Origin of the sequence: Streptomyces lateritius (assembly GCF_014649715.1) — a bacterium.
Lineage (GTDB): Bacteria > Actinomycetota > Actinomycetes > Streptomycetales > Streptomycetaceae > Streptomyces > Streptomyces lateritius.
This window is the reverse complement of record NZ_BMTO01000010.1, coordinates 177,421-235,091: the sequence shown is the minus strand read 5'-3', so window position 1 is coordinate 235,091 and position 57,671 is coordinate 177,421. Positions and strand designations below refer to the sequence as shown.

Below are 57,671 nucleotides of genomic sequence, written 5' to 3'. Positions count from 1 at the left end.
CGCGGCGGCGCACCCGCCGCGTACGACATCCGGCTCACCGTCGGCGACCGCGCCGCGCTGCGCTGGCTGCCGGAACAGCTCGTCTCGGCCCGCGGCTCCGACCTGCGGATGCGTACGACCGTCGAACTCGCCGCCACCGCGCGGCTCGTGCTCCGCGAGGAACAGATCCTCGGCCGGCACGGCGAGGAGACCGGCACGCTCATCACCCGCCTCACCGTCCGCCGCGCCGGACGGCCCCTGCTCGACCAGGAACTGGCGTACGGCCCGGGCGCACCCGGCGGCTGGGACGGCGGCGCGGTTCTCTCCGGCCATCGCGCCGTCGGTCAACTCCTCGTCGTGGACCCGGAGTTCGAGGCCAAGCCGGTGGCGTCCCGGCCGCTCGCGGAGAACGCCGTCCTCACCCCGCTATCCGGCCCCGCCGGTCTGGTCACGGCGGTCGCCGCCGACGCCCTCCAGCTGCGGCGCGTCCTGGACGAGGCGCTCGGAGTCCTCGCCCCGGCCTGAGTTCACCGTTTCTCACCCGGTGCACCGCTCAGCGGTACACCCTCTCCGGTTATGGGTTCGGCAAAGAAACACCAGTACGGCCTTTCGCCGCGCGCCCCACTGACGAAAGGATCCCCCGGACAGACCGACACACCCATAGGGGGAGGAACCACGTGGGACGCACCGCGGTGCTCGGCTCGGCCGGCACTCTCATTGCGGGCACGCTCATGGCCGGCGCGCTGGCGGCTCCGGTCGCCACCGCCGACAGCCGCCATCGACCGGACGCGGAGGCGCGCGGCACCGCCGTCGCCGCCGAGCGGGCGGCGAAGCAGGGCATCGACTGGCGGGACTGCCCTGCGGACTGGGGCCTGGAGAAGCCCATCCAGTGCGGCTGGGTCACCGTCCCGGTCGACTACAGCAAGCCGAACGGCAAGCAGATCAAGATCGCCGTCGACCGCATCGGCGCCACCGGCACCCCCGCCGAGCGCCAGGGCGCGCTCCTCTACAACCCCGGCGGTCCCGGCGGCTCCGGCCTGCGCTTCCCCCGCCGTGTCACCACCAAGAACGCCATCTGGGCGAACACCGCCAAGGCGTACGACTTCGTGGGCTTCGACCCCCGCGGCGTCGGCCGCTCGGCCCCCATCTCCTGCGTCGACCCGGCCGAGTTCGTCAAGGGCCCCAAGCTCGACCCGGTGCCCGACAGCGAGGCCGACAAGCTCGCGCAGCGCAAGCTCGCCGCCGAGTACGCCGAGGGCTGCGCGGAGAAGAGCGGCGACATCCTGCCGTACATCAACACGCTCAACACCGCCCGCGACCTCGACGTCGTCCGGGCCGCGCTCGGCGAGAAGAAGCTCAATTTCGTCGGCGTCTCCTACGGCACCTACCTCGGCGCCGTCTACGGCACCCTCTTCCCCACCCACGTGCGCCGCATGGTGCTCGACAGCGTCGTCAACCCCTCGACGAGGAAGATCTGGTACGAGGTCAACCTCGACCAGGACATCGCCTTCGAGGGCCGGCTCAAGGACTGGATGACCTGGGTCGCCCAGCACGACGCCACCTTCCACCTCGGCGACACCTACGAGGAGGTCCGGCAGCAGTGGGAGACGCTGCGCGCCGCGGCCAAGAAGACCCCGCTGGGAGGGAAGGTCGGACCGGCCGAGCTCGTGGGCTTCTTCCAGAACGCGCCCTACTACGACTCCATGTGGGTCCCGGTCGCCAAGGCCTGGAGCGCCTACGCCGCAGGTGACCCGCAGCCGCTGATCGACTCGGCCGCCGCCGACCCCGCCGACACGGCCGGCAACATCGCCTCGGAGAACGGCAACGCGGTCTACACGGCGGTCGAGTGCGCCGACGCCCCTTGGCCCACCAGCTGGAGGAAGTGGGACCGGGACAACAGCCGGCTCCACGCGAAGTACCCCTTCATGACCTGGTCCAACGCCTGGATGAACCTGCCCTGCGCCACCTGGTCCACCCCGCGCCAGCGGCCGACCGAGGTCCGGACCGGCAAGGGCCTGCCGCCCGTTCTCATCACCCAGGCCGAGCGCGACGCGGCCACGCCGTACGCCGGGGCCGTCGAGCTGCACAAGCGGTTCAAGGGCTCGCGCCTGATCACCGAGAGGGACGCCGGCTCGCACGGCATCACCAACCTCGCCAACCCGTGCCTGAACACGCGGGTGGAGGCCTACCTGCTCTCCGGCGAGCTGGACGCCCAGGACGTGACCTGCGCCCCGCACGCCACGCCGAAGCCGTAGTCACCGGCTGACAGGGGAGGGGCGGCCGTCCAACGACGGCCGCCCCTCCCCTCTCAGGTACGGGTGGCGAGCCAGGCGTCCTCCGCCGCGTAGTCGAAGAAGTCCACCTGGTACTTCGCCAGACCCGGGAATGCCTCCCGCCACTCCCGTCCCGTCGACCGCTCCGCCAGCCACTCGACCGTCGCCGGCAGGGACTCCTCGTACGACACCACCGGCCGGTACCCCAGCTCCTTCTCCGCCGCCGACATGTCGTAGACGATCGGGTGGCCCCCCGTCCAGGGCGTGAGCCCCACCGTCTCCCTCGGGGGCGGCCCGTCGATCAGGAACGTCTCGCTCCGCGCTCCCATCACGGCGTCGATCGCGCGGCCGATCTCCGCCACCGTCGGCGCCTGCGGGTCGGCGCCGTTGAGTACCCGGGTCCCCGGGTTCGCCGCCGCCAGACGGATCAGCTCGGCCAGATTGTCGACATGGACGGGGTGGAACCGCGAGCCGCCGCCGTACGAGAGGACGCGCACCGGCCGCCCGTCGAGCACCCGCTTGACGAACCACAGCTCGCGCGGACCCGCGCAGTACGGCCCGTGGATCGCGCCCGCCCGCAGCACCGTCGTCGGCAGCTCCTCACCCGCCGCGAGCACCTCCCGCTCCAGCGCCACCTTCCGTGTCCCGTAGGTCACCTCGCCCGGCGACACCGTCCGCCAGGTCTCAGGGATCGGCAGCGGGTAGGCGGGGAAGCCGTCCGGCTGGTCCTGGGTGTCGAAGCTGCGGCCCCGGTCGTCCTCGTAGACGGCGCCGCTGGAGATCACCACCGCCGAGCCGATCCGGTCGGCGAGTGCGGCCAACTGCCTTCCGTGGCCGCCGTGGTAGGCGACGATGTCCACCAGCACGTCGCAGCCGTCACCGAGCCCCGTTGCGAGCGCGCCCTCCTCGTTCCGGTCCAGCCGCACGGACCGGACCTCCGCCGGCCAGCTCTCGTCGCGGCCGCCGCCGCGCGAGGCCGCCGTCACCTCCCAGCCGTCCGCGACGAGCCTCCGCACGGCCGCCCGTCCCACCTGCCCTGTCGCTCCGAGTACGAATGCGCTTCCCTGAGTCATGGGCGCGACGCTACGGCGGCCGTGATCGCCACCCCAGGGGCTTTCGCCGTGCGCGGATCCGCTCTCAGCGTCCGCGGCGCGGGAACCTTCGAGGCGCCGCGGCCTTCTCGGCCTCCGCCGCCTTCACGTCGGCCGCGTACGCGTCCACGTACTCCTGCCCCGACAGTGCCAGGATCTCGTACATGATCTCGTCCGTCACCGCGCGGATCGCCGCCTTCTCGTCCTCCAGGCCCGCAAAGCGCGAGAAGTCCAGCGGTGCCCCGAACCGGACGGTGACCCGCCGGACCCTCGGCACGACCTTCCCGGGCGGCTGGATCTCGAAGGTCCCCACCATCGCGCACGGGATCACCGGCACCCCGGCCTTGATCGCCATGACCGCCACCCCGACCTTGCCCTTGTAGAGCCGCCCGTCGTGCGAGCGCGTGCCCTCCGGGTAGATCCCGAGCAGCTCGCCCCTGGACAGGACACCCAGCCCTTCACGGATCGCCGCCTTGCCCGCCGCCTTGCCGGAGCGGTCGACCGGGATCTGCCCGGCGCTGCGGAAGAACGCGGCAGTCAGCCGGCCCTTGATCCCCGGCCCCGTGAAGTACTCCTGCTTGGCGAGGAAGGTGATCCTCCGCCTGAGGACGGCCGGCATCAGGAAGTGGTCGGAGAAGGACAGATGGTTCCCGGCGACGATCGCCGGGCCCTCCTCCGGGATGTGCTCAAGGCCCTCGGTCCGGGGGCGGAAGAGCAGCCTCAGAAGCGGCCCGAGCAGGACGTACTTCAGCAGGTGGTAGAACACCGGCGACCCCCGTTCGTTCGAGTGTGCTTCTGCCCCGCGTTGTACTTTCTCACCCTGCGCGCGACTTTGGTCCACACTGGAGACGGAGAGTGTGACCGATGGCCGCAGCACGCCGACCGACGCGGCCCGGCGCAGCCGTCACCGCGGCGCTGTGCGCGGTGATGACCGCCGGGCTCTACGGATGCTCCGCCTCGGGCGCCCCCAAACCGGCCCCGACGCCCACACCGTCCACTTCCGACCCCGGCCAGGAGCAGCGGTCGCCCTTCACCGGTCTGCCGGCCAGGCCCGCCCCCGTGCTCGCCGTGAAGATCGACAACGTGCCCCCGGCGCGCCCTCACACCGGCCTGAACGCGGCCGACCTCGTGTACGTCGAGCAGGTGGAGGGCGGTCAGACCCGCCTGCTCGCCGTCTACTCCTCCGATCCGCCCGATCGGATCGGACCCGTGCGCAGCGCCCGGGAGTCCGACATCGAGCTGCTCCGCCAGTTCGGCCGGCCGGCACTCGCCTATTCGGGCTCGCACTCCGGCCTGAAACCGCTGCTCGGTCAGGCCCCCCTGTACGCGCTGCCCCCGGAGGACGCCCCACGCGCCTACGTACGCGACCGTGGCCGGTCCGCGCCGCACAACCTGTACGTGCTGCCCGACCGCGCGCTCGCCGCCGCGCCGAAGGCCACCGACGCCAAGGACATCGGCTTCCGCTTCGGCCCGGCCCCGGCGGGCGGCGAGCCGGTCAACGAGCGCACGGTCCGTTTCCCCGCCTCCCGCTACACGTTCACCTGGAACGCCGCCGAGAAGGGCTGGCGGGTGGCGATGGACGGCCGGGCGGCCGTCACCGACGGCGGTCCGGTGAAGGCGACGACCGTGGTCGTGCAGTACGTGGACATCCGCCCCTCCAAGTTCAGCGACTTCCTCGGGAGCGTCTCCCCGTACACCGAGACCGTCGGCAAGGGCACCGCCCTCGTCCTGCGCGACGGCCGGGCCCACGACGCACGCTGGAGCCGGCCCGCGGCCGACCAGGGCACCTCCTTCACGACCCCGTCCGGCGCGCCCCTGAACTTCGCGCCCGGCCGGACCTGGGTCGTCCTCGCGCCGCGCGGATAGCGGCGGGCTCCCGGGGTACGCGCAGGGCACGACCAGGGAGGAGATCCGCCATGGGCGCCGACATCTGGGGCTACCGCGAGAGCGCGGGCCATGTGCCCGGGACCCGTCTCATCGGCTATCGGGTCGAGGCCACCGACGGGCACATCGGGAAGGTCGACCAGCACACCGAGGAGGTCGGCAGGTCCTACCTCGTCGTCGCCACCGGACCGTGGGTCCTTGGCCGGCACGTGCTGCTGCCGGCGGGAGTGATCGCCCGGGTCGACACCGGGACCGAGACCGTCCACCTCGCCTGCACCAAGGACGACGTCAAGGATTCCCCCGACTTCGAGAGCGGGCAGCACGAAGAGGACGGCAACGTCATCAAGCTGACCGGGCAGTACTACGCCAACCGCCACATGTAGGGCCGAGGGGCCTGACCGCTGCGGCTCAGGGGCCGGTCGGCCGCCCGCGCCGGCGCGCCCCCGTGGAACCGGAGCTGTCCGCCGCCGCCATCCCGATCGTGACCATGCCGAGCACCACCCAGCCGAACCAGAGCCAGCCGCTGCTGCCGAGTGCCACGGTGTACGCCGTCGTCAGCACCAGGGCCGCGACGGTGATCACGCTCATCGCCTTCGTGGGACCGGACATCTGTCCGCCCTCCTCATGACGGGGCCGTCAGTTCATCGTGACCCCTGTGACGCCCGGAGCGCTACTCCCCTGCGCGACCCGGTCGCGCCGGCTTCGCGCCCCTACCGCCCGCGGGCCTGGAGGGAGGCGAGGTAGGCGTTGTACTCCTCCAGCTCCTTGTCCCCGTCGCGGTCGGCGGCCCGGTCCTTGCGGACGGCCTGCCGCTGCTCGGAGTGGTACCACTGGTACACGAGCGCGATCAGCACCAGCACCGACGGGATCTCGCTGAAAGCCCAGGCGATGCCGCCCGCGGCGTTCTGGTCGGCGAGCGCGTCGATGCCGAGCGAGGCCGGGGGATTCTCGTACGCCTTGATCATCGGTTCGGTCGCCATCATCAGCGCGATGCCGAAGAACGCGTGGAACGGCATGCCCGCGAAGAGCTCCAGCATCCGCATCACATAGCCGGGGCGGTGCGGCCCCGGGTCGACGCCCATGATCGGCCAGAAGAAGACCAGACCGACCGCGAGGAAGTGCACCATCATCGCGATGTGCCCGATCTTCGACCCCATCAGGGTGTCGAAGAGCGGGGTGAAGTAGAAGCCGTACAGGCTCGCGATGAAGAGCGGGATCGTGAACGCCGGGTGCGTGATGATCCGCATGTACCGGCTGTGCAGCAGCATCAGCAGCCACTCGCGCGGGCCCTTGCTGCCCCGGGCCGCCACCGGCAGCGCCCGCAGCGCCAGCGTGACGGGCGCGCCGAGCAGCAGCAGGATGGGCGAGAGCATCGAGACGACCATGTGCTGCACCATGTGCACGCTGAACATGACCATGCCGTAGTCGTTGAGCTTGGTGCACATCACCAGGGCCACCGACAGCACGCCGAGGGTGAAGAAGACCGTCCGGCTGACCGGCCAGCCGTCCCCCCGCGCGCGAAGGCGCGACACGCCCCAGCCGTACAGCGCGAGCCCCACGAGGCAGCCGACGAGGAAGAACGGGTCCGCCGAGAACTCCAGCCCCCGCCCCAGCGTGAACGGCGGCAGATCCATGGTCATGCCGTGCCCGCTGTGATCCATCTGTGTACTCCTGGAGCCCGTTTCGCGCTTGTTGTCCGCACCAGACTAGAACCGCCCCCGTTCGCGGATGCGACCGGGGGCGGTTCGTGAGGTGGTGCACGCGTTGCGGAAGCGGCCTCAGAGCACGCACTCGGCCTCTGCGTACCGCTCGGCCGGGACGGTCTTGAGGGTCTCCACGGCCTGGGCCAGCGGCACCATCTCGATCTCCGTGCCGCGCAGCGCGGTCAGCATGCCGAACTCGCCGCGGTGCGCCGCCTCCACCGCGTGCCAGCCGAAGCGGGTGGCCAGGACCCGGTCGTACGCCGTCGGTGTGCCGCCCCGCTGGACGTGGCCGAGGATCACCGGGCGGGCCTCCTTGCCGAGCCGGCGCTCCAGCTCGACCGAGAGCTGGTTGGCGATTCCGGTGAAGCGCTCGTGGCCGTACTGGTCCTTGGCGCCGACCTCGAAGCTCATCGAGCCCTCGCGCGGCTTGGCGCCCTCGGCGACCACCACGATCGCGAATCGCTTGCCGGCCTCGAAGCGCTCACCGACCCGGGCGGTCAGCTCGTCGATGTCGAAGGGACGCTCCGGCACGACGATGGCGTGCGCGCCGGCCGCCATACCGGAGTGCAGGGCGATCCAGCCGGTGTGCCGGCCCATGACCTCGACGATCAGGACCCGCTGGTGGGACTCGGCGGTGGTCTTCAGTCGGTCGAGGGCCTCGGTGGCCACGCCGACGGCGGTGTCGAAGCCGAAGGTGACGTCGGTCGAGGCGATGTCGTTGTCGATGGTCTTCGGCACGCCCACGATCGGCAGCCCGGCCTCGGAGAGGAGGTTGGCCGCCTTCAGCGTGCCCTCGCCGCCGATCGGGATGATCGCGTCGAGACCCAGATCGGCGACGTGGCCCCGGGCGCGCTCGACGCCGTCGACCAGGTGCGCGGGCTGGACCCGGGAGGAGCCGAGGATGGTGCCGCCCCGGGCCAGGATGCCGCCCACCGCGTCGAGGTCGAGCTTGCGGTAGTCGGCCTCCAGGAGGCCCTTCCAGCCGTCGTGGAAGCCGATGACCTCGTCACCGTGGTCGACGACGGCGCGGTGCACGACGGAACGGATGACGGCGTTCAGACCGGGGCAGTCGCCGCCGGAGGTGAGCACACCAATGCGCATAGCCCGAATACCTTTGCAACGTGGGCCGACACCCGGACCACGTCGTCCGGTTGGATCCCCGCCACCCTATCGGTGCCGGGTGGCGGGGCCGAACCGGATGTCCGCAGATTGGACACCGTATTGACTTACGAATCCAATGCGCGCATGCCTGCTCAGACGTGCACTCCGCCGGGCGGGCCGAGCCGTGGTCAGGCGGGCTGCGTCGCGGCGGCGATGCGCTCGGCGCGCAGCGCCTCGTACCACCGGTCGTCGGTCGGCGGCAGCGCGTTCACGTCGAGGGCCAGCTTCAGGAGCAGGTCCGCGATCTGCGGGTTGCGGGCCATGACCGGGCCGTGCATGTACGTACCGAAGACGGTGTCGTTGTACGCGCCCTCGGTGCCGTCGCCCGTGCCGTTGCCCTTGCCCAGGATGGTCCTGGCGAAGGGGCGGGCGGTCGGACCGAGGTGGGTGATGCCCTGGTGGTTCTCGAACCCCGTGAGCTGGGGGAGGCCGAGCCGGGGGTCGATGTCCGCGAGGACGTCGCCGACGCACCGCTCGCCCTCGCCGCGGGTGGAGATCACGTCGATCAGTCCGAGGCCGGGCTCGCGCTCGCCGAGGTCGTTGATGAACTCGTGGCCCAGGATCTGGTAGCCGGCGCAGACCGAGAAGATGATCGCGCCGTTGGACGCGGCACGCTCCAGGCCGCCGTCGCGGCGCAGCCGCTCGGCCGCGAGGCGCTGCGGCCGGTCCTCGCCGCCGCCGATCAGATAGATGTCGCCGGAGGTCGGCACCGGCTGGTCGCTGCGGACGTCGACGCGCTGGACGTCCAGACCGCGCTGGCGGGCGCGGCGCTCGACGACGAGGGCGTTGCCCTGGTCGCCGTACGTGCTGAGCAGGTCCGGGTAGACCCAGACCAGGCGCAGGCTGCTGTCACTCATGCTGCATGTCCTCTACGGGTCAGTTGCCGACGCGGCGGCGGACGTCCTGGAAGGCGGTGTAGTTGGCGATCAGCTCGATCTGTCCGGGCGGGGCCAGCTGGACCGCCTCGTCGATCGTCTCGCACACGCGGAAGTCCACGCCCGCGACCTCCAGGCGGACCGCCAGGTCCAGCTTCCGGTCGCCGATCACCATGATCGGGTGGCCGGCGAGCCGCCCGTAGTCCACGTCCCACAGCCAGGAGGTGTCCGTGCCGTCGGCGCCGCGCGCGTTGACGGAGAGGATCACCGGGGCCGGCGGCTGATCGATGAGGGAAAACGTTTCGAGCCAGCCCGCCGGGTTCTTCGCGAGCAGCAGTCGCAGCTCACGGCCCTGGAAGGTGACCACGTCGTAGCGGCCGGCCACGGCCTGCACCTGGTACATGCGCTCCAGGGCGACCTGCGGCGGCACACCGAAGACGGCGGCGACGGCGGCGGAGGTGGCGGCGTTGGCCTTGTTGGCGCGGCCGGGCAGCTGCAGGTGGATCGGCCAGGCCGAACCGTGCGGGTCCAGGACGTGGTCGCCGTTGAGCGCCCAACTCGGCGCGGGGCGGCGGAAACCGCACTCGCCGCAGAACCAGTCGTCGCCCGGACGCTGCATCACACCGCCGCAGGAGGGGCACGACCAGGCGTCGTCCTTCCACTCCTGGCCGGCGGCGACCCACACCACGTTGGGGGAGGAGGAGGCGGCCCACACGATCAGCGGGTCGTCGGCGTTGGCGATGACCACGGCCTTCGTGCCGCTCAGACCCTCGCGCCACTTCTCGGCGAGCATCCGGGTCTCGGCGGCGCGGTCGAGCTGGTCGCGGGAGAGGTTGAGCAGCGCGATCGCCTTGGGCGTGGTGTCCCGGGCGACGCCGGCGAGGTACTTCTCGTCGACCTCGATGACGCCGTACTTGGCGTCGGAGCCGCCGGCCAGCGCGGACGTGATGCCCGCGGGCATGTTGGCGCCCAGCGCGTTGGAGACGACCGGGCCGCTGGCCCGCAGCGCCTCGGCGATCAGCCGGGTGGTGGTGGTCTTGCCGTTGGTCGCCGACACCAGGACGACGTCCAGATGCTGCGCGAGCCGACCCAGCAGATCGGGGTCGAGCTTGAGCGCCACCCGGCCGCCGATCACCGATCCGCTGCCACGTCCCGCTGCGCGCGACACCGCGGCGGCGGCCTTGCCCGCCGTCACGGCCAGCTTGGCACGCGGCGACAGCGGCTCTGGATTACCGGGGTGTCCTGACATCGTTCTTGTTCCTCCTTGCGTCGGTCCGGGCTCAGCCTATCGAGATCCGGCCAGCGACCCGAACCGCGGCACCACCGGGACTCCTGCCGAAAGAGCGAGGTCACAGCGGACCGTACCCTTACGCCCATGCGAAACCGGCCGATCCCCGGCAGTTCCGGCCACGTCCGAGCCATGACCCTGCTCGGCGACCCGGTGCTGCACGCCCCCTGCGAACCCGTCACCGACTTCGGCCCCGAGCTGGTCCGGCTGGTCGAGGACATGTTCGCCACGATGTACGCGGCGAACGGCGTCGGCCTCGCGGCGAACCAGGTGGGTGTGGGGCTGCGGGTCTTCGTGTACGACTGCCCCGACGACGAGGACGTCCGTCACCTCGGACACCTGGTCAATCCCCGTCTGGTGGAGGCGGACGGGGATGTCGTCCGCGGCCCCGAGGGCTGCCTCTCGCTGCCGGGCCTGGAGGCGTCGACCCCTCGTTTCGACCGTGCGGTGGTCGAGGGCGTCCGCCTGGACGGCACCCCGGTCCGCGTCGAGGGCACGGGCTTCTTCGCCCGCTGCCTCCAGCACGAGTGCGACCACCTGGAGGGCGTCGTCTACGCGGACCGCGTGACGGGGTGGCGCAAGTCACGTCTCCTGCGTGCGATCAGGAAGGAGCCCTGGGGGAGCTGAGCTCCCTCAGAACCCCGGCGCGCCCGCGCGGTCGCCCGCCTCCGCCAGGCGGCCCCACAGGAGGTCCGCCAGGCTCTTGACCAACTCCGCCCGTGAGCACGGCCGTTCGCCGAGCCACCAGTCGCCCGCCGCGTGCATCATGCCGACGATGCCGTGGCCCCAGATCCGGGCCTGCGCGTCGCCCGCCGGGCCGAGGTCGATGCGTTCGGCGATGACCTGGCCCAGCTCCTCGCCCATCCGCCGCAGCAGGGGCGCCGAGTGGCGGCCCACGTCGAAACCGGCCTCCGCCTGCTGCGTCTCCTCCGCCGGGTGCATCAGGAAGCGGTAGACCTGCGGCATCGCCTCGATCGAGGCGAGGTAGGTGTCGAGCGTCGCCTCGACCCGCTCGCGCCGGTCGGCCGGGGCGTCCAGCGCCGCCCGGAGCGCGGCGAGCAGTGCGTCGGTGTGGCGGGTCGCGAGGGCCCGGTAGAGCCCGCCCTTGTCGCCGAAGTGCCGGTACAGGATCGGCTTGGTGATCCCGGCCTCGGCCGCGATCGCGTTCATCGAGGCCTTGGGGCCGTCCCGGAGCACCACCCGGTCCGCCGCCTCCAGCAGTTCACGGCGCCGCTGATCGGCCGGCTTCTGCTGGTCGGTGGTCCGGTGTGTGGTCTCCATAGCGTGTCTCCCCGCCCGTGCGAATTCCGTGAGGCTGTCGCAACGTAACACCCGACGCGCGCCTCACGCCGGTCGGGTGCGGACCGCTTCGCCGCAGGTTGACAGCGCCTACTTGCGAGTAACACACTGCTGTTACCGCAAGTAACGCAGTGCTGGGAGGGAACATGGCCGAGTTCACGCTCGAACTCAACGACGACCAGAAGCAGGTCCGTGACTGGCTGCACGGATTCGCCGAGGACGTGATGCGCCCCGCCGCCGCCGAGTGGGACGAGCGTGAGGAGACTCCCTGGCCGATCATCCAGGAAGCCGCCAAGATCGGCATCTACTCGCTCGATTTCTATGCCCAGCAGTTCTTCGACCCGACCGGCCTCGGCATCCCGATGGCGATGGAGGAGCTGTTCTGGGGCGACGCGGGCATCGCCCTCTCCATCGTCGGCACCGGACTCGCCGCCGTCGGCGTCCTCGCCAACGGCACCGAGGAGCAGATCGGCACCTGGATCCCGCAGATGTACGGTGACGTCGACGACGTCAAGGTCGCCGCCTTCTGCTCCTCCGAGCCCGACGCCGGCTCCGACGTCGCCTCCATGCGCACCCGCGCCGTCTACGACGAGGCCAAGGACGAGTGGGTGCTCAACGGCACCAAGACCTGGGCGACCAACGGCGGCATCGCCAACGTCCACGTCGTGGTCGCCGTCGTCGACACCGAACTCGGCTCCAAGGGCCACGCCTCCTTCATCGTGCCGCCGAACACCCCCGGACTCTCCCAGGGGCAGAAGTTCCAGAAGCACGGCATCCGCGCCTCGCACACCGCCGAGGTCGTCCTGGAGAACGTACGCGTCCCCGGCCACTGCCTGCTCGGCGGCAAGGAGAAGCTGGACGAGCGCCTCGCCCGGGCCCGCGAGAAGGCGAAGGCCAGCGGGGGCGAGCGAGTCAAGAACGCGGCCATGGCCACCTTCGAGGCATCCCGGCCCGCCGTCGGCGCCATGGCCGTCGGCACCGCCCGCGCGGCCTACGACTATGCCCTCGAATACGCCAAGACCCGCGAGCAGTTCGGCCGCCCGATCATCGACAACCAGGGCATCGCCTTCCAGCTCGCCGACATGCGCACCCAGATCGACGCGGCCCGCCTCCTGGTCTGGCGCGCCTCCTGGATGGCCACCGCAGGCAAACCGTTCACCTCGGCCGAGGGCTCGATGTCCAAGCTGTTCGCCAGCGAGACGGCCAAGAAGGTCACCGCCCAGGCCATCCAGATCCTCGGCGGCAACGGCTACACCCGCGAGTACCCCGTGGAGCGCATGCACCGCGACGCCGCGATCTACACCATCTTCGAGGGCACCAGCGAGATCCAGCGCCTCGTGATCGCCCGCACCCTCTCCGGGATGCCGATCCGCTGACACCCCCCACACACACGCACCGTCGCTCCAGGACCCGACCCCCGACCCGGGCCTCACACCACGCAGAACTCGTTGCCCTCCGGGTCCTGGAGCACCACCGCGTAGTAGTCCATCCCGTCCGGCTCGTCCCTCACGTACAGGACCGACGCCCCGAGCGCGGTCAGCCGCGCCACCTCGCCCTCCACCCGCTCGCGCCGCACCGCCAGCGGTACGTCGCTCCCGCCCCCGACCTTCAGGTCGAGATGGACCCGGTTCTTGACGGTCTTCGGCTCCGGGACCCGCTGGAACCAGACGCGCGGCCCGATCCCCTTCGGGTCCACGATCGACTCGGGCAGCTCCCCGACGCCTTCGCCGAGCTCCTCCTCGGGCACGCCGATCGACGCCCAGTACGCCCGCCAGCTGGTGTGAGCCCCGGGCGGCGGCTGCGGCACATAGCGCAGAGCCTCCGCCCAGAACCTCACCATCCTCTCCGGCACGGCGCAGTCGATGGTCAGTTGCAGCGTCATCTCGATCGGTTCCATGGCGCGAGCTTCCCAGGCCCCACTGACAGTCGAGCCGACGGCGGGAAAGCGGACGCGCGTTCCTCCCCACCTACCGGCGAGTCACGTCGTGCGGCAGAATCGCCCGGGCCGGTGACGATCGAGGGGGCAACGCACACATGGCAACCACCACCACCGAAGTACCGGGCCCCGCCGGCCTTCCCCTGCTGGGCTCGATGTTCGATCTGAAGAACGACTCGCTCGGGACCTTCCTGCGCTCCCAGCGCGAGCACGGCGACGTCATCCGCATCACGGCCGGACCGCCCGGCATGCGGGGCGTCGTCTACGGGGTCTTCTCCGCCGAGGGTGCTCAGCAGGTCCTGGCCACGGAGTCCGCCAACTTCCGCAAGGACAACCACTTCTACCAAGAGGTCCGCGAATCCTTCGGCAACGGTCTGCTGACCAGCCAGGACGAGGACTATCTGCGCCAGCGCCGGCTCGTCCAGCCGCTCTTCACCCGTCGCCGTGTCGACAGCTACGCCGAGGCGATCGCCGCCGAGGTCGCCACGGTCCTCGGGCCGTGGCGGACGGCGGAGGACTCCACCGTCGACGTGCTCGACGAGATGACCACACTCGCCCTGCGCGCCGTCGCGCGCATCCTCTTCGGCACGGACGTCGAAGCGGCCGTCGAGATCGTCGAGCGCGCCTTCCCCGTCATGGGGGACTACGTCCTGCGTCGCGGCTACTCGCCCCGCAACCTCCCCCGCCACTGGCCCACCCCCGGCAACCGCCGAGCGGCCGCCGCCCACGAGGAGCTGTACGCCGTCTGCGACCGGATCATCGCAGAGCGGCGCGCGGCCGGCGGCGACGCCGGCGGCCAGGACCTGCTGACCCTCCTCGCCGAGGCCGAGAGCACCGAGGACGGCAGCTTCGACGCCTCCGAACTCCGCGAGCAGGTCCTCGTGTTCCTGCTCGCCGGACACGAGACGACGGCCACCTCCCTCGGCTTCGCCCTCCACCTCCTCGCCCTTCACCCCGAGCAGCAGAAGCGGGCCCACGAGGAGGTCGACCGCGTCCTGGCCGGCCGTACTCCCGGGGCCGCCGACCTCGAAGCGCTGCCCTACCTCACCCAGGTGCTGAAGGAGGCCATGCGGCTCTTCCCGGCCGCCCCCGTCGTCGGCCGCCGGGCCGTCGCCGCCACCGAGATCGGCGGCCACACCATCCCGGCGGGCGCCGACGTCATCGTCGCCCCCTGGGTCACGCACCGGCACCCCGCCTACTGGGAGGAGCCGGACCGCTTCGACCCCGAGCGTTTCACACCGGAGGCCGAGGCCGGCCGGCCGCGTTACGCCTGGTTCCCCTTCGGCGGCGGACCGCGCGCCTGCATCGGCCAGCACTTCTCGATGCTGGAGTCGGTCATCGCGCTCGCGATGATCCTCCAGGCCCACGAGCTGGCGGCGATCGACACCGAGGTACCGGTCAGCGCCGCGATCACCCTCCAGGCCGCCGGCCGGGCCCGCGTCCGCCTGCGTCCCCATACGGCCTGAGTCGGGTCCGCGGAGGGCTGTCCGGTCCTTCGGGCGGGACAGCCCCGGACGCGTCAGGGCCGCGTCGAGACGACGACCGTCGCGTACAGCTCCCGCGACGTGACGACCCGGGGTGTCAGTCCGCAGCCCGTGATCGCCTCGACCGCGTCCGCGGCCTGGCGCTCGCTCGTCTCGACCAGGAGACGCCCGCCGGGTGCCAGCCAGTCGGCGGCCTCCGCCGCCACGCGGCGCAGCACGTCGAGACCGTCCGCGCCGCCGTCGAGCGCGACCAGCGGCTCGTGGTCGCGGGCCTCGGGGGGCAGCAGTCCGACCTCGCGCGTCGGGACGTACGGCACGTTGGCGACGAGCACGTCGACGCGCCCCCGCAGCGAGCGGGGCAGGGGTGCGAAGAGGTCACCCTCGTAGACCCGCCCGCCGCGTGGCTCGACGTTGCGCCGCGCGCAGCGCACGGCGGCCGGCTCGATGTCGGAGGCGTACACCTCGAGCCCCTCCACGGCCGAGAGGAGCACCGCCCCGGCCGCTCCGGAGCCGCAGCAGAGATCGACGCAGACGGCCCCCGGCCGGGCCAGGCGCACGGCCTGCCCGACGAGGAACTCGGTACGCCGCCGGGGCACGAACACCCCTGGATCGACGGCTATCCGCAGACCGGAGAACGCCGCCCACCCCACGACATGCTCGATGGGGAGGCCGGCGGCGCGCCGATCCACCATCGAGTCGAGTTCGTCGGTGGTGTGCGCCGCGGAGAAGAGAAGTTCCGCCTCGTCCTCGGCGAACACGCAGCCGGCGGCGCGCAGTCGGGCGACGGTGGTGGAACGAAGAGAGCAGGACAGGTTGAGCGACATGAAACCTTCCGGGAAGCCGAGGGGCGCTCCCGTGGTCATCCGAGTCGGCCGGACCACACGGTCGTCGAGGGGAAGCACCCGTTGCGTACTGCGTGGATGGGTCCCACCTCCTCGGTCGTGCCTGCTGGAGCCGCTCACATTACATGATCGACACCGTGGGGTCCGGCCGGCCGGCCGCGCAGGTCAGGCGGACAGATGCGCCTCGATCGCCTTGAGCACCTCGGGGGCGTCCGGCTCGGTGCGCGGACGGAAGCGGGTGACCGACCCGTCCTTGCCGATCAGGAACTTCTCGAAGTTCCACTGGATGTCTCCGGCCTCACCGTCGGCATCCGCGACCTTGGTGAGCTCGTTGTAGAGCGGGTGGCGGCCGGCGCCGTTCACGTCCGTCTTCTCGAGCAGCGGGAACGTCACGCCGTACGTCGCCGAGCAGAAGGTGTGGATCTCGTCCGGGCTGCCCGGCTCCTGGCCCGCGAACTGGTTGCAGGGCACCCCGAGCACGGTGAAGCCGCGCTCGCCGTACTCCTTCTGCAGCTTCTCGAGCCCCGCGTACTGGGGGGTCAGGCCGCACTTGGACGCCACGTTGACCACCAGGACCGCGTGGTCGCGGTAGTCGGCCAGCGAGATCGGCTCGCCGGTCAGGGTGCGCAGCGGAATGTCGTACAGGCTCATGAAGACGTTCTCCTCGTCATGGTCCGTCAAGGTTCGGCATGGTTCGTCGATCGGTCGGTCGGTCGGTCGGTCGGTCGGTCGGTCGGACGGTCGGTCGGCGTCGGCCCGTACCTCAGGACAGCTTCCGGAACAGGCCCTCCTGCACCACCGACACCAGCAGCCGCCCGTCGCGGTCGTAGATCCTGCCCCGCGCCAGGCCGCGCCCACCGGTCGCGATGGGGGACTCCTGGTCGTAGAGGAACCACTCGTCCGCCCGGAACGGCCGGTGGAACCACATCGCGTGGTCCAGCGACGCCATGTCGAAGCCGCGTGGACCCCACAGCGGCTCCACCGGGATCCGGACCGCGTCCAGGAGCGTCATGTCCGAGGCGTAGGTCAGCGCGCAGGTGTGCACCAGCGGGTCGTCGCCGAGCGGGCCGACCGCCCGCATCCACACCGCGCTGCGCGGGTCGGCGTCCTTGACCTCCTCCTGCGTCCACCGCAGCCTGTCCACGTAGCGGATGTCGAACGGCTGGCGCCGCGCCATCCGCTCCAGCGCCTCCGGCAGCGTGCCGAGGTGGTCGCGGATCTCGTCCGCGAGCTTCGGCAGGGTCTCCGGGTCCGTCATGTGCCGCGGCGGAAGCTGGTGCTCGAACCCCGCCTCCTCCGGCAGATGGAAGGAGGCCGTCAGGTTGAAGATCGTCCGGCCCTGCTGGATCGCGGTGACCCGGCGGGTGGTGAACGAGCGCCCGTCCCGCACCCGCTCCACCTGGTAGACGATCGGGACGCCGGGACGCCCCGGCCGCAGGAAGTAGGCGTGCAACGAGTGCACCGGGCGGTCGCCGTCGGTCGTGCGACCGGCGGCGACCAGGGCCTGGCCCGCGACCTGGCCGCCGAAGACCCGTTGCAGCGACTCCTGCGGGCTGCGACCGCGGAAGATGTCGACCTCGATCTGCTCCAGATCGAGGAGGTCGACGAGGCTCTCGGCGGGGTTGGTCACGACTGCGCTCCTTCTACAGCTGTCCGACGGACGTCACGCGGACGATCGCCCGGCCCTCCTCGTCGGAGGCCGCGAGATCCACCTCCGCGCTGATGCCCCAGTCATGGTCGCCGTTCGGGTCGGCGAACGTCTGCCGGACGCGCCACAGACCGTGGGCCGCGTCCTCCTCGATCGCGAGCAGCTTCGGACCGCGCGCGTCCGGACCCGTACCGAGGTCGTCGTACTCGTCCCAGTACGCGTCCATCGCCTCACCCCACGCGTCCGCGTCCCAGCCCGCGTCCGCGTCCAGCTCGCCCAGCGCGTCGACGTTGTCCAGGGCCGCCAGCTCCACGCGGCGGAACATCGCGTTGCGGACCAGGACCCGGAAGGCCCGGGTGTTCGCCGTGACCGGCTTGACCTGGTCGGCCTTCTCCTGGGCCTCCTCGGCCGTCTCCACCTCGGGGTTCGCCAGCTGCTCCCACTCGTCGAGCAGCGAGGAGTCCACCTGGCGCACCATCTCGCCCAGCCACTCGATCAGGTCGGTCAGGTCCTCGGTCTTCAGATCGTCCGGGATCGTGTGGTCCAGCGCCTTGTACGCGCTCGCGAGATAGCGCAGCACGATGCCCTCGGTCCGCGCCAGCTCGTACCAGGACGTGAACTCCGTGAAGGACAGCGCCCGTTCGTACATGTCACGGATGACGGACTTCGGCGAGACCGGGTGGTCGCCGACCCACGGGTGCGACTTCCGGTAGACGTCGTACGCGTGCCAGAGCAGCTCCTCCAGCGGCTTCGGGTACGAGATGTCCTGGAGCCGCTCCATGCGCTCCTCGTACTCGACGCCGTCGGCCTTCATCTGCCCGACCGCCTCGCCGCGCGCCTTGTTCTGCATGGCGGCGAGGATCTGGCGCGGGTCGTCGAGGGTCGACTCGACGACCGAGACCATGTCCAGGGCGTAGGACGGCGACTCCGGGTCGAGCAGGTCGAACGCGGCGAGCGCGAACGTCGACAGCGGCTGGTTGAGCGCGAAGTCCTGCTGGAGGTCGACGGTGAGCCGGATCGTGCGGCCCTCCGCGTCCGGCTTGTCGAGCTGCTCCACGACACCGCCGTCCAGCAGTGAACGGTAGATCGCGATGGCCCGGCGGATGTGCCGCAGCTGCGCCTTGCGCGGCTCGTGGTTGTCCTCCAGGAGCTTGCGCATCGCCTCGAACGCGTTGCCCGGCCGGGCGATTACCGAGAGCAGCATGATGTTGGTGACCTTGAAGCGGGAGGTCAGCGGCTCCGGCTCGGCGCCGATCAGCTTCTCGAAGGTGGTGTCGCTCCAGGCGACGAAGCCCTCCGGGGCCTTCTTGCGCACCACCTTGCGGCGCTTCTTCGGGTCGTCGCCGGCCTTCGCGAGCGCCTTCTCGTTCTCGATGACGTGCTCGGGCGCCTGCGCGACCACGAGCCCCGCCGTGTCGAAGCCCGCGCGGCCGGCCCGCCCCGCGATCTGGTGGAACTCCCGCGCGCGCAGCGTGCGCACCCGAGTGCCGTCGTACTTCGTCAGCGCCGTGAAGAGCACCGTACGGATCGGCACGTTGACGCCGACGCCGAGCGTGTCCGTACCGCAGATCACCTTCAGCAAACCCGCCTGGGCCAGCTTCTCGACGAGACGGCGGTATTTGGGGAGCATGCCCGCGTGGTGGACACCGATGCCGTGGCGCACGTACCGCGAGAGGTTCTGGCCGAACTTGGTGGTGAAGCGGAAGTTGCCGATCAGCTCGGCGATCTTGTCCTTCTCCTCGCGCGAGCACATGTTGATGCTCATCAGCGACTGCGCCCGCTCGACGGCCTGCGCCTGCGTGAAGTGGACGATGTAGACCGGCGCCTGCTTGGTCTCCAGGAGCTCGGTCAGGGTGTCCGTGATGGGCGTCAGGCGGTACTCGTACGAGAGCGGCACCGGCCGGCTCGCCGAGCGGACCACCGAGGTCGGCCGGCCCGTGCGCCGGGTCAGGTCCTTCTCGAACATCGACACGTCGCCGAGCGTCGCCGACATGAGGACGAACTGCGCCTGGGGCAGTTCCAGGAGCGGGATCTGCCATGCCCAGCCGCGGTCCGGCTCGGCGTAGAAGTGGAACTCGTCCATCACGACCTGGCCGATGTCGGCGTACTTCCCGTCCCGCAGCGCGATGGACGCCAGCACCTCGGCCGTGCAGCAGATGACGGGCGCGTCGGCGTTCACGGACGCGTCGCCGGTCAGCATGCCGACGTTCTCGGTGCCGAAGAGCTTGCACAGGTCGAAGAACTTCTCCGACACCAGCGCCTTGATCGGCGCCGTGTAGAAGGTCACCTGGTCGTTCGCCAGCGCGGTGAAGTGCGCCGCCGCCGCGACCAGTGACTTTCCGGAGCCGGTGGGGGTGGACAAGATCACGTTGGCGCCGGAGACCACCTCGATCAGCGCCTCTTCCTGGGCCGGGTAGAGCGTGATGCCCCGGCCCTCCGCCCATGAGGAGAAAGCCTCGAAGAGGGCGTCGGGGTCGGCGTTCGGCGGGAGCTGATCGATAAGGGTCACGCCCCCATCTTGCCTGGCTTCCGCTCGGATGAGGGAACCGGCCGCCGGGCGCAAGATCACGGACGATACGCTGCCTCGTCGACCGGTCGTCAAGTGAGCGCCGGCGCCGGAGGAACGGGGCGGGAACGAGCATGATGGGACCGGCGCACTCGCTGTCCGGAGCGGCCGCCTGGCTGGGCGTCGGGGCGGCGACGGCCGCCGCGGGCCACCCGATGCCCTGGCCGGTCGTCGTCGTCGGAGCGCTCATCTGCGCGGGCGCGGCCCTCGCCCCGGACCTCGACCACAAGTCCGCGACCATCTCGCGCGCCTTCGGACCGGTCTCCAAGGGATTGTGCGAGATCGTCGACAAGCTCTCGTACGCGGTCTACAAGGCGACCCGCTCTCCCGCCGACCCCCGCCGCTCGGGCGGGCACCGCACGCTCACCCACACCTGGCTGTGGGCGGTCCTCACCGGCGCCGGAGCCTCGGTCGCCGCCGTCACCGGCGGCCGCTGGGCCGTCCTCGCGATCCTCTTCGTCCACCTGGTCCTGGCCGTCGAGGGCCTGCTGTGGCGGGCCGCGCGGATGTCCAGCGACGTCCTGGTCTGGCTGCTCGGCGCCACCAGCGCCTGGATCCTCGCGGGCGTGCTGGACAAGCCCGGCAACGGCGCGGACTGGCTCTTCACCGGTCCCGGCCAGGAGTACCTCTGGCTCGGCCTGCCGATCGTCCTGGGCGCTCTCGTCCACGACATCGGCGACGCGCTGACCGTCTCCGGCTGCCCGATCCTGTGGCCGATCCCGGTCGGCCGCAAGCGCTGGTACCCGGTCGGCCCGCCGAAGGGCATGCGCTTCCGCGCGGGGAGCTGGGTCGAGCTGAAGGTCCTGATGCCCGCCTTCATGCTGCTGGGCGGCGTCGGCGGGGCGTCGGCTCTGGGCTTCCTGTAGAGCCCCCCCGCAGGCCGTGGCCGGAAGACGCGCGCGCCGTCTGGCGCCCCGGCCCGCGGGCCGTCCATGATGTGGTGCTCCCGACGGGCCGTCAGGTGTCCGTCGGATCCGACTGCCGGCCTGGGGGGTCCGCATGGAGGAACAGCACATACGCATGGCGCGCCGAGCGAGACGGGGGGCGGCGGCGGTGACGGCACTGGCCGCCCTCGCTCTCGCCCTCGCCGTACCGGCGCAGTCACCGGCACAGGCGGCCGGGCCCCGTCCCTGCCCACCGTCGATCACGGTGCTCGGCACGCTGTCCGCGACGGGCGGGGGAGTGGTCACCGACCTCGGCCGGGGCGGGACGGCGGTCGGCGGCTCCGGCGGGAAGCCGGTGTACTGGCGCGGGACACGGCTCCGCGCCGTTCCGCTGCCGGCAGGACATACCGGGGGAACCGTGGAGGCGGTCAACCGGCACGGCCTCATGGTCGGCACCCTGTCCGGCCCGGGACGGGGCCCCACCCCCTTCAGCTACCGGGCCGGAGCGCGTGCGGTCACCCTGCTTCAGGGCGGCGGATACGCCAAGGACGTCGACGACCGCGGCAGGATCGTGGGCTACCGCCACGGCGCCGACGGGTGGGCCACGGGCGTCGAGTGGTCCGGCCGGACGATCCGCCGTGAGCTCGCGGTTCCCGCGCACGTCCGGGTCGAGGAGGTCACCGGGATCAACAACCGGGGCCAGATCGTCGGGCACGGCTACGGCGAGGGCGAGGAATACGCCGGCTACCACGTCGCCCTGCTCTGGTCCGCGGACCGGTCGGCGCCGGCGCGCGAGCTGCCGCCCGTGAACCCGGGGGACACCTACTCCTCCTACGCACCCCGCGACATCGACGACCGGGGCCGCATGGCCGGCACCTTCAGCTACAGCAGGGCCATGGAATCGGCCGGTCTGCACTGGGCGCCTCCCTACACCGAAGCGCCGCTGTGGATCGCGCCTCCCGGTGGCCGGACCTCCGCCACCCTGGAGGACATCAGCCCGAGCGGCGGCGTCGCCGTCGGCACCGTGGCCGACTCGCCGATCACCGGCCCGTGGCCGCCGGACACCGCCCCGCCCGAGCAGGCCCAGTACTGGCCGGGCGCGGGCCCCGCGCTCGTCCTGCCCCGTCTTGCCCCGGAGGGTGCCTCCGCCGCGTACGCGGTCGCGGACGACGACCGGGTCGGCGGCCGGGCGGTGGATGCCGCCGGCCGCCTCCGCCCGGTGATCTGGACATGCGCCTCGCGGCAGGCGTACCACCCGTAGGAAACGGCGTACCGCCCGAGGAGCACCGGCATCCGTCCGGAATGAGGCAGGGCCCGCCGGCCCCTGATGGAGTGGCGGGCCCTGCTCCGGGCCGTCAGCCGTGCCAGGACCGCCACAGGGCCGCGTACGCCCCGTCCGCCGCCACCAGCTCGTCATGGCTGCCCAGCTCGCTGATCCGGCCCTCCTCGACCACCGCGATCACATCGGCGTCGTGTGCCGTGTGCAGCCGGTGTGCGATCGCCACGACCGTGCGGCCGTCCAGGACCCGGGCCAGCGAGCGCTCCAGATGGCGGGCCGCCCGCGGGTCCAGGAGCGAGGTCGCCTCGTCCAGGACCAGCGTGTGCGGGTCCGCGAGGACCAGCCGCGCGAGGGCGATCTGCTGGGCCTGGGCCGGGGTGAGCGCGAGCCCGCCCGAGCCGACCTCCGTGTCCAGGCCCTCCGCAAGGGCGCGGGCCCAGCCCTCCGCGTCCACCGCGCTCAGCGCCGCCCACAGCTCGCCGTCCGCGGCGCCCGACCGCGCGAGCAGCAGGTTGTCCCGCAGCGAGCCGACGAAGACGTGGTGCTCCTGGTTGACCAGCGCCACATGCTCGCGGACCCGCTCGGCCGGCATCTTCGCCAGCTCCGCGTCGCCGAGCGTGACCGATCCCAGTCGCGGTGCGTAGATGCCCGCGAGGAGCCGGCCGAGCGTCGACTTGCCCGCGCCCGACGGACCGACGAGAGCAAGCCGCGTCCCCGGGGCCACGTCCATGGACACCCGGTGCAGGACGTCGACGCCTTCGCGGTACCCGAAGCGCACCTCGTCCGCCCGGACGGCCCGCCCCTCGGGCCGTACCTCGCCGTCCCCCGCGTCCGGCTCGATGTCCCGGACGCCGACGAGCCGGGCCAGCGACACCTGGGCCACCTGCAGTTCGTCGTACCAGCGCAGGACGATGCCGATCGGATCCACCAGCATCTGCGCCAGCAGCGCGCCCGTGGTCAGCTGTCCCACGGTGATCCAGCCCCGCAGGACGAAGACCCCGCCGAGCATCAGCACGCCCGCCAGGACCAGGGTGTGCGTGAGGTTGACGACCGGGAAGAGGACCGAGCGCAGGAAGAGGGTGTACCGCTCCCACGCCGTCCACTCGCTGATCCGCCGGTCCGAGAGGGCGATCCGGCGGGCACCGAGGCGGTGCGCCTCGACCGTGCGGCCGGCGTCGACCGTCTCGGCGAGGACGGCGGCGACCGCCGCGTACCCCGCGGCCTCCGAGCGGTACGCGGACGGCGCCCGCTTGAAGTACCAGCGGCAGCCCACGAGCAGCAGCAGCGCGGCCGGCACCAGCGCGAGCGCGAGCGGCGGCGCGGTCGCGGCGAGGCCGCCGATCAGCAGCCCGGCCCAGACCACACCGATGGCGAGCTGCGGCACGGCCTCACGCATCGCGTTGGCCAGCCGGTCGATGTCGGTGGTGATCCGGGACAGCAGGTCGCCGGTCCCGGCCCGCTCCAGGACACCCGGCGGCAGGCCGACCGACCGGACGAGGAAGTCCTCGCGCAGATCGGCCAGCATCTCCTCGCCGAGCGTCGCGCCGCGCAGACGCACCAGACGGACGAAGTACGTCTGGACGGCGAGCGCGACCGCGAAGAGGGCGACGGTCCGGCCCAGTCGCAGCTCACGCTCGCCGGTGGCGAGCCGCTCCACGAGCGAGCCGAGGAGGTAGGGACCGGCCATCGAGGCGATCACGGCGATCGCGTTGACGAGGACGAGCAGCACGAACGCCCTGCGGTGGCGGCGCAGCAGCTCCCGGACGTAGGCGCGTACGGTCGCGGGCGTGCCGACGGGGAGGGTGGTCGCCGTCCGCGGGGCCGCCGGGTCGTACGCCGGTGGCGCCAGGCCGATCATGCCGACTCTCCTTCCAGCTCTTCGATTTCCTCGATCTTCTCGAGTGCTTCGACTTCTTCGCGTTCTTGACGCTCCGGGCGTTCTTCGCGTGGTCCCGGCGCGCCGGAGGAGGCGCCGCCTGCGAGTTCCTCGTCCGTCTCGCGGGTGACGACGGCGCGGTAGCGCGGCTCGTCGCGCAGCAGGTCGCGGTGCGTCCCCACGGCCACCACCTCGTCGTCGTGGATCAGCACGACCCGGTCCGCGACGTCGAGCAGCAGCGGCGACGAGGCCAGGACCACCGTCGTGCCGCCCGCGCGAAGCCGTTTGACGCCGGCCGCGACCCGGGCCTCGGTGTGCGAGTCGACGGCCGAGGTCGGTTCGTCGAGGACGAGCACCTCCGGATCGGTGACCAGGGAGCGGGCCAGGGCCAGGCGCTGGCGCTGACCGCCGGAGAGCGACCGGCCGCGTTCGGTGATCGGGGTCTCCATCGGGTCGCCGTCGCTGTTGACGGAGGCCTGGGCGAGCGCGTCCAGGACGTCCCCGCACTGGGCGGCGGCCAGGGCGTGCTCGGCGGGCACCGCACCGGAGGACGGGACGCCGAGGAGTTCGCGGAGCGTGCCGGAGAGCAGGACCGGCTCCTTGTCCTGCACCAGGACGGCCGTACGGGCGGTGGCCAGCTCCATCTCGTCGAGCGGCACGCCGTCGAGCAGCACCGAGGTGTGGTCCTCGCCCGGTTCGGTGGGGTGGCCGCCGAGCCGGTCCGCGAGCCGTCCGGCCGCGTCCGGGTCACCGCAGACGACCGCGGTGAGGAGACCGGCGGGGGCGAGCAGTCCGGTGGCCGGGTCGTACAGGTCGCCGCCGGAGGGCCGGGACCGCTCGCTCGTCGCGGTGGTCTCGGCGGTGGTCTTCACCGTCGTCGTGGTGCGGTCGAGCGCGAGGACGCCGGCGGCGCGCTTGGCGGACGGCCGGGAGAAGGAGAAGGCCATCGCGATCTCCTCGAAGTTCCGCAAGGGATGGTGGGTGAGGGCCACCGCTCCGTAGACGGTGACCAGTTCACCGACCGTGATACGTCCGTCCAGGGCGAGCCGCGCTCCGTACGCCACGACGGCGATGAGCAGGATGCCCGGCAGGAAGACCTGGATCGCCGCGATCAGCGCCCACATGCGGGCGCTGCGAACGGCGGCCCTGCGTACCTCCTGGGAGGCGGTGCGGTAGCGGCCGAGGAACAGCTCCTCGCCGCCGATGCCGCGGAGCACCCGCAGGCCCGCCACGGTGTCCGAGGCCAGCTCCGTGGCCTTGCCCGCCTTCTCGCGCTGGACGTCCGCCCGGCGCGTGGCGCGGGGCAGCAGCGGCAGAACCGCGAGGGCGAGCACCGGGATGCCGACCGCGACCACGGCGCCGAGCGCGGGCTGGTAGACGACCAGGCCGACGCAGACGAGGACCAGGGTCACGGCCGCGGCGGTGAACCGGGAGAGCGCCTCCACGAACCAGCCGATCTTCTCGACGTCACCGGTGGAGACGGCCACGACCTCGCCGGCGGCGACCCGCCGGGTCAGGACGGAGCCCAGTTCGGCGGTCTTGCGGGAGAGCAGCTGCTGGACCCGCGCGGCGGCCGTGATCCAGTTGGTGACGGCGGTGCGGTGGACCATCACGTCGCCGACCGCGATGCCCGCGCCGAGCAGCGCGAGCAGACCGCCCGCGAGCGCGAGCCGCCCGTCGTCGCGGTCCACGACCGCCTGCACGGCGAGTCCGACGGCGAGGGGGAGTCCGGCGATGGCGAGTTGCAGCAGCAGTCCCCAGAGCAGGGTCCTGACCTGTCCGCCGAGTTGGCAGCGGCCGAGCCAGAGGAGGAACCGGGTGCCCGAGCGGACGTCGGGGACCCCTGGATCGGCGTACGGTAGATCGCGAATCTGCATGTCGTCCCAGGGTCTTCCGGTGGTTCGTCGGCTGATGGCCGGTCGGTTCGAGCCGTGCAAGGTTCGCGCTCGGGGACGGTGAACGGCAATTGATTTATTCGCAATCGGGCACAGAACGCGCCAAGATCGAACAACGCCCTCTGGACGCCCCGCGCCCCCCGCGCTTCACTCGCGACCCATGAGACATCAGAAGATCATGAGCATGATCGGCGGCCTCGCGCTGGTCGCCGGCGCACTGCTCGGCGCGGGGCAGCCGGCGGCTGCCGCCGACGCTCCGGCCGATCCGCCCCCGGCCGAGTTCACCAGCGACTGGCACGACCCGGTGACGGCGGCGCCGCCCGTCTCGCGGCCGGTCACCCCCTCCTGCGAGGTCACCCTCGCCGCCGCCCAGTTCCGCGACTTCACGCCGTACAAGGGGAGTTACGCGCCGCCCGAGAAGTGCGGCACCCGCTGGAGCAAGGTCGTGCTCCGTCTCGACGGCGCGGTGAAGGGCCGGCAGTACGACCGGCTCGGCTACGTCACGGTCGGCGGTGTCGAGATTTTCCGCACCTCGACACCGCAGCCCTCGCCCGACGGCATCACCTGGTTGGTGGAGAAGGACGTCACCCGTTACCGCGACACCCTGAGCCGCCCTCAGCCCGTCGAGATGCTCATCGGCAATGTCGTGAACGAGACGTACACCGGTGTCCTCGACGTCCGCGTCACGCTCACCTTCTACACGGCACAGGGGCGGGTGAAGCCCGCGGCGGACACGCCCGACCGGGTGATGCCGCTGGGCTCCGCGAGCCTGACGACACCGCGCAACACCGAACGGATCCTCGCCGAGGTGTACGCCACCGGTTCCGGCGGCGGCTGCGAGGAGTACTGGTACCTGACCGTCCCCGACGCGGCTCCTTACTCCTGCAAGGCGACCGACGGCCCCTACCGCGAGGTGCGGATCTCCGTGGACGGACGGCTCGCCGGCATCGCCGCTCCGTTCCCCACGGTCTGGACGGGCGGCTGGTCCAACCCCTTCCTCTGGTACGTCACCCCCGGCCCGCGCGCCTTCGACATCCAGCCGATCGTCTACGACCTCACCCCCTTCGCCGCCCTCCTCAACGACGGACGCGCCCACCGGATCGAGGTGTCGGTGCTCGGTGTCCCGGCCGGGCAGACCGGCTGGAGCACCCCGACCAACGTGCTGATCTGGCAGGACGAGCGGAGCGCGGTCGTCACCGGCGCCCTCGACCGTCACGAGGCGGGCGCGCCGCGCAACACCTCGGTGTACACGGCGGGCACGGCCGGTTCGGAGCACCGCCTGGACACCGAGGCCGGCCACCGGCTCAGCGTCACCGGACACCTGAACACCTCGCACGGCCGGGTCGACACCACCGTCACCCGGACGCTCGCCCACACCTCCGTGCACCGCTGGGGTGAGGGCGAGAACCCCGACGCGCTCACCGCGCGCTGGAGGGACGACGAGACCGTGACGGCCGGCCGCACCACCACCCGTACCCACCGCACGTACACCATGGACGGCGAGACCACGGTCGGCGCCGGCGACCGGCTGCGGACCGTGCTCGCGCTCGGCGACCACGCCGACACCGTCGTCGTCCGTGGCGGCGAGCGGGTGTCCTTCTCGCGCCTCGACGACCGCTACGACGGAGACGCCACCTACACCACCGGAGTGCCCCGCGACCAGCGCCACGCGGTCGGGACGACGACCGAGCGCTACCGCCTCCACGGCTCCGGCGGCTGCTACGACCGGACCCTGCGAACGGCCCAGGGCGCGCTCACCGAGGACCGTCTCCGCTGCTGACGGCAGGCGGGTGCCGGCGGCAGGCGGGGCCCGGCAGTCGAGAGCCGGGCCCCGCGGGGTCAGGCCTGGACGGGCCTGGCCGAGTCCACGCCGGAGCGGGCCCTGCGCCATTCGCCGCGCGTGAAGTCCGGGATCTGCTGCGGTGCGCCCTTCGCCTTGATCGAGGCGTGGCTGAGCGGTACCGGGGCCGTCCAGGTCGCCGCGTCGTACACGTCGAAGTCGGGGACGAGCCCCAGCCGCATGCACTGCATCAGCCGGAAGATCATGATGTAGTCCATCCCGCCGTGCCCGCCGGGCGGGTTCGCGTGCTCCTTCCACAGCCAGTGGTCGAACTCCGCCGCATACGCCGTGAAGTCGCCCCACTGGTGGCCCTTGTGGTCCGGCTCCACATAGATGCGGGCCGGGTAGTCCTCGAACACACCCCGCGTACCGCCGAGGCTGTTGATCCGGCTGTAGGGGTGGGGGGTGGAGACATCGTGTTCGAGCCGGATCACGCGGCCCTTCGCCGTCTGGACCAGACTGATCGTCCGATCGCTCCCGATGTACGTCTCCTTCCAGCTCGGGTCGCCCGGCGGCACCTTCTCATCCCGGTACTGGGCGAGCCCGAGCGCCGGCGTACCGAAGCTGCTGATGCTCACCACCCGGTCGCCGCGGTTGACGTCCATGTAGTTGGCCACCGGGCCGAAGCCGTGGTTCGGGTAGAGGTCGCCCCGGAGCCGGGTGTGCCAGAGCCGGCGCCACGGGCCCTCGTAGTACGTGGGCGAGAACATCAGCTCCCGCAGGTCGTGGTTGTACGCCCCCGCGCCGTGCAGCAGCTCACCGAACTTGCCCGCGTGCGCCATCCGCAGGACCCGCATCTCGTTGCGGCCGTAACAGCAGTTCTCCAGCTGCATGCAGTGGCGCCGGGTCTGCTCGGAGAGGTCGACGAGCTGCCACAGCTCGTCCAGCCGCATCGCTATGGGGCATTCGACGCCGACGTGCTTGCCGTTCAGCATCGCCGCGCGCGCCATCTCGAAGTGGAGCTCCCAGGGGGTCGCCACATACACGAAGTCGAGGTCGGTGCGGGCGCAGAGGTTCTCGTAGTCGTCCTCGCCGTGGGTGTACACGGCGGGGGAGGGCTGCCCGGCGGCGACGACCTTGGCGGCGGCCCGCTCCGCCTTCGCCTTCACCGGGTCGCAGACCGCGACCACCCGCACGCCGGGAAGGGCGAGGAAGAGGTCGATCATGCTGCCGCCACGGTTGCCGAGGCCGATGATCCCCACCCGGACGGTGGAGCGGCCCTCGAAGGGGACGCCGGCCATCGTCGCCCCTCTGCGCGGCGGTGTCCCCCTGGTCTCGGCGGCCTCGACGGTCTGCTCCGGCGCGGCCGCCCCGGCGGACCCCGTGCCCAGGGCACCGAGCCCGATGCCCGCTCCCGCGACTCCGGCCGTGGTCCGCAGCACGGAGCGGCGGCTCGGGGTCTGCGGTGCGTTGTCGTCCATGGAACCTCCGGTAACGGTGTGCATGGCTGGTTCATGAATCCCGCACAGGACCCTGGCCGTTGGGGCTGGTGGCGCGCAAGGGCGCGGATTGGACTCTTGTGACGGGTGGTTGGACTCTTCGATTCCTGTTCATCGGTCCGGCGCACGCCAAGGCCCCTCACCGCCGGGGTGAGGGGGCCTGGAACGAGACCAGGGCCGGGTTCGGGGAGCCTACTGGCCGGCTCGGGTGGACGGGCCGGTCGTCAGGGGCGTGTCGCTCGCTCGAGAGCTATGAGCACGGACTCGTAACTCCGCCCGGTCGCCCGGTCCATGCCGATCTCGCACATCCGGTTCGCCGACAGATGCGCGTCGAAGGAGCGCGCCGTCACTTCGGCCGCCTCGCGCGCGGTGGCGGACGCCGTGAGCTCCGGGTGCAGCATGCCCCGGTCGCCGGCGAAGGCGCAGCACCCCGCGTCGTCCGGGACGACGACCTCCTCGGCACACGCCCGGGCCAGCGCCGTCAGCCGGTCCTCGTCACCCAGATGCCGCATCGAACAGGTCGGATGCACCACCGCCGAGCCCACCCGGCGGCGCACCCGCAGACGCGGCAGCAGCTCCTCCGCCGCCCAGACCGGTGAGTCCAGCACGGTCAGCTCCGCGTGCAACTCCCGGTTGTCGGCGGTGAGGTACGGCACCACCTCGCGGGCGATCCCGAGCGCGCAGGAGGACGCGTCCACGACCAGCGGCAGCCGCCCGCCCGCCGTCCAGCCCCAGGCCGCCTCGACGATCCGGTTGGCCATCACCGTGTTCCCGCGCTCGTACCCCTTGGAGTGCCAGATCGTCGCGCAGCACGTACCGGCCACGTCGTCCGGGATCCACACCGGCTTCCCCGCGCGGGCGGCGAGAGCCACCACCGCCTCGGGCAGCGACGGCCCCGGGCGCCCCCTCGGACCGCCGAAGATCCGGTTCACACACGCCGGGTAGTACACGGCGGTGGCCGCCGGACGGTCGGTGGCCGGGAGGCGGCGGGCCGCCGCGCCCGGGATCTCCGGCAGCCACTGCGGTACGAGATCGGGCCGGACGGCCCTGCGCGCCAGACCGGTCACCGACTCCAGGACGCGGTCTCCGACCCGGTCGGCGGCCCCGAGGGCGAGGCGCGCCGAGGCCTCCACGGCGCGAAAGTGACGGGCCGCCAGCGCCGCGGCCCGCTCCTCGGACGCCGAGTGACGCTCATGGCGGAACTCCTTCATCAGCGCCCCGGTGTCGATCCCGACCGGGCAGGCCAGCGCGCAGGTGGAATCGCCCGCGCAGGTGTCCACGGCGTCGTAGCCGTACGCCTCCAGGAGGCTCGCCTCCACCGGTGAACCGTCGCTCTGACGCATCATCTCCCGCCGCAGCACGATGCGTTGGCGGGGCGTAGTCGTCAGATCGCCGCTGGGGCAGGTCGGTTCGCAGAAGCCGCACTCGATACACGGATCGGCGACCGCCTCCACCTTCGGAATCGTCTTCAGCCCGCGCAGATGGGCCTGCGGGTCGCGGTCGAGGACGATCCGGGGCGCGAGGACCCCGTCCGGATCGATGAGCTCCTTGACCCGCCACATCATTTCGGTCGCCCGCGGTCCCCACTCCAGCTCCAGGAAGGGGGCGATGTTGCGGCCGGTGGCGTGCTCGGCCTTCAGCGAGCCGTCGAACCGTTCCACGGTCAGCTTGCAGAACTCGTCCATGAAGGCCGCGTACCGCTCCACGTCGGTGGGATCGGCGGCGTCGAAGGCCAGGAGGAAGTGGAGGTTGCCGTGAGCGGCGTGACCGGCCACGGCCGCGTCGAAGCCGTGCCGGGACTGCAGCTCGAGGAGCTCGGCGCACGCCTCGGCGAGCCGAGCGGGCGGTACCGCGAAGTCCTCGGTGATGAGCGTGGTGCCCGAGGGCCGTGAGCCGCCCACGGCGGTGACGAAGGCCCTGCGCGCCGCCCAGTAGCCGGCGATCACGCCCGGGTCGCGGGTGAAGGCATTGCCCATCGAGGTGACCGAGGCGACCGGGGTGACCAGATCCAGGTCTTCCAGGACCGCGCCGGCCGCCCGTTCGTACGCCTCCAGCGCGGCCGCGTCGGCCGCACGGAACTCCACCAGCAGCGCCGCCGTCTCCCTGGGCAGCTCCGCCCAGTCGGCGGGCATTCCGCGCACCCTGACCGAGGCGCGCAGCGTGTTGCCGTCCATCAGCTCCACGGCGAGCGCCCCGGCCTCGGTGAAACGCGGAACCGCCGCCGCCGCGGCCGGCAGCGAGGGGAAGAAGAGCAGCGCCGTGGAGACCTGCCGGTCCAGGGGCAGGGTGTCGAAGACGACCTCCGAGATGAAGCCGAACGTGCCCTGCGAACCCACCATGAGGCCGCGCAGGATCCGCACGGGCGTGTCGCCGTCCAGGAACGCGTCCAGGCGGTAGCCGTTGGTGTTCTTGATGGCGTACTTGGCGCGGATCCGGGCGGTGAGCTCCGGGTCCGCCTCGATCTCCGCCTTGAGCGCCAGCAGCCCCTCGCACAGGCGCGGCTCGGCGTGGGCGAGCTCTTCGTCGGCGCCGGGGTCGCCGGTGTCGACGACGGTGCCGCTCGGCAGGACGAAGGTGAGGGAGGCGACGGTCCGGTACGAGTTCCGGGTGGTGCCCGCGGTCATGCCGGACGCGTTGTTCGCCACGACGCCGCCGATCGTGCAGGCGACGGCGCTCGCCGGGTCGGGACCGAGGACCCGGCCGTACCGGGCGAGGGCCGCGTTGGCCCGTACGACGGTGGTGCCGGGGCGGACCCGGGCGCGGGCGCCGTCGTCCAGGACTTCGACACCGGCCCAGTGCCGACGCACGTCGACCAGGATGTCCTCGCCCTGCGCCTGCCCGTTGAGACTGGTCCCGGCCGCCCGGAACACCACCTCGCGACCCTTGCCGCGCGCGTACGACAGGACGGCGGAGATGTCGTCGATGTCCTCCGCGACCACCACGATCCGCGGGACGAACCGGTAAGGGCTGGCGTCGGAGGCGTACCGCACCAGGTCGGAGATCTTCCAGAGGACCTTCTCCGGGCCGAGGACCTCGGACAGCTCCTCCCGCAGAAGCCGTGGCGCGCCCTTGTGCTGGAGCTCGGGGACCCGGTCGGGGGCCGGTCTCCGCTCCGTACCGGGACGAAGGGCCCTCGGCCTCGGCTCCAGCAGTGGCATGGCACGGCTCCCCTCGGCGCGTCGCCGCGCCCGCGTGGTCAGCAGCGGCGCTCCGGCACGTGGTCGACCAGAGCGGACAGCAGACCTCCGAGCACCTCGCGCTGTTCGACGGTCAGTGGAGCCAGGATGTCCTCTGCGGCCGCCCGGCGCGCGCTGCGCAGCTCGCGCAGCGTGGCGTGCCCCGGGTCGGTGAGCTCGATCCGGACCACCCTGCGGTTGGTCGGATCGGGGACGCGGCGCACCCGGCCGGCCGCCTCCAGACCGTCGACGAGGCTGGTCACGGCGCGCGGGACGACCTCCAGGCGAGCGGCGAGATCGGCCATCCGGGGCGGGTGGTCGTAGTGCGCGACGGTACGCAGCAGCCGGGACTGCGCCGGGGTGATGCCGACCGGCTCCAGGTGCTGCTTCTGGATGCGGTGCAGACGGCGGGTGAGGCGGAGGAGCTGCTCGGCGAGGAGGCCGTCCGCGTCCGCCGTGCCCGTGCCGACCGGGGTGCTCCGGGTGCCCGTACCGTCCGGCGAACTCGTACCGTCGGAAGTGTTCATGCCGGGAACAATATCAGGACCATGTTCATTGTGAGCATAGGTAACAATGAGCTAGGCTCGAATCGTCGTCGCTGTCACACCTCTCGTAGGAGCCCATGCACCCCCACGAACAGTCCGCCTGGACGCCCCCCGCGCGCGATCCCGCAGAGCCGGAGGAGCCGGCCCAGGTGGGGCGCATCCTGCGCCTCTTCCGTCCCTACCGCGCCCGCCTCGCCGTCGTCGGTCTGCTGGTCGGCGCCTCGTCGCTCGTCTCGGTCGCCTCGCCCTTCCTCCTGAAGGAGATCCTGGACACCGCGATCCCGCAGGGGCGCACCGGGCTGCTCAGTCTGCTCGCCCTCGGCATGATCGCCACCGCCGTGATCACCAGCGTCTTCGGCGTCCTGCAGACCCTGATCTCCACGACCGTCGGCCAGCGCGTGATGCACGACCTGCGCACCGCGGTCTACGCCCAGCTGCAGCGGATGCCGCTCGCCTTCTTCACGCGCACGCGCACCGGCGAGGTCCAGTCCCGGATCGCCAACGACATCGGCGGCATGCAGGCGACGGTCACCTCGACCGCCACCTCCCTCGTCTCCAATCTCACCGCCGTCGTCGCGACCGTCGTCGCCATGCTCGCGCTGGACTGGCGGCTCACCCTCGTCTCCCTGCTCCTGCTGCCGGTCTTCGTCTGGATCAGCCGCCGCGTCGGACGCGAGCGCAAGACGATCACCACCCAGCGCCAGAAGCAGATGGCCGTCATGGCCGCGACCGTCACCGAGTCCCTCTCGGTCAGCGGCATCCTGCTCGGCCGGACCATGGGCCGTGCCGACTCGCTCACCACGTCCTTCGCCGAGGAGTCCGAGCGCCTCGTCGACCTCGAAGTGCGGTCCTCCATGGCCGGACGGTGGCGGATGTCCACCATCGGCATCGTCATGGCGGCCATGCCCGCCCTCATCTACTGGGCCGCGGGCCTCACCCTCCAGGCGGGCGGACCGGCCATCTCGCTGGGCACGCTCGTCGCGTTCGTCTCGCTCCAGCAGGGCCTCTTCCGGCCGGCCGTGAGCCTGCTCTCCACCGGCGTGCAGATACAGACCTCCCTCGCCCTCTTCCAGCGGATCTTCGAGTACCTCGACCTCCCGGTCGACATCACCGAGTCCGAGGCCCCTGTCCGGCTGGAGAAGATCGGCGGCGAGGTGGCGTTCGAGAACGTCGATTTCGCCTACGACCCCGAGGCGCCCGGCCGCGCCACGCTCGACTCCATCGACGTGACCGTCCCGGCCGGCGGCAGCCTCGCCGTCGTCGGCCCCACCGGCTCCGGCAAGTCCACGCTCAGCTACCTGGTGCCTCGGCTCTACGACGTGACCGGCGGCCGCGTGCTGCTCGACGGCGTCGACGTCCGCGACCTGGACTTCGACACCCTCGCCAGGGCCGTCGGAGTGGTCTCTCAGGAGACGTACCTCTTCCACGCCTCCGTCGCCGACAACCTGCGCTTCGCCAAGCCGGACGCCACCGACGAGGAGATCGAGGCCGCCGCCCGCGCCGCGCAGATCCACGAGCACATCGCCTCGCTGCCCGACGGATACGACACCCTCGTCGGCGAGCGCGGCTATCGCTTCTCCGGGGGCGAGAAGCAGCGCCTGGCGATCGCCCGCACCATCCTGCGCGACCCGCCCGTCCTCATCCTCGACGAGGCGACGAGCGCGCTCGACACCCGTACCGAACACGCCGTCCAGCAGGCCATCGACGCGCTCTCCGCCGGACGCACCACCATCACCATCGCCCACCGGCTCTCCACCGTCCGGGACGCGGACCAGATCGTGGTCCTCGAAGCAGGCCGGATCGCCGAGCGCGGCACCCATGACGAACTCCTCGCACGGAACGGCCGGTACGCGGCCCTGGTGCGCCGGGACGCGCGCAGCGCGCGGGCCACTAGGGGCGGCGTGGACGGCGAACACGCGAACGCGGGAGCGGTTGTCCCCCAGAACGTGTGATCGTTCCGTCTCTCGCCGCTGAGTGCCACGGCGCCGCGATCCGCCGTCCCAGGGGACCGGCGGCGCCGCCGCGGGTGCGCTCCCCGGTTTCGCGCGCGGCCCGGGTTAACGTGCGCCCATGACGTACCGGACCTGGCAGCCCGAACACCGTCGCCGCCCCCGGCTCACCCGCCGCGGCCGGATCGCCCTGCTCCTGGGCATGGTCCTCGCGGTGGCCGCCGCGACGGCCGTCACGGTGTCTCTGCTGCTGCGGGACGAGCCCGCCGTCGAGAAGCCCCGGATGCTCGTCATTCCGGAGGGCTGGCGGGCCGGTCAGGTGTACGCGGCCGTCGACCGTTCCCTCGGCCTCCCCGCAGGCACCACCCGCGCGGCGGCGGGCGCCCCGGCCACCGCGCTCGCCCTGCCCGCCGAAGCGGCCGGCAACCCCGAGGGATACCTCTTCCCCGCGACGTACCCGGTGCTCTCCTCGACGACCCCGGAGAGTCTCCTGCGCTACATGGTCGACACGGCGGGCAAACGATTCGGCGCGGGCCACATCGGCGCGGGCAACCAGCGCAAGGGTCTGACCCTGCACCAGACCGTCGTCGTCGCCAGCATCGTCCAGGCGGAGGCTGACACCCCCGAGGACATGGGCAAGGTCGCCCGGGTCGTCCACAACCGGCTCGCGCGGGGCATGGCGCTCCAGATGGACTCGACGATCAACTACGCCTTGGCGCGTTCGACCGTGGACACCACTCACGAGGACACCAGGATCGACAGCCCGTACAACACCTACGAGCGCACCGGTCTGCCACCGACCCCGATCGGCAACCCCGGGGAGGAGGCGATGACGGCGGCCGTCCAGCCGCCAGAGGGGGAGTGGCTGTACTTCGTGACCGTCCGGCCCGGTGACACCCGCTTCACCGCCGACTACGCCGAACACCAGGCGAACGTGTCCGAGTTCAACGCCGAGCGGCGCGCCGCGAAGGCCGGATGAGGGCGGGTCTCCGGCGGCGCGGGGTGGCGACAGGGCTCACGTGGTGACGGCCGGTTCGCGGTCGAGGAGGCGGCGGATCTCGGTAACCGCCGCCCGCCCGGCCCGGTTGGCGCCGATGGTCGAGGCGGAGGGGCCGTAGCCCACCAGATGGACGCGCTCGTCCCGTAGCGCGCGCGTCCCCTCCACCCGGATTCCGCCACCCTGCTCGCGCAGCTTCAGCGGGGCCAGGTGGTCGATCGCGGCGCGGAAGCCCGTCGCCCAGAGGATCACGTCCGCGTCCACGCTCCGGCCGTCGGCCCAGGCCACGCCCGTCGGGGTGATGCGGTCGAACATGGGGTTGCGGTCCAGGACACCCCGCGCTCGCGCGCTGCGGATCGCGTCGGTCAGCGGGAGGCCGGTGACGGAGACGACGCTCTGCGGCGGCAGCCCACGCCGCACGCGCTCCTCGACCATCGCCACAGCGGCCCGGCCCTCCATCTCGCCGAAGGGCCCCTCGCGGTAGACCGGCTCCCGCCGGGTCACCCACGTCGTCCCGGCCGCGACCTCGGCGATCTCCATCAGGTGCTGCGTCCCGGACGCGCCGCCGCCCACCACGATCACCCGCTGACCGGCGAACTCCTCGGGGCCTGGGTAGTCCGCGGTGTGCAGCTGGCGGCCGCGGAAGGTTTCCTGGCCCTGGTAGCGGGGCCAGAACGGCCGGTCCCAGGTGCCGGTCGCGTTGATCAGGGCACGGGTCGCGTAGCTCCCCTCCGACGTCTCGACGAGCAGCCGCCCGCCCTCGCCCTCACGGACCGCGGAGACCTCGACAGGCCGGTGGACGCGCAGGTCGAAGCGCTCCTCGTACGCCGTGAAGTACGCGCCGATCACCTCGGAGGACGGGCGGCGCTCGTCGGCGCCGGTCAGTTCCATCCCGGGCAGCGCGTGCATGCCGTGGACCTTGCCGTACGTGAGGGAAGGCCACCGGAACTGCCAGGCGCCGCCGGGACGAGGGGCGTGATCGAGGACGACGAAGTCCCGGTCCGGTACGAGACCGGTGCGGCGCAGGTGATAGGCCGCCGAGAGCCCCGCCTGGCCGGCGCCGATCACGACCACGTCGATGGTCCGTGCCGTCGTCGCCGTCTCAACCCCGAAATCGTTCACGTTTCCACCAACGAGCACGGGGTCACGGATCTTCCCGTTCCGGGAGAACCTCCCTCTGGTCGCCGACGTCGCCGGCGGGACGGCGCTGCCCCCGCTGCTCCTCGACGGGACGGACCTGCGTCGCGGTGCAGGTCGTCCTCGCCACCGCGACGCGCCCCTGGGCCGGGTCCGTGAAGTCCCGCCTGGTCCGCGTCGCCTGGCACGGTGGGCGACCTCGGCGTGGCTCCCCACGAGCGCGGTGCCCGCACCCCTCCGTACCAGACCCACACCGGCCCACAGATCCGGTGCGATCTCCAGCCGGTCGCGCTCCAGCGAACCGCCGCCGTGCAGGGCGAGCATCCGCGTCGAAGTCGTAGGGCTGCCCGCCCCACAGCTCCGTACCACCGACAAGAACTCGGCGGTCCGCGCGTGGCGCCGGTCGTGGTCGACGTTGGTGCGGCCGACGGCGGTCGACAGCCATGCCACCACGCGCTCCACCGGTGCGCGGTCGGCCCCGAAGGCCCGATCGGTGGCGGCAATATGCACCCGTGTCCGGACAGGGCTGGCAGACGGTCTGCAGAGCTTTGCCCAGATGGAGCGGGTACCCGCAGCGTGGAGTCCGCAGTGAGCCGCAAGGGGTGTCTGCGTGTGGAGTTTGAGAGGAGTGCTCAGTCAGACACCATGGAGGGATGAGCCAATTCGAGACCCGCACCCTGGACGTCACCACCGGGACATCAGAGACGGTCTACGACCTGACCCGGGAGTGCGCCTCCTTCCTGGAAGACGTTGCACAGGGCCGAGACGGACTCCTGAATGTCTTTGTGCCCCACGCGACCATGGGTGTGGCGCTGATCGAGACGGGAGCGGGGAGTGATGACGACCTGCTGACCGCCCTTCACCACTTGCTCCCCGCCGACGAACGTTGGCAGCACCGCCACGGAAGCCCGGGGCACGGCCGTGATCACGTGATGCCGGCCATCGTCCCGCCCCACGCGACGCTCCCCGTGATCGGTGGCGAACTGGCGCTCGGCACCTGGCAGTCGGTGTGCCTGGTGGACACCAACAAGGACAACCCGGAGCGCCAGGTGCGGTTGAGTTTCCTGGGCTGATCGTGTCGATCAAGATCGTCCTGGGTGTGGCCATCACGTCTCCTCACGCTCCGGCGAGATGCGCCCTACCACCAGGGACGAGATCGACGGCTGCGGAAAGTGCTTGCTCGGAGCACGCCGGCTGCGGCGACCGCGGACGCTGTCAGGCACGAGGTGTCGGGCCGTCCGCCGGCGTCCTCCCGGGGGTCAGTCAGGCGGGGGGACGAGATCTCCGCGCAGCCGTCGGGTACGGAGCACCAGCTCCAGTTCGAAGCGCCGGTCCGGGTCGTCCAGGTCGTCGCCCCACAACTCGCGGAGCTGTCTCAGCCGGTAGCGCACGGTCTGCGGGTGGACTCCGAGCCGGGCGGCCACCTCCGGGGCGCCTCCCCGCGTTTCCAGCCAAGCCAGCAGTGTCTCGGCGAGACGGTGGGCGTGCGCCGGGCCGCCGGACTCGTCCAGCCGCGCCAGCCTCCTTCGCGCAAGATCGTCGATCAACTCACCTGCGGGCAGCAGTACCAGGGCTTCGACGTGCTCGCCGCAGTGCAGGAGCCACCCTCGCGGCAGCAGGCCCTGTTCGATCATCCCGACGGCGGCATCGGCCCATCGCAGCGACGTGGCGGCCTCGGTCACGGGGACCGACGGGCCGATCGCGCCGGACCAGCCGGCGACTGCCCGGTGCAGCAACTCCGCGCGTCCGGGGGCGTCCGGGTCCGGTACGACGAGGCGCGGCCGCTCGCCCTCCATGTCGAACAGCACCTCGTCGCCCACGGCCGGGGCGACCGCCTCCGCGGCAGGGCGAAGCAGCACGGCCACCGCGACCTTCTCGGGCAGGTGCCAGCCCACGTCGGCCGCGCGGTCGGCAAGGACGGCGGACGGATCCGAGCGGTGCTCGGCGAGCAGGAGATTGACGAGAAGACGTTGCAGGCGCAGCCGCTCCCCGGCCTGGCGGGCGATGGCTTCGGCGTAGCCGCGTACCGACTGGGCCACTATCACGTCGAGGTACTCGAACGCGGACTCGGCGAGCTCGTACATGGCTGAGGACGGAATCTCGGCCTGCTGGCCGATCTCCGCCATGCGCCGCCAGGAAAGGCGCACGCCCAGCCGGTAGATCCCCTGAAGGGAGTCCAGGCTGCGCCCGTGTGCGACCTCGCCGCGCCCGAAGTCCCGGAACATCTCGGGAAGGGCGCTCGGCCGGTCCGCGCCGGTGATCATCTGCTCCACGAAGAGCTCCAGCGCGTGCCGGATCGCCACCAAGGCCTTGGGCTCTCCGGACTCGTCGACGTTGAACACCAGGCCCGGGTACTCCCGCCGAATCGCGGCGAGGATGTCCTGGGCCAGCTCGGGGACCTGCTCCAGGGCCCGGTCGGCGAACTGCTGAATCCGTTCTCGTGGCACGTCGCGCCACGCTGACGAGGCTTCCAAACCACCGCTCCTGGATGTCCGGTCTTCATGAGCTCGGTCAGCCGGCCTGCACAGGCACAAACTAGCCCGCGCCGGGGCCAGGTGTGCTGAAGGGCCCGTGGGCGGGCGGGTCGGGGAATGTGACGAGCGGCACGTTCTGCTGCTCGGGTGTGGCGTCGAGAGCGGCGACGATTCCCAAGGCGGCGCCTGTGGCCAGAGCGGCAGCGGCGACGCAGGTCAGGAGGGCGGCGAAGAGTCTGGACATGAGGATGATCGGCCTCTCAGTCGATGAGGTCTGTCACCCAGCGCGCCGGCCCGGTCCGGCGCGGTCAGTATGCGAGGCGCATTGACAGGTGGTCAAGCTCCACCTAGCTTCGCCGTTCACAGCAGTGTTACCACCGGGTAAGTCGCTCATCGCCCCGGACAGGCTGTGATCCGCGCGCGCGGCCCGTCCCGCACCGCCCTGAACTCCCGCATCTCGCGTCCGTATCGGAGTACCCGCATGCGTCGTTCAATATCACCTTTGTCCCTGATTCTGCTGGGTGCCGGTGTCTTTCTGCTGGTGCTCACCCAACTGCTTGCCTGGTACGTGGAGCCGCGCGCCAAACGCACGCCGACCGATACGGTCTCCACGACGGTCTTCGAAGGTCAGGGCAGCTACTTCGACACCGGGTCCGTTTCCACGGTGGACGACCAGACGATAACGATCACCCGCCGGGTGCTGGGGGACGTCGCCGGCAGTGAGCGCACCGGAAACGCGATCTGGGACGTGTCGACCCAGATCGACACGCCGAAGACGCTGCCGCTCGCCGACCCGCGGAAGTCCCTCCAGTGGGCCACCGAACGATGGGTGACCGACCGCCGGACGAACCTTCCGGTGCACTGCTGCGGGGAGAAGCCCGGGTTCGAGGGCGAGGCCTACCTGAAGTTCCCGTTCGACGTCGAGAAGCGCACCTACGCCTGGTGGGACAGCAGTCTGGGTGCCACCGTGCCGCTGGAGTTCGACGAGGTCACCAGGATCGACGGGCACGAGGGCTACCGCTTCGTCGGCGCCGTCAAGGCCACCGCGACGGGCACCCGTCTGGTCCCCGGCGTGCTGGTCGGCAGTTCGAAGCCGGGCCAGGTGCTGGCCGAGGAGTGGTACTCCAACGCGAGGATCGAGCTGACCGTGGACCCGCGAACGGGACGGATCATGAACGCGCTGATCGCCCCGACGAAGACGCTACGGGCCCCGGGTGCACGGAAGGACGCGGTCACCCTGCTGTCCAGCGAGCGGCTGGAATTCACCGACGCGACCCGGCGCGAGCAGGTGAAGCTGGCCTCCGAGGACAGCGGCCGACTGGAGCTGCTCGGTGAGACCGCGCCTCTGGCGGGTGGGATCGCGGGCGGTCTGCTGGTCGCTGCGGGCACGGTGCTGCTGGTTCGGGGCCGACGGCCGCGGCACTCAGAACAGTGATGAAACACGGCTCTTCGAACGGCCCAAACTTGTCACCGCCGTGAGTAGCCGGACGAATCGCTTGGACGAACACTGACGTTACCCCTCAGTAAGACCAGTGTTTCCCGGTGGAACCGGCTCTCCCTCAAGGGTCTCCCACCGTCCCGGTGCAGACAGGACGCCCGCATGTCCAGGTCCGGTCCGGCACCGCAGTACCCGCAGTACCCGCGGCACCTGCAGCACCTGCAGCACCCGCACACCGAGCCAGCCCAGCGCTTCATCCCCGGAAGCCCGGCAACCCCCACCCGCCTGCCTCTCGCAGCCCCGAGTTGGAGCACCTCTATGCCCCAGCGCGCGTCCGCCCTGGCCCTCGGCCAGAAGGACTCCTTTTCCGTCCCCGCTCAAGCCCGCACCGGCAGCCACGTCGCCGACTCGCCTGCCCCTGACCCGCACGTCGCAGCCCCCGACTCACCTCTGCCGCGCAGGATCACCTTTCTCGCCCGCCGTGACTTGGCCAACCGGGCCGCTGGTGGCTCGGAACTGCTCATCGACCGGATAGCCGACGGTCTGACCGCTGACGGCCACGAGATGACGCTCGTGTGCGGCGGACCGGCCGCCCCGCGCGACTACCGGGTGATCTCCGCCGGAGGTGACGCAGGTCACTTCCTGCGCGCCAGGGCGACCTTCGCCCGGGAGGTCGGCGACTGCGACCTGCTGGTCGAGGTGTGCAACGGCATGCCGTACCTGGCGCCGCTGTGGCACCGTGGACCGACGGTGTGCCTGGTCAACCACGTGCATACGGATCTTTGGCAGATGCGTTACCCGGGCCCGGCGGCACGGCTCGGACGCAGGCTGGAGCACTGGGCACTGGCAGGAACGCACCGCGACAACCTGATGGTGGCCGTCTCTGAGTCGACCGCCTCCGAGCTGCGCGGCATCGGCGTGGCTGCGGACCGCATCCGGATCGTCAACAACGGCGTCGAAGAGCCCGGCCCCCTGCTGCCCGAGGCGAAGGAGCCGCTGTTCCTGGCCGTCGGCCGACTGGTGGAGTACAAACGCATCGACCTGCTTCTCAGATTGTGGGAGCGGGTCCGCCCCGTCACCGGTGGTCGACTCGTCATCGTGGGTGACGGTCCCGAACGGGCACGCCTTGAAGCCATGGCCGGCCCCGCCGTGACGTTCGCCGGCCGGGTGTCGGACGCCGAGAAGCACCGGCTGATGTGCGAGGCGTGGCTGCTGCTGCACCCTTCCCTCGTCGAGGGCTGGGGGCTGGTCGTCACCGAGGCGGCCGCCCGGGCCACCCCCGCGATCGGTTTTGACATACCCGGCCTGTGCGACTCCATCGAGGACGGGGAGACCGGGGTGCTCGCCCGGGGCGAGAGTTCGTTCGCCGCCGCGTGGTGCACCTTGTCCCTCAGCACCGAACGGCGCGCGTCCATGGGGCGTGCCGCCGCGCAGCGCGCCAAGCGCTTCCGCTGGAGCGTGACGGTCCGTCAGTTCCAGGAGGTCGCCGCCGAGGCGGTGGCCCGCGCCGCAGTCCAGGAACGCGGCGGGCGCGGCCATGGCTGAGATCACCGAACGCGGATTCAAGGATCCTTCGCTGAGGCGATCGGCCGCTCTCTTCCGGGCGTTCATGCGCGAACCCAGCGATCCCGAACGGTGCTACACCCTGTTGGCCCGCGACTCGGTCGCACAGGTGGCACGTCATATCGACCTGTCCGGCAAGATCGTCGTCGACATCGGCGGCGGCAGCGGCCACTTCACCAAGGAGTTCCGCCGCCGTGGTGCGCAGAGCTACCTCTTCGAGCCCGACCCGCGGGAGCTGAGCGCCGGCGGCCCGGTCACCGAGGACGCGGTGCTCGCCGACGGATATCTGCTGCCGCTCGCCGACGGGGCGGCGGACGTGTGCTTCTCGTCCAATGTGCTGGAGCACGTGTCGGACCCGCGGACGTTCATCAGCGAGATGGTGCGAGTCACCCGCCCCGGCGGACTGATCTACCTGTCGTTCACCAACTGGCTCTCCCCCTGGGGAGGCCACGAGACCGCGCCGTGGCACTACCTCGGGGCCGGCCGGGCCCGCGAACGCTACGAACGGCGCACCGGCCGGAAGGCCAAGCACACGCTCGGCGAGAACCTCTTCCCCGTCCATATCGGTCCCACCCTTCGGCACGTCCGCGGCCGCGACGATGTGCAGGTCGTCACGGCGCGCTCCCGTTACTGGCCATTCCTCGCGAGCACGATCACCCGGGTGCCGGGACTCCGCGAGATCGCCACCTGGAATCTGCTGCTGATTCTCAGGCGAAGCCCATGAGCATGCGAAGCGAGGAACGGTCATGACCACTACGGTCCAGGCGCCCACGCGGGTGCCGCAGCCCGGCCCGAAGCCGTCGGAGGCGTTCGGTGATCCGCGCGGACGACGCCTGCTGTTCGGCTTCTGGGCCGTCGTCCTGGTGTCGTTCCTCGCGGTGTCACCGGGGAAGATGACGTTCGAGACCAAACTCGGCGTCGCCCTCGACCCCTGGCGCTTCATCGGCGACCTCGGTTCGCTGTGGAACGGCAACGTGGGCCTCGGCGGCATAGCCAACCAGTACATCGGCTACGCCTTCCCGGCACTGCCCTACTACGCGCTCATGGACATGCTGCAGGTGCCGGTGTGGGTGGCCGAACGGCTCTGGCTGTCGATCATCGTGACCGCAGCCTTCTGGGGCGCGCTCAGGCTCGCCGAACGGCTGGGCGTGGGGACGCCCGCGTCCCGGGCCGTCGGTGCGGTCGTCTACGCACTGTGGCCCACCTTCACGATCGTCATCGGATCGACCTCCGCCGCCGCGCTGCCGGGTGCCGTGCTGCCCTGGGTGCTGCTGCCGCTGACCTCCGCGAAGTCGAGCCCCCGGACGGCCGCCGCACGTTCGGCCCTGCTGATCCCCTTCATGGGCGGCGTGAACGCCGCCTCGACACTGGCAGCGCTGCTGCCCGTGGGTCTGTACCTGCTCAGCCGCCCTCCCGGCCGGCGTCGGCGGGCGCTGCTGGGCTGGTGGATACCGGGCGTAGTGCTGGCCACCGTGTGGTGGGTGGTCCCGCTGCTCCTGCTCGGCATGCACGGCGAGAACTTCATGCCGTACGTGGAGCAGGCCGACACCACCACCGCCACCATGTCCGCGACCGAGTTGCTGCGCGGCGCCGGCAACTGGGTGGCCTATCTGAACTTCGGTGAGGCATGGCTGCCGGCCGGCTGGACCGTCGCGACCTCCGTCGTCACCGTTCTCGGTTCCGCGTTCGCCGCGGCGCTGGGGCTGGCGGGCCTGGCCCGGCGGGACCTGCCGGAGCGCCGCTGGCTGATGCTGACCGTCCTGGCCGTCGTCCTGATCGCGCTCGCCGGGTACGGCGGAGCCTTCGGCGGTCCGTTCCACGGTGCCGTCCAGGACTGGTTGAACGGGCCGCTGAAGCCGTTCCGCAACATCTACAAGTTCCAGCCGGGACTGGCCCTCGCGCTCGCCCTCGGACTGACCCATCTGACAGCCGTGCTGTCCGAGAGCAGGGGGTCTCGCGCACTTCGCCGTCGCCGCTGGGTGCCCGCTGCCACGGCGGTGTTGGTACTGCCCGGTCTGGCGCTTCCGTACGCCAACGGCTCGATCCTGCAGCCCGGGGCGTTCGCCAAACTGCCCACCCATTGGGAGAAGGCCGCCGACTGGCTCAAGGACAACGCCCCGAACAGCCGGGCACTGGTCGTACCGGCGACGGCGCACGGCATCTACACCTGGGGATCCCCCATCGACCAGCCGTTCGACGTACTGGCCGAGACCCCCTGGGCGCAGCGTGACTTCGTCCCCTTCGGTACTCCCGGAGCACGCCGTATGACGGACGCGGTCGAGCAGGCGCTGCTGTCGGGCTCCGAGGTTCCGGGCCTCCAGGCCTACCTGGCACGGGCCGGCATGCACGAGGTGGTCGTCCGCAACGACCTCGACCCCGACCAGATCGGCTATGTCCCGCCGCAGACGGTGAAGCGGACCCTGGAATCGTCCGGCTACCGCAAGATCACCGGGTTCGGACCGCTGGTGACCGGCGGACGCATCGCCGCCGACACCCCGCTCCAGGTTCAGGGGCTCTACCCGCGGCTCCAGGCCGTGGAGATCTATCAGCCGCAGGACCGCGACGGGAGGCCCGACCGGGTCGGCGTCTCGGCCGTGGCCGACACGGCCGTGGTCAGTGGCGGACCCGAGGCGCTGCTCCAGCTGTCCGCCGACCCCTCGATGGCCGAGCGGCCGGCCGTACTGGCGGGGGACGGTCTTCCCCAGGGCGTCGTCCCGCCGGTGAAGGCGGTCGCGGATGGGTTGCGTCGAGCCGACACCCGGTTCGGCCTGGTCAACATCAACACCTCGTACACGTACACCGCGGACGAGCGCAATCACTCCGGCAGCCTGCAGAACCCGGGCGAGAAGCCCAAGCAGATCCTGCCGTCGGAGGGCATCGACCACCAGACGACGGCGGTGCTGCGCGGTGCCCGTGCCGTGACGGCTTCCAGCAGTGGCAACTGGCTGTTCCACCTGCCGCAGTACGACCCGGTGAACGCCTTCGACGGCAACCCGGACACCGCGTGGGCCGAGGGCAGTCCGGGCAAGCCGGCCGGACAGTGGCTCAGAGTGGAGTTCTCCCGGCCGACCGACATCCCGGCCTCCATCCGGCTGACGCCCCTGCCGGGCGACTCGATGCGCGCGGCACCCACCCAGGTGCGGATCGAGACCGACCGCGGTTCGGCCGACAGCCCCCTGCAGACGAACGGCCTGCCGCAGACCGTCACGGCTCCCTCGGGCGAGGCCTCCTGGATGAAGATCACCATCGTTGCCGCGCAACAGGCGCGCCCGGGCCTCTCCGGGGCCGGATTCGCCGAGGTGTCGATCCCGGACGTGCAGGTGACGCGCATGCTGGTGCTGCCTGCCGACGCGGAGCACACCGACGCGGCGGCGAGCGTGTACTCCCTGCACCGCGGCACCGACGCGGGCGGCCTGTCGCCCGTATCGGCCGAGGTGGGACTGCACCGGCGGTTCAGCACCCGTGAACCGGGCGAGTACCAGGTGTCGGCGCGAGCCGTCGCCGTGCCCGGCGGCGCGCTCGACGAACTGCTCGACCGCTCGGCCCCCGGGCCGAAGGAACGGGTGACGGCCGGCGTGGACTCCATCAGCCGCAACGGCACGTCACTCAGCGCCCGCAACCTGGTCGACGGTGACCTCACCACCGCCTGGATCGCGGGCGACCGGCCCGTCATCCACCTGAGCTGGCCCCGGAAGAAGAAAATCGACGAGGTCATCCTCGCGCCGGCGGGCGGGGTGTCCACCCGGCCCGAGCAGGTGATGATCAGCTCCCCGCACGGCGCCGCGGTGGCCGACGTCGACGAGAACGGGCGGGTCCGCTTCCCGCGGATCGAGACGAACCGGCTCGACATCACCATCAGCAGGGTCGCCCCGCTCACCGTCCACAATCCGGTGGCGAACGCGGGGTTGCAGCTGCCGGTCGGGCTGAGCGAGGTGCACGTTCCCGCACTGGCCGATCTGCGAGTGCCGCGGGCCAAGCCGTCCGCGCGCTTCTCGCTGCCGTGCGGTGAGGGCCCGGACCTCGCTGTGGGCGGTGTCCTGCACAAGACGAAGGCCTCAGGACTCGTCCGGGACCTCACCGAGCGGCGCCCCGTCACCGTCGCCCTCTGCGCGGGGGAGGAGAAGGACGGCACCCTGGAACTTCCGCCCGGCGATCACGAGGTGGAGGCGGGTGACGCGGGGCCGCTGGCGATCACCGACGTCACGCTGACCCGGGGCACTCCACGAGAACTGGAGGGAGCGGCGGGTCGCGAGGCCACCGTCACCCGGTGGACCGACGACAGCCGGACCGTTTCCGTGGCGGCCGGCTCGGGCGAGGCGACGTACCTGCGGACCTACGAGAACGCCAACGACGGTTGGAAGGCCACCCTGGACGGCACGGAGCTGGAGCCGGTGCGCCTCGACGGCTGGCAGCAGGCCTGGGTGATTCCGGCCGGGGCGTCCGGCACGGTGACCATGGAGTTCGAGCCCTCGGAGTCGTACCGGGCAGCCCTGATCGGCGGTGCGTTCGCCCTCGTCGCCCTGGCCGCCCTGGCCTTCGTAGGCCGCCGACGCGGAGACGGGGGGACCGACGGGGAGCTGCCCGAGCCGCCGCCGCCGGGGATGCTGCTCGGAACACTTGCGCTGACCGCGGTCGTCGCGGTGGCGGCGGGGCCGCTGGCCCTGGTCGTGCCCGTACTCGCCCTGGCGGCACGATTCCGGCCGGCCGTGCTGGTGCCGACCGCGGCGGCGGCGATGGCCGGAGCGGGCCTTGTCGCGGCCGTCGGCGCCGGGGAGCCGGTCGCCACCGGGGAAGGCCCGTTCAGCGGCTTCGCCCAGGTGCTCGCGCTGGTGGCCCTGGCCTCCGCCCTGGTGACTGCGGTGAGGCCGGCGTCCGTTGCCACCCGTGGGCGTGGCGACGGGCGCGGGCGTGACGACGGGCGCGAGGACGGCGATTCCGACGCGCCGGAAGCCGGACCGGTGGTCACGGCCAAGCCGCGCGGAACCGGCGACGGGCACCGGCCGGAGCCGCCCCTTCGGCGGCCGGAAGGCGGTGGCCCCTCGTGATCGCGCCCTGGGCCCCCGCCGGGGGGACCGACACCCCTCCCGGCGGGGTCCGGATCCCCTTTCCGACCGTCGACGAGGTGTCGCGGCACTGCCTCAGTGACGATGAACCGGAGAGCGTGCACATCGAGGTACATCTGCCCGGACGACTGGACCCGGCACGGCTGCGGACCGCGTTCCGGCGGGCGCTGCTGACGCACTCCAGGGTGCTGGTGCGGGAAGTGCCCGGCCGTCGGCACCGGCGGTCCTTCGAGTGGGAGCTGACCGGCGAACCGGACAGCGACCCGGTGGGCCTCGGGGGGCGGGGCCCCGACGCGTTGGCCGCTGCCCGGGCCCGCGCGCTGAGCGCATGCCCGCCGCTCACCCTGTCGCCGCCCCTGCGCCTGGAAGTCGTCGAGATGGACGGGGGAACGGGCGCCCCGGGGCCGTCGGCGGCGGGCGAGGCTTCGCAGACCGGGACCGTGCTCCTGCTGACGATGCATCACACCGCTCTCGACGCGCCGTCGGGGCTGCGGCTCCTCGCCACGACCGCGGAACAGTACGGAGGAGTGGACCCCGTCCCGGTCACCGGGCGGGTCCGGCCGGGGCGCCCGGGCCCCGCTCCGAGGGGGACAGGCCGCGCCGTACGTACGCGCCCCGTACGCGTCGCGCCGGACTCCCGCCCCGAGCCGGTACGCGCCCGCGCCGTGGGCAACGGCATGCTGCAGACGGACCTGCCCGTTCCTCGGCGTGTGACGCGGGACGGAGACCACTCGCCCTGGACCGTCAACGACCAACTGCTGGTCGCCGCATCACTGATGGTGACCCGCTGGAACGTCTCGCGCGGCCGGCCCGCCGGTTCGGTACGGATCACGATGCCCGTCGACGACCGGCCGCGCGGCACGGAGATGCCGATGGGAAACGGAACCCGGCTCGTCGAGGTGGCCATGACCCCCGAGGACCCGCACGACACGGACCTGCTGCTCGGTGAGCGGCCGGACTTGGCAGCCGTGGCCCGGTTGCTGCGCACCACCGCTCGGCGCACCCACGCACTGAAGTCGGCCCAGGGCGCCCCCCTGGGTGCCGGGGCGAGTCTGCTGACCGCACCGCTGCTGCCGGTCGGCATCCGGGGCGTGCTCACCCGTGGCGCACGGCGGGTGGCGGCGCCCTGGATGTCGACGGCACTGGTCACCAACATCGGACGCGTGCCGTACACGCTGGACTTCGGCGACGCCGGCCGGGCGACGGCCGTGTGGTTCTCCGCACCGGCGCGGATGCCGCGCGGGCTGAGCGTGGCCGCGGCTTCCACCGGCGGGCGACTGCATGTGACGTTGCGCTGGTCGCGGGCGCTGCTCGATGACGCGGCCGGTGCGGACCTGGTGGGCTTGTTCGCGGCGTCGCTGTCGACGACGTCTTTCACCTCTGCCGGGGCGAATGCTCCGGGGGCCGGGCCGGGAGCCGCGACCGGGGAGGTGGACGCCACCGCCGCGGACGCCGAGGCGACTCCGGCCCGGGATCACGCACCGGGCCCGGGCGGCCCGTACCACCGTGACACGCATCATCCCGACCCGACACCAGGTGGAGCCCGCTCCGCCCAGGACCACCACAAGAGGCCGTCATGACTCTCTCCGCCAGCGGCTCCGCAGCAACCGGGAAGTCGCCCGAGGCGGCGGTGACTTCGCCGGGCCCGCCGGCTCCCGGGCTGCGGGACTTCTACGAGAACCCCACCGTTCCCGTCGCCTCCGGGGAAGCCCGTACCCTGCGCCAGGCCCGGATGCTGGCCGATGCGCTCGGCCCCGTCGGACCCGGCCGCCCGGCCGCGACCGTGCTCGACGTGGGTTGCGGGGACGGCTCGGCGGGAGCGACCGCCACCCGCGTCCTGGACGGGCACCGCATCGTGGGGATCGACTGGTCGCAGGACGCGCTACGCAGGGCGGCGCCGCGCCTGAGCCAGGTCGTCCGCGGCGAGCTGACCGGCAGCGGGCTGCCGTTCGCCTCCGGCAGCGCCGACGCCGTGCTGTTCAGCGAGGTCGTCGAGCACCTTGTCGACCCCGACAGTGCCCTCGACGAACTGCGCAGGGTACTGCGTCCGGGTGGGCATCTGATGCTCTCGACTCCGAACCTCGGCGCCTGGTACAACCGCGCCCTGCTGCTCGCCGGGGTCCAGCCGGTGTTCTCCGAGGTGAGTCTGCGCCGCATCCACGGCAGACCGGGCAAGGAGGTGGTGGGCCATCTGAGGCTGTACACGGCACGCGCGCTGCGTGAGTTCGTGGCGGCGTCCGGGTTCGAGGTGGTGACGGTCGCCGGTGCGCCGTTCCACGGAGTGCCGCGCCCGCTCCGCCCGCTGGACCGCTTGGCCTGTGGGCTGCCGTCCCTCGCCTCCATCCTCCTCGTGCATGCGAAAAAGGTGTAGCGCGTGGTGTGGGGTGTGATCGCCGCGCTGGTGGCGAACGTCCTGTACAGCACCGGCTTCGTCCTGGAGAAGCGGGCGCTGGCAGGCATGCCGCCGCTGAGCGCCGCACAGCCGGGCCGGGCCCTGATCCTGCTGGCCTGCAGGCCCTTGTGGATCTGCGGGGCCATGGCGCTGGCCCTGGGGTTCGCCGCGCAGCTGGCTGTCTACCGCACACTGCCGATCGCCGCCGCCCAGGGCTTGTTCCTGTCCGGGCTGGTACTCCTGCTGGTGCTCTCGTCGGTGGTGCTCGGTGAGCGCCCCTCCGGCCGTGAGCGGCGTGCGGTGGCTGTCATCGGTCTGGCGCTGGTGATGGTGGTGGCCTCGCTGTACGAGTCCAGCGAGGAGATCAGCCGCAGCGCGCCCGCGGGTACCCTGCTGGCACTGTGCGTGCCGACCCTCGCGGCCGGTCTGGCGCTCTACACGGCCGCGGAGCGGCGCGCCCGTCGGCGCCATCGGCAGCCGACCACAGGAGTGGCCTACGCGGTCGCGGTCGGTCTGATCTACGGCGTCAGCTCGCTCGCCATCAAGGGCGTCTCCGGGCATCTGGACACGTCGGACCTCCTGGGTAGCGTGCCCGCCCTGGTCTCCTCCCCGTACCCGTACCTCCTCCTGCTCACAGGGGTCAGTGGGCTGGTGCTGTCACAGACCGCGCTCCAGCGTTGCCGGGCCTCGCTGATCGTCCCGGTGTGCTCGACGGTGACCTGTGTGTTCACCATCGTGAGCGGCACGATCGCGTTCGACGAGCCGCTGCCCGACAACTCGTTGCGGCTGTTACTGCGTCTCGGCGGCATCGTGCTCGCACTGACGGTTCTGCTCACCCTGCCGCGACACGACGCGGACACCCCCACATCCGAAGGAACCCGGTCATGAAGCCTGACAACCCGCTGCTGAAGATCCTCGCCTGCCCGCTCGACAAGGGGCCGCTGATCCTCGACGAGAGCGGGGGCGCGCTCTACAACCCGCGCCTGCGTCGTCGCTATCCGATCGTCGATGGCATTCCTCAGCTGCTTCCTTCCTCCGGAGTGCAGGCCGTCGAGGAGGGACCTGCCGTCGAGAACGAGCATGACGTCTCCGCCGGACTGTCCGACTCCGCAGGCCGGGACCGCGCTTAGGCCGCGTCGACCGGACGGCCGGGAGGCGCCCGGTGGCCTCGGGCGCACCTGTCGGGGCGAGGACAGCCGGCCGGGCCCAGACCCGGCGCCCTCGTCCGAAGCTCGCTCTGGGGATCTGGGGCTACGGGCTCCGGGCTCCGGGACGAGTGGACCATGTTCGACGGGCCGGCGTTCGCCACCGTGGACCAGCCGGCCGCACTGCGGTCACCTGCTCGCTGCGGGACGAGCCGTTTCGGCCATTCCTCCCGCCTCTGCGAGGGCCGCGCCCGGGTGACCCGTCGAGCGCCGCACAAGCCACCGTGTCCACCAGGTCGACTCCGGCACGAATATGCCGGCGGTCGCGGGTGGGAGAGGGGCTGGAGGACGGTCGGAGTCCGTGCGGAGGTTGAGCTCGACTGCTGCCCACAGACAGCCGGCGCCCAATCGGTGACCGCTCCGAAGGCCCGTGCCGGACGTCCGGGAACGGCTGCGCGGGTGTCAGACGGGCAGCGCGTGCAGTTTCTTGCCGTGCAGGGCGAACACGTGCTTCCCGTCCGTGGCCACCAGCCACGCGTGATAGTCACCGGTCTTGTCGTTGAACGTCCATCGCACGGCACCGGTCTTCGCGTCTATGGCTATCACGCCGCCCCGCTCGTCCAGGTCTGTGGCCGCGTACAGGACATCGCCCACCTTCACGTACTGCCGCGGCACCGTGAGATTCGCGTCGGCGAGCGCCGTCGACTGCCAGATCTCCTTGCCCGTACGGGGGTCGAGGGCACGCATCGTGCGGTCGCTGTCGACGATGTAGAGCACGTCGTCCAGGACGGCCGGCTCCTTGAAAGCGACGTAGCTCTCGGCGGTCTCCACCGACCACTTCGCCGAGCCGTCGGCCAGGCCGAAAGCCAGAAGCTTCGGACCCTGCGGAACGATCACCAGATCCTTGTACACGGCGAAGAAGCCGTAGTTGGTCTTGGCGGTTTTGTGCGTCCACACCTGCTTGCCGGTGGCGGTGTCGCGCACCGTCAGGTTCTTCTTGAAGTCGGTGTACACGAGGTGGCGACCCTCGGCATGGGCGTGGATACCGTTCTGCTCGGTGCCGAAGTCGCGCTGTTCCTTCCACGCCACTCTGCCCGTAAGGCTGTTCAGCGCGGCGATCACGTTGGTCTTGGACGAGCCGTCGGCCTCCTGGATCTCGGCGATGACGTACACCTGATCGTCGTCCACCGCGATCGGTCTCGGCTGCCGGTACTCCTTGCCCAGGTGGCTGCGCCAGGTCTGCTTGCCCGAGGCCGGGTCGTAGCCGGTGACGGTGCCGTCGTATGTAGCGCTGGCCAGGTACAGCGTGCCGCTGCCGAGTAGCATCGGTGCCCCGGGGGTCGCGCCGTCCTCCAGTGACCACTGCTCCTTGCCCGACGCCGCGTCCAGTGCGACCAGTGGAGCACCGCTGGCGATCACCACACCGCCCGCGGCCACGAGCTCGTCGTTGTCGCCGTAGGTCTGGGCGGATGTCGTCTTCGTCCACAGCGGCTCAGGAGCCTGGCCGTCCTCACCGGCGCCGCCCCCGGCCGGCTTGTCCCCGCCGACCGGCTCGGACCCCCCGGATCCGCCGGCATCGGAGCCGTCCTCGCGACAACCTGCCACACCTGCGGTCAGCACGGCCAGCGTGAGACCGCCGCCGGCCAGCCGTAGTGCACGCCGCCGGGAGAACCTGCCACCCGGCATGCCGTCTCGTCGCATGGTCATGTCGCCGTACCCCCGTGGAGTCGTCAGAGCAGAAAGGTGCATGGTCGGCGCCGCACGGACGTGCGACCCCGAGGTCAGGAACGCTATCCGTCACTGCACGACACAGGAGACGGCCGGGTCCCAACCGCGACAGCTTCGTGAACCAATCGGGACACCACACGGGAACTGCGGCCTCAGTCGTCGTCAGCGGGATCGGCCCGCGCATGGCCGAGGTCGAAGTACGGTTGGGGTTGTCCTTGCGGAGGTTGGCGGACACCAACAAGGACAACCCGGAGCGCCAGGTGCGCCTGTCGTTCCTCGGGTAGCGACGGGTACTGCGGGACTGAAGGCGGACCCTCCGGTCGTACCGATCGGTCCGCTCAGAGCCTTGGAGCCGCGGTGCGAGACCAAGAGCGGGTCGCGGTGGGCCGGCGCGGAGCAGGATGACCACGACAGGGCGCTTGCGGCATCACGGCTCCGTGAACCAGGACCCGGTCGCGGAGATCGCGAAGGCCGCTGGGCGGGACATCCGCTGGGTGCCGCTGAGCGCGGAGGCATTCGCGGACGATCAGCGTGCGCAGGGGGCGCCCGAGGAATGGGTGGCAATGCCGGCCGGCCCGTACGAGCAGGTGGGTTCCGGCGGTCTCGGCTGGCTCAGCGGCGACGTGGCGACGGTGCCGGGGCGCCCGCCCCGGGACTTCACCGGCTTCACCCGCGCGCCGCCGCAGCGCCGGGCACCTGGGACGCCTGACGGGGTGCGCGTCGCGACGCGGGCGCCCCCAACTCACCTCAGCGCGACAGGTGTTCCGCAGCGGCCCCGCCGGCGGCCATCGCCCCGGGTGGCCCCCGGCTCCACCCGTTCCACCGGCGAGTGCCGCGTCCGGCGGGGGCCCTGGGCGTGTGAACTATCTTGGGCAGCAGTGGGACGAGAAGGAGGCACACCGTGCCATCTGGGCAGCAGGCGCGCGCACAGGCCGCGGCGATCACACCGGGCAGACGCTCGGCCGAGACGGAGGCGGCTTCCCCCGCCGAACGGGTGCGGTCTCTGTTCGGCGGGCACCGGCTGTCGCCCGCGCAGCGGCGCATCGCCCAGTTCCTGATCGACCACCTCACCGAGGCCGCGTTCCTGTCGATCACCGAGCTCGCTGAGCGGGTGGGTGTCAGCCAGCCATCGGTGACCCGGTTCGCCTCGTCCCTGGGGTTCAGCGGGTACCCCGCCCTCCGGGAGGCCCTGCAGCCCATCGCGCTCAGCGCGGTCGCCGGCGCACCGGCCGGGGGCGAGGAGAGGCTCCGTAACGAACTCCAGTCGGCGGTCGACGCCGAGATCGAGAACCTGACGGCCCTGCGGCGTGTGCTCGCCGACCCCGACCGGATCCTCGACATCGGCCGCGAACTGGCCCGGTCCGTGCCTCTGACGGTCCTCGGTCTGCGGATCTCGGTCTCACTCGCCGAGTACTTCGCGTACGCCGCGCGCCGCATCCATCCCGATGTACGGGTGGTGACGCGGGGCGGCAGTGTCGCCTACGACGCGCTGCTCCAGGCGCGCGAGGCGGGCGGCACATGGGTGCTGGCCTTCGCGATGCCCCGGCATGCCAACGAGACCCTCGCCGTCGTCCGCGCCGCGCGCGACGCCGGCCTGGCCGTCGCGCTGATCACCGACCTCGCGCTCGGGCCGCTCGTCGACGAGGCCGATGTGGTGTTCACCGCCGGCACGGGCTCACGGCTCGTCTTCGACTCGTACGCGGCGCCTGGGGTGCTGTCGGCGGCCATCCTCCAGGCCATGGCGGACGCGGACCCGGAGCGTACGCAGATCCGGCTGGAGAAGTACGAGCAGGCGGCGGAACAGCACCACTTCTTCCTGGACGACTGAACGTTTTCACGCCGTCGAAGTGCATGAAAATTTTCATTCCCTTGCCTACTCGACGGTATGGATATTTACTAAGGGTGCCCTCCCCGGGCCCGGACAGAACACCGCAGGGTCGCCCCCTCCTCCTCAGACGGCCCTCGTGTTTGAACGGCGCAGCCGCGCGCTCAGCGCGGGTGCTTGTGGGCGGCTCCGGTCAACCCCTGGGCCGGAGCCGCCACACAGAAGCCGGAACCAGGACCCCGGTGCCTGTTCATCGCAGGGTGAGCGACGCCTCGGATCCGACGTGGGACAGTTTCTCCGGGTTGCGGACGTAGTAGAGACCGGTGATGCGGGCGTCCTCGACACGGGCGACCATGACGCCGTCCAGTTCGCCGTCCACGTGCACGACAAGCGCCGGGCCGCCGTTGACCACGGTCGGAGCGACGGTGATCGCGCGCTTGTGCCTGCCGAGACCTCCGAGCAGGAAGCGGGCCACCTTGTCGGCGCCGGTGATCGGCCGCAGCGCGGCCCTCTTGATACCGCCGCCGTCGCTCATCAGGACGACATCCGGGGCGAGCACGTCGAGGAGGGCCTGCGGGTCCCCTGTTTCGGCCGCGCGCCGGAACGACTCCAGCGCCGCACTCGTCACACTCGGCGGAACCGCCTGGCGCGGGCGGCGGGCGTCGACGTGCCGGCGGGCGCGGTGCGCGATCTGGCGGACGGCCGCCGGGCTCTTGTCGACCGCGGCGGCGATCTCGTCGTAACCGACGTCGAAGACCTCCCGCAGCACGAAGACGGCCCGTTCGGTCGGCGACAGTGTTTCGAGGACGAGCATCATCGCCATCGACACGCTCTCGGCGAGTTCGACGTCGTCCGCCACGTCCGGCGCGGTGAGCAGCGGCTCGGGCAGCCATGAGCCGACGTACGCCTCCCTGCGGCGCTGCAGCGTGCGCAGCCGGTTGAGCGACTGCCGGGTCGTCATCCGCACCAGGTACGCGCGCTCGTCGCGCACCTGCGTCATGTCGACCTCGACCCACCGCAGCCAGGTCTCCTGGAGGACGTCCTCGGCGTCGGCGGCCGATCCGAGCATCTCGTACGCGACGGTGAAGAGCAGGTTGCGGTGGGCGACGAACGTCTCGGTCGCCGGGTCGGTGGTGCGGTCGGTCATCTCTCGACCCTCTCGTTCATCGATTCAGGACCGGTCGGCGGCGGGCGTTGCAGCCGGAGCCGCCGGGGTGGCCGCCCGCAGCAGCTGCCGGCGCTCGGCGCCTCCCGGCATGCGGTGCAGACTGTACGAGCCGGGCTTGCGTGCCTCGTCGCCCAGATGCTTGACGACGGACTTGCACACGAACTCCTTGAGCTTCGCACCGGGGCGGCCGTCGATGTGGAACCACAGCGCGACGTCGTTCCTGTGGGCGAACTGGAAGATGCCGGCGCGTCGGCCCAGGCTGACGCACTGGCCAGCGAACACCTGGTTGAGGGGCGCGGGCCGCTCGCCCGCGATCCGGCTGAGCACCGTGTCGGCGGCCCGCGCGCCCAGAGGCATCGCCGCCTGGCAGCTCATCCGCAGCGGCAGGTTCGACGGCGCCGCCGAGTCGCCGGCCGCGACGATACGTGCGTCGTCCACGCTGGTCAGGGTCTCGTCCGTGAGCAGGCGGCCCAAGGCGTCGGTGCTCAGACCGCTGCGGGCGGCCAGCTCCGGCACGCCGAATCCGGCGGTCCAGACGGTCACCTCGCTCGGCAGCGTGCGCCCGCCGCTGAGCCGCACGGCATCACGGGTCACCGCGGTCACCTTCGTGTCCGGGCCTTCGAGCACGGTGACACCGAGGCCGGCCAGCCGCCTGGCGACCGATCGCCGGCCCCGACGGTGCAGGTACGGGCCGAGCACCCCGCCGCAGACGAGCGTCACAGCGCGGCCCTCCTCCGCCAGTTCGGCGGCGGTCTCGATGCCGGTCGGGCCGCCTCCGACCACCGTCACGGCGGCGGTGGCCGACGCGGCGTCGAGGACGGGCCGCAGCCGCCGGGCCTCCTCCAGCGTGGCGATCGGGTAGGCGAACTCCGACGCTCCGGGCACGCGCGGGTCGGCGCTGCCACTGCCCACCGCGTACACCAGATGGTCGTAGCCGAGCGTGCCGCCGCTCGCCAGCGTCACCCCGCGCTCGGCCGCGTCGATCCGCGTCACGGTGTCGACCACCAGCCGGACGCCCTCGCGCAGGACCTCTCGGTAGTCGACGACCGCCTCGTGGGAGCCGGCCACCAGCTGGTGCAGACGGATCCGCTCGACGAAGGTCGGGCGCGGGTTGATCAGTGTCACGGCCACGTCGTCACGCTGTGTCAGGCGGTTGGCGGCCATCACGCCGGCGTACCCGCCGCCGATCACGATCACCTCGGTGTTCTCGGTCATGGTGTCTCCTTCGGAGCCAGAAGCGGTTCACGGTGTACGACCTCTAGACACCGGGCGACCGGGCGATGTGACATCGCACGACCTCGTGTGACCCGGAACACTCCGCGGCGGGTCCCGCAGGCCCATTCGGATTCCCTCCCGTGCGTGCGCCCGGGGAGGAACGATCGAGCGCTCTACGGTGGGCCGATGCGATCCGTACCCAGGTGGGCCCTGTTCTCGTCGGGGAGCGCCCCCGTCCTGCTGGTCGGCGGCTGGATGATCGCGGCACAGCTGGAAGGGCCCGCCTATGACCCCGTCAGACAGACGATCAGCGTCCTGGCTGCCTACGGCGCCGCCGGATTCTGGGTGATGACCGGAGCGTTCCTCGCGTTGGGCCTCTGCCACCTGCTGACCGCCTGGGGGCTGCGCGCCGCCGCGTTCGCCGGGCGGGTGGCGCTGGCCGGCGGCGGGGTGGCGGCGCTGGTGGTGGCTCTGCTCCCGGCGCCGAGCAGCGGGGGGTCCCTGCGCCATGGGGCGGTCGCCGTGATCGGGTTCGCCCTGCTGGCGCTGTGGCCGGTTCTGGCCGCCGATCGCGGCCGATCCGCACCCTGGGGCCTGCGGCCCGTGCCCGCCCT

47 protein-coding genes (2 of these 47 only partly in view) are annotated in these 57,671 nt (G+C 71.7%); 23 read left to right on the top strand and 24 right to left on the bottom strand.

Annotated elements, in window-relative coordinates; translation table 11 throughout:
• Together IE136_RS21920 and IE136_RS21915 are read left to right on the top strand one after the other, a co-directional pair.
• A protein-coding gene (locus IE136_RS21920) for an urease accessory protein UreD (protein ID WP_189601173.1) crosses the window boundary here: on the top strand, positions 1-504 show its 3' portion. Its footprint begins 240 nt before the window's first position; only the last 504 of its 744 coding nucleotides appear in the window; its start codon lies beyond the left edge, outside the window; the stop codon is at positions 502-504.
• A gap of 152 nt (positions 505-656) precedes the next feature.
• Complete coding sequence (locus IE136_RS21915) at positions 657-2,234, top strand: alpha/beta hydrolase (RefSeq protein WP_189601172.1); 1,578 nt, start codon at positions 657-659, stop codon at positions 2,232-2,234.
• A 53-nt stretch (positions 2,235-2,287) separates the two neighbouring features.
• On the opposite strand, the gene IE136_RS21910 is transcribed toward IE136_RS21915, so the two are convergent.
• Together IE136_RS21910 and IE136_RS21905 are read right to left on the bottom strand one after the other, a co-directional pair.
• Positions 2,288-3,325, bottom strand: coding sequence for an NAD-dependent epimerase/dehydratase family protein (locus IE136_RS21910; RefSeq protein ID WP_189601171.1), 1,038 nt, complete (start codon positions 3,323-3,325; stop codon positions 2,288-2,290).
• Between the two features lie 64 nt (positions 3,326-3,389).
• Positions 3,390-4,109 carry a lysophospholipid acyltransferase family protein gene (locus tag IE136_RS21905; RefSeq protein WP_189601170.1) on the bottom strand — a complete coding sequence of 240 codons (720 nt, stop codon included), beginning with the start codon at positions 4,107-4,109 and terminating at the stop codon, positions 3,390-3,392.
• 98 nt (positions 4,110-4,207) lie between these two features.
• On the opposite strand from IE136_RS21905, the gene IE136_RS21900 reads away from it, so the two are divergent.
• On the top strand, positions 4,208-5,209 hold the full coding sequence (locus IE136_RS21900; RefSeq protein ID WP_189601169.1) for a DUF3048 domain-containing protein: 1,002 nt from the start codon (positions 4,208-4,210) through the stop codon (positions 5,207-5,209).
• Between the two features lie 50 nt (positions 5,210-5,259).
• Complete coding sequence (locus tag IE136_RS21895) at positions 5,260-5,610, top strand: PRC-barrel domain containing protein (RefSeq protein WP_158985053.1); 351 nt, start codon at positions 5,260-5,262, stop codon at positions 5,608-5,610.
• Between the two features lie 25 nt (positions 5,611-5,635).
• On the opposite strand, the gene IE136_RS21890 is transcribed toward IE136_RS21895, so the two are convergent.
• The 5 genes from IE136_RS21890 to IE136_RS21870 form a co-directional block, all read right to left on the bottom strand.
• Positions 5,636-5,836 carry a hypothetical protein gene (locus tag IE136_RS21890; RefSeq protein WP_189601168.1) on the bottom strand — a complete coding sequence of 67 codons (201 nt, stop codon included), beginning with the start codon at positions 5,834-5,836 and terminating at the stop codon, positions 5,636-5,638.
• A gap of 101 nt (positions 5,837-5,937) precedes the next feature.
• Entirely contained in the window at positions 5,938-6,888 is a 951-nt protein-coding gene (locus IE136_RS21885; protein WP_158985049.1) for a cytochrome c oxidase assembly protein, read from the bottom strand.
• Between the two features lie 117 nt (positions 6,889-7,005).
• Positions 7,006-8,031: a 6-phosphofructokinase gene (locus IE136_RS21880; protein WP_158985047.1), complete on the bottom strand. Its 1,026-nt coding sequence runs from the start codon at positions 8,029-8,031 to the stop codon at positions 7,006-7,008.
• Positions 8,032-8,219: 188 nt separating this feature from the next.
• Complete coding sequence (locus IE136_RS21875; protein ID WP_158985045.1) at positions 8,220-8,948, bottom strand: type 1 glutamine amidotransferase; 729 nt, start codon at positions 8,946-8,948, stop codon at positions 8,220-8,222.
• Between the two features lie 19 nt (positions 8,949-8,967).
• Positions 8,968-10,215, bottom strand: a complete 1,248-nt coding sequence (locus tag IE136_RS21870) for a Mur ligase family protein (RefSeq protein ID WP_158985043.1) — start codon at positions 10,213-10,215, stop codon at positions 8,968-8,970.
• A 126-nt stretch (positions 10,216-10,341) separates the two neighbouring features.
• Here IE136_RS21870 and def point away from each other — a divergent pair, with 126 nt between their 5' ends.
• Entirely contained in the window at positions 10,342-10,881 is a 540-nt protein-coding gene (gene def, locus IE136_RS21865) for a peptide deformylase (RefSeq protein ID WP_158985041.1), read from the top strand.
• Between the two features lie 6 nt (positions 10,882-10,887).
• On the opposite strand, the gene IE136_RS21860 is transcribed toward def, so the two are convergent.
• Positions 10,888-11,535: a TetR/AcrR family transcriptional regulator gene (locus IE136_RS21860; protein ID WP_158985039.1), complete on the bottom strand. Its 648-nt coding sequence runs from the start codon at positions 11,533-11,535 to the stop codon at positions 10,888-10,890.
• A 164-nt stretch (positions 11,536-11,699) separates the two neighbouring features.
• On the opposite strand from IE136_RS21860, the gene IE136_RS21855 reads away from it, so the two are divergent.
• Positions 11,700-12,929, top strand: coding sequence for an acyl-CoA dehydrogenase family protein (locus IE136_RS21855; RefSeq protein WP_189601167.1), 1,230 nt, complete (start codon positions 11,700-11,702; stop codon positions 12,927-12,929).
• A gap of 53 nt (positions 12,930-12,982) precedes the next feature.
• On the opposite strand, the gene IE136_RS21850 is transcribed toward IE136_RS21855, so the two are convergent.
• The gene (locus tag IE136_RS21850) at positions 12,983-13,450 is read right to left on the bottom strand and encodes a VOC family protein (protein WP_189601166.1); all 468 of its coding nucleotides are present in this window, start codon (positions 13,448-13,450) and stop codon (positions 12,983-12,985) included.
• 137 nt (positions 13,451-13,587) lie between these two features.
• Here IE136_RS21850 and IE136_RS21845 point away from each other — a divergent pair, with 137 nt between their 5' ends.
• Positions 13,588-14,955 carry a cytochrome P450 gene (locus IE136_RS21845; protein WP_189601165.1) on the top strand — a complete coding sequence of 456 codons (1,368 nt, stop codon included), beginning with the start codon at positions 13,588-13,590 and terminating at the stop codon, positions 14,953-14,955.
• 53 nt (positions 14,956-15,008) lie between these two features.
• Here IE136_RS21845 and IE136_RS21840 read toward each other — a convergent pair whose 3' ends face one another.
• The 4 genes from IE136_RS21840 to IE136_RS21825 all read right to left on the bottom strand — a co-directional run bounded on the left by IE136_RS21840 (position 15,009) and on the right by IE136_RS21825 (position 20,032).
• Entirely contained in the window at positions 15,009-15,797 is a 789-nt protein-coding gene (locus IE136_RS21840; RefSeq protein WP_189601164.1) for a putative protein N(5)-glutamine methyltransferase, read from the bottom strand.
• Positions 15,798-15,980: 183 nt separating this feature from the next.
• A complete protein-coding gene (locus tag IE136_RS21835) occupies positions 15,981-16,466 on the bottom strand; it encodes a glutathione peroxidase (RefSeq protein ID WP_158994023.1) in 486 nt (161 codons plus the stop codon).
• Between the two features lie 112 nt (positions 16,467-16,578).
• Positions 16,579-17,445, bottom strand: a complete 867-nt coding sequence (locus tag IE136_RS21830) for an acyl-CoA thioesterase (RefSeq protein WP_158985031.1) — start codon at positions 17,443-17,445, stop codon at positions 16,579-16,581.
• Positions 17,446-17,458: 13 nt separating this feature from the next.
• Positions 17,459-20,032, bottom strand: coding sequence for a DEAD/DEAH box helicase (locus tag IE136_RS21825; RefSeq protein ID WP_158985029.1), 2,574 nt, complete (start codon positions 20,030-20,032; stop codon positions 17,459-17,461).
• Between the two features lie 71 nt (positions 20,033-20,103).
• Between IE136_RS21825 and IE136_RS21820 the strand changes: the two genes are divergently transcribed.
• A complete protein-coding gene (locus IE136_RS21820) occupies positions 20,104-20,895 on the top strand; it encodes a metal-dependent hydrolase (RefSeq protein WP_158985027.1) in 792 nt (263 codons plus the stop codon).
• Positions 20,896-21,049: 154 nt separating this feature from the next.
• Complete coding sequence (locus IE136_RS21815) at positions 21,050-22,174, top strand: hypothetical protein (RefSeq protein WP_189601163.1); 1,125 nt, start codon at positions 21,050-21,052, stop codon at positions 22,172-22,174.
• A 94-nt stretch (positions 22,175-22,268) separates the two neighbouring features.
• Here IE136_RS21815 and IE136_RS21810 read toward each other — a convergent pair whose 3' ends face one another.
• Both IE136_RS21810 and IE136_RS21805 read right to left on the bottom strand, forming a co-directional pair.
• Positions 22,269-24,050: an ABC transporter ATP-binding protein gene (locus IE136_RS21810; RefSeq protein WP_189601162.1), complete on the bottom strand. Its 1,782-nt coding sequence runs from the start codon at positions 24,048-24,050 to the stop codon at positions 22,269-22,271.
• Positions 24,047-25,945 carry an ABC transporter transmembrane domain-containing protein gene (locus IE136_RS21805; protein WP_189601161.1) on the bottom strand — a complete coding sequence of 633 codons (1,899 nt, stop codon included), beginning with the start codon at positions 25,943-25,945 and terminating at the stop codon, positions 24,047-24,049. Before IE136_RS21805 ends, IE136_RS21810 begins: the two co-directional genes overlap by 4 nt.
• A 178-nt stretch (positions 25,946-26,123) precedes the next feature.
• On the opposite strand from IE136_RS21805, the gene IE136_RS21800 reads away from it, so the two are divergent.
• Positions 26,124-27,743 (top strand): peptide-N4-asparagine amidase, encoded by a 1,620-nt coding sequence (locus IE136_RS21800; protein WP_189601160.1) that lies wholly within the window; start codon positions 26,124-26,126, stop codon positions 27,741-27,743.
• 59 nt (positions 27,744-27,802) lie between these two features.
• Here IE136_RS21800 and IE136_RS21795 read toward each other — a convergent pair whose 3' ends face one another.
• From IE136_RS21795 to IE136_RS21785, 3 genes are all read right to left on the bottom strand, one after another.
• The gene (locus IE136_RS21795) at positions 27,803-29,224 is read right to left on the bottom strand and encodes a Gfo/Idh/MocA family protein (protein WP_158985017.1); all 1,422 of its coding nucleotides are present in this window, start codon (positions 29,222-29,224) and stop codon (positions 27,803-27,805) included.
• A gap of 242 nt (positions 29,225-29,466) precedes the next feature.
• Positions 29,467-32,400 (bottom strand): FAD-binding and (Fe-S)-binding domain-containing protein, encoded by a 2,934-nt coding sequence (locus tag IE136_RS21790; RefSeq protein ID WP_189601159.1) that lies wholly within the window; start codon positions 32,398-32,400, stop codon positions 29,467-29,469.
• A gap of 38 nt (positions 32,401-32,438) precedes the next feature.
• Positions 32,439-32,945, bottom strand: a complete 507-nt coding sequence (locus tag IE136_RS21785; protein WP_229819015.1) for a MarR family winged helix-turn-helix transcriptional regulator — start codon at positions 32,943-32,945, stop codon at positions 32,439-32,441.
• Positions 32,946-33,040: 95 nt separating this feature from the next.
• Between IE136_RS21785 and IE136_RS21780 the strand changes: the two genes are divergently transcribed.
• Positions 33,041-34,915 carry an ABC transporter ATP-binding protein gene (locus IE136_RS21780; RefSeq protein WP_189601158.1) on the top strand — a complete coding sequence of 625 codons (1,875 nt, stop codon included), beginning with the start codon at positions 33,041-33,043 and terminating at the stop codon, positions 34,913-34,915.
• A 118-nt stretch (positions 34,916-35,033) separates the two neighbouring features.
• Entirely contained in the window at positions 35,034-35,891 is an 858-nt protein-coding gene (mltG, locus tag IE136_RS21775) for an endolytic transglycosylase MltG (protein ID WP_158985011.1), read from the top strand.
• A 36-nt stretch (positions 35,892-35,927) separates the two neighbouring features.
• Here the strand turns inward: mltG and IE136_RS21770 are convergent, their stop codons facing one another.
• Entirely contained in the window at positions 35,928-37,031 is a 1,104-nt protein-coding gene (locus tag IE136_RS21770) for an NAD(P)-binding domain-containing protein (protein ID WP_229819014.1), read from the bottom strand.
• Positions 37,032-37,699: 668 nt separating this feature from the next.
• Here IE136_RS21770 and IE136_RS21765 point away from each other — a divergent pair.
• Positions 37,700-38,119, top strand: a complete 420-nt coding sequence (locus IE136_RS21765; protein WP_158985007.1) for a YjbQ family protein — start codon at positions 37,700-37,702, stop codon at positions 38,117-38,119.
• 186 nt (positions 38,120-38,305) lie between these two features.
• On the opposite strand, the gene IE136_RS21760 is transcribed toward IE136_RS21765, so the two are convergent.
• Both IE136_RS21760 and IE136_RS21755 read right to left on the bottom strand, forming a co-directional pair.
• Positions 38,306-39,493, bottom strand: a complete 1,188-nt coding sequence (locus IE136_RS21760; protein ID WP_158985005.1) for a PucR family transcriptional regulator — start codon at positions 39,491-39,493, stop codon at positions 38,306-38,308.
• An 88-nt stretch (positions 39,494-39,581) separates the two neighbouring features.
• Positions 39,582-39,764: a hypothetical protein gene (locus tag IE136_RS21755; protein WP_158985003.1), complete on the bottom strand. Its 183-nt coding sequence runs from the start codon at positions 39,762-39,764 to the stop codon at positions 39,582-39,584.
• 237 nt (positions 39,765-40,001) lie between these two features.
• On the opposite strand from IE136_RS21755, the gene pgfA reads away from it, so the two are divergent.
• The 8 genes from pgfA to IE136_RS21715 all read left to right on the top strand — a co-directional run bounded on the left by pgfA (position 40,002) and on the right by IE136_RS21715 (position 51,106).
• On the top strand, positions 40,002-40,955 hold the full coding sequence (gene pgfA / locus IE136_RS21750; protein ID WP_158985001.1) for a cell envelope lipid trafficking protein PgfA: 954 nt from the start codon (positions 40,002-40,004) through the stop codon (positions 40,953-40,955).
• A gap of 321 nt (positions 40,956-41,276) precedes the next feature.
• Positions 41,277-42,503, top strand: a complete 1,227-nt coding sequence (locus IE136_RS21745) for a glycosyltransferase family 4 protein (protein ID WP_189601157.1) — start codon at positions 41,277-41,279, stop codon at positions 42,501-42,503.
• A complete protein-coding gene (locus IE136_RS21740; RefSeq protein WP_158984997.1) occupies positions 42,496-43,245 on the top strand; it encodes a class I SAM-dependent methyltransferase in 750 nt (249 codons plus the stop codon). The genes IE136_RS21745 and IE136_RS21740 overlap by 8 nt, the downstream gene beginning before the upstream one ends.
• Before the next feature lie 22 nt (positions 43,246-43,267).
• Entirely contained in the window at positions 43,268-47,566 is a 4,299-nt protein-coding gene (locus IE136_RS21735) for an alpha-(1->3)-arabinofuranosyltransferase domain-containing protein (RefSeq protein WP_189601156.1), read from the top strand.
• On the top strand, positions 47,563-49,164 hold the full coding sequence (locus IE136_RS21730; RefSeq protein WP_229819013.1) for a condensation protein: 1,602 nt from the start codon (positions 47,563-47,565) through the stop codon (positions 49,162-49,164). Before IE136_RS21735 ends, IE136_RS21730 begins: the two co-directional genes overlap by 4 nt.
• Positions 49,161-49,955, top strand: coding sequence for a class I SAM-dependent methyltransferase (locus IE136_RS21725; RefSeq protein WP_158984995.1), 795 nt, complete (start codon positions 49,161-49,163; stop codon positions 49,953-49,955). Before IE136_RS21730 ends, IE136_RS21725 begins: the two co-directional genes overlap by 4 nt.
• Before the next feature lie 3 nt (positions 49,956-49,958).
• On the top strand, positions 49,959-50,864 hold the full coding sequence (locus tag IE136_RS21720; RefSeq protein ID WP_158984993.1) for a DMT family transporter: 906 nt from the start codon (positions 49,959-49,961) through the stop codon (positions 50,862-50,864).
• Positions 50,861-51,106 carry a Trm112 family protein gene (locus IE136_RS21715; RefSeq protein ID WP_158984991.1) on the top strand — a complete coding sequence of 82 codons (246 nt, stop codon included), beginning with the start codon at positions 50,861-50,863 and terminating at the stop codon, positions 51,104-51,106. Before IE136_RS21720 ends, IE136_RS21715 begins: the two co-directional genes overlap by 4 nt.
• 477 nt (positions 51,107-51,583) lie before the next feature.
• Here the strand turns inward: IE136_RS21715 and IE136_RS21710 are convergent, their stop codons facing one another.
• Positions 51,584-52,828 carry a PQQ-binding-like beta-propeller repeat protein gene (locus tag IE136_RS21710; protein ID WP_229819012.1) on the bottom strand — a complete coding sequence of 415 codons (1,245 nt, stop codon included), beginning with the start codon at positions 52,826-52,828 and terminating at the stop codon, positions 51,584-51,586.
• A gap of 922 nt (positions 52,829-53,750) precedes the next feature.
• On the opposite strand from IE136_RS21710, the gene IE136_RS21705 reads away from it, so the two are divergent.
• The gene (locus IE136_RS21705; protein WP_158984987.1) at positions 53,751-54,677 is read left to right on the top strand and encodes a MurR/RpiR family transcriptional regulator; all 927 of its coding nucleotides are present in this window, start codon (positions 53,751-53,753) and stop codon (positions 54,675-54,677) included.
• Between the two features lie 247 nt (positions 54,678-54,924).
• Here IE136_RS21705 and IE136_RS21700 read toward each other — a convergent pair whose 3' ends face one another.
• Positions 54,925-55,821 (bottom strand): RNA polymerase sigma-70 factor, encoded by an 897-nt coding sequence (locus IE136_RS21700; protein WP_158984985.1) that lies wholly within the window; start codon positions 55,819-55,821, stop codon positions 54,925-54,927.
• 24 nt (positions 55,822-55,845) lie between these two features.
• A complete protein-coding gene (locus tag IE136_RS21695; RefSeq protein WP_158984983.1) occupies positions 55,846-57,057 on the bottom strand; it encodes an NAD(P)/FAD-dependent oxidoreductase in 1,212 nt (403 codons plus the stop codon).
• A gap of 186 nt (positions 57,058-57,243) precedes the next feature.
• Between IE136_RS21695 and IE136_RS21690 the strand changes: the two genes are divergently transcribed.
• Positions 57,244-57,671, top strand: the 5' portion of a protein-coding gene (locus tag IE136_RS21690) for a DUF998 domain-containing protein (RefSeq protein ID WP_158984981.1). Its footprint extends 172 nt past the window's final position; the window shows 428 of its 600 coding nt (coding positions 1-428); it begins with the start codon at positions 57,244-57,246; its stop codon lies beyond the right edge, outside the window.

Bases quoted from the DNA above. Each gene is read 5' to 3' on its own strand.
- IE136_RS21910 (WP_189601171.1), bottom strand. From the start codon at position 3,325: ATGACTCAGGGAAGCGCATTCGTACTCGGAGCGACAGGGCAGGTGGGA.
- IE136_RS21900 (WP_189601169.1), top strand. From the start codon at position 4,208: ATGGCCGCAGCACGCCGACCGACGCGGCCCGGCGCAGCCGTCACCGCG.
- IE136_RS21895 (WP_158985053.1), top strand. From the start codon at position 5,260: ATGGGCGCCGACATCTGGGGCTACCGCGAGAGCGCGGGCCATGTGCCC.
- IE136_RS21890 (WP_189601168.1), bottom strand. From the start codon at position 5,836: ATGTCCGGTCCCACGAAGGCGATGAGCGTGATCACCGTCGCGGCCCTG.
- IE136_RS21885 (WP_158985049.1), bottom strand. From the start codon at position 6,888: ATGGATCACAGCGGGCACGGCATGACCATGGATCTGCCGCCGTTCACG.
- IE136_RS21880 (WP_158985047.1), bottom strand. From the start codon at position 8,031: ATGCGCATTGGTGTGCTCACCTCCGGCGGCGACTGCCCCGGTCTGAAC.
- IE136_RS21875 (WP_158985045.1), bottom strand. From the start codon at position 8,948: ATGAGTGACAGCAGCCTGCGCCTGGTCTGGGTCTACCCGGACCTGCTC.
- IE136_RS21870 (WP_158985043.1), bottom strand. From the start codon at position 10,215: ATGTCAGGACACCCCGGTAATCCAGAGCCGCTGTCGCCGCGTGCCAAG.
- def (WP_158985041.1), top strand. From the start codon at position 10,342: ATGCGAAACCGGCCGATCCCCGGCAGTTCCGGCCACGTCCGAGCCATG.
- IE136_RS21860 (WP_158985039.1), bottom strand. From the start codon at position 11,535: ATGGAGACCACACACCGGACCACCGACCAGCAGAAGCCGGCCGATCAG.
- IE136_RS21855 (WP_189601167.1), top strand. From the start codon at position 11,700: ATGGCCGAGTTCACGCTCGAACTCAACGACGACCAGAAGCAGGTCCGT.
- IE136_RS21850 (WP_189601166.1), bottom strand. From the start codon at position 13,450: ATGGAACCGATCGAGATGACGCTGCAACTGACCATCGACTGCGCCGTG.
- IE136_RS21845 (WP_189601165.1), top strand. From the start codon at position 13,588: ATGGCAACCACCACCACCGAAGTACCGGGCCCCGCCGGCCTTCCCCTG.
- IE136_RS21840 (WP_189601164.1), bottom strand. From the start codon at position 15,797: ATGTCGCTCAACCTGTCCTGCTCTCTTCGTTCCACCACCGTCGCCCGA.
- IE136_RS21835 (WP_158994023.1), bottom strand. From the start codon at position 16,466: ATGAGCCTGTACGACATTCCGCTGCGCACCCTGACCGGCGAGCCGATC.
- IE136_RS21820 (WP_158985027.1), top strand. From the start codon at position 20,104: ATGATGGGACCGGCGCACTCGCTGTCCGGAGCGGCCGCCTGGCTGGGC.
- IE136_RS21815 (WP_189601163.1), top strand. From the start codon at position 21,050: ATGGCGCGCCGAGCGAGACGGGGGGCGGCGGCGGTGACGGCACTGGCC.
- IE136_RS21810 (WP_189601162.1), bottom strand. From the start codon at position 24,050: ATGATCGGCCTGGCGCCACCGGCGTACGACCCGGCGGCCCCGCGGACG.
- IE136_RS21805 (WP_189601161.1), bottom strand. From the start codon at position 25,945: ATGCAGATTCGCGATCTACCGTACGCCGATCCAGGGGTCCCCGACGTC.
- IE136_RS21800 (WP_189601160.1), top strand. From the start codon at position 26,124: ATGAGACATCAGAAGATCATGAGCATGATCGGCGGCCTCGCGCTGGTC.
- IE136_RS21795 (WP_158985017.1), bottom strand. From the start codon at position 29,224: ATGGACGACAACGCACCGCAGACCCCGAGCCGCCGCTCCGTGCTGCGG.
- IE136_RS21790 (WP_189601159.1), bottom strand. From the start codon at position 32,400: ATGCCACTGCTGGAGCCGAGGCCGAGGGCCCTTCGTCCCGGTACGGAG.
- IE136_RS21785 (WP_229819015.1), bottom strand. From the start codon at position 32,945: ATGAACACTTCCGACGGTACGAGTTCGCCGGACGGTACGGGCACCCGG.
- IE136_RS21780 (WP_189601158.1), top strand. From the start codon at position 33,041: ATGCACCCCCACGAACAGTCCGCCTGGACGCCCCCCGCGCGCGATCCC.
- mltG (WP_158985011.1), top strand. From the start codon at position 35,034: ATGACGTACCGGACCTGGCAGCCCGAACACCGTCGCCGCCCCCGGCTC.
- IE136_RS21765 (WP_158985007.1), top strand. From the start codon at position 37,700: ATGAGCCAATTCGAGACCCGCACCCTGGACGTCACCACCGGGACATCA.
- IE136_RS21755 (WP_158985003.1), bottom strand. From the start codon at position 39,764: ATGTCCAGACTCTTCGCCGCCCTCCTGACCTGCGTCGCCGCTGCCGCT.
- pgfA (WP_158985001.1), top strand. From the start codon at position 40,002: ATGCGTCGTTCAATATCACCTTTGTCCCTGATTCTGCTGGGTGCCGGT.
- IE136_RS21745 (WP_189601157.1), top strand. From the start codon at position 41,277: ATGCCCCAGCGCGCGTCCGCCCTGGCCCTCGGCCAGAAGGACTCCTTT.
- IE136_RS21740 (WP_158984997.1), top strand. From the start codon at position 42,496: ATGGCTGAGATCACCGAACGCGGATTCAAGGATCCTTCGCTGAGGCGA.
- IE136_RS21735 (WP_189601156.1), top strand. From the start codon at position 43,268: ATGACCACTACGGTCCAGGCGCCCACGCGGGTGCCGCAGCCCGGCCCG.
- IE136_RS21725 (WP_158984995.1), top strand. From the start codon at position 49,161: ATGACTCTCTCCGCCAGCGGCTCCGCAGCAACCGGGAAGTCGCCCGAG.
- IE136_RS21715 (WP_158984991.1), top strand. From the start codon at position 50,861: ATGAAGCCTGACAACCCGCTGCTGAAGATCCTCGCCTGCCCGCTCGAC.
- IE136_RS21710 (WP_229819012.1), bottom strand. From the start codon at position 52,828: ATGACCATGCGACGAGACGGCATGCCGGGTGGCAGGTTCTCCCGGCGG.
- IE136_RS21700 (WP_158984985.1), bottom strand. From the start codon at position 55,821: ATGACCGACCGCACCACCGACCCGGCGACCGAGACGTTCGTCGCCCAC.
- IE136_RS21695 (WP_158984983.1), bottom strand. From the start codon at position 57,057: ATGACCGAGAACACCGAGGTGATCGTGATCGGCGGCGGGTACGCCGGC.